The sequence below is a fragment of the Ruminococcus champanellensis 18P13 = JCM 17042 genome (genome assembly GCF_000210095.1).
Classification (GTDB): domain Bacteria; phylum Bacillota; class Clostridia; order Oscillospirales; family Ruminococcaceae; genus Ruminococcus_F; species Ruminococcus_F champanellensis.
Genome location: NC_021039.1, coordinates 1,690,993 through 1,748,663, shown reverse-complemented (window position 1 = coordinate 1,748,663; position 57,671 = coordinate 1,690,993). Strand labels below are relative to the sequence as shown.

45 protein-coding genes (2 of these 45 only partly in view) are annotated in these 57,671 nt (G+C 54.0%); 8 read left to right on the top strand and 37 right to left on the bottom strand.

Going from position 1 to position 57,671, the window contains the following annotated elements; translation table 11 throughout:
• The 3 genes in view from RUM_RS07795 to RUM_RS07785 are tightly spaced (at most 40 nt apart) and all read left to right on the top strand, a layout consistent with a single transcriptional unit that may run on beyond the window.
• Window positions 1–247: the 3' portion of a DRTGG domain-containing protein gene (locus tag RUM_RS07795; protein ID WP_015558595.1), read on the top strand. It extends 86 nt beyond the left edge of the window; the window shows 247 of its 333 coding nt (coding positions 87–333); its start codon lies off the left edge, out of view; the stop codon is at window positions 245–247.
• Window positions 240–956 carry a PHP domain-containing protein gene (locus RUM_RS07790; protein WP_015558594.1) on the top strand — a complete coding sequence of 239 codons (717 nt, stop codon included), beginning with the start codon at window positions 240–242 and terminating at the stop codon, window positions 954–956. Before RUM_RS07795 ends, RUM_RS07790 begins: the two co-directional genes overlap by 8 nt.
• Before the next feature lie 40 nt (window positions 957–996).
• On the top strand, window positions 997–1,245 hold the full coding sequence (locus tag RUM_RS07785; protein WP_015558593.1) for a hypothetical protein: 249 nt from the start codon (window positions 997–999) through the stop codon (window positions 1,243–1,245).
• Window positions 1,246–1,294: 49 nt separating this feature from the next.
• Here the strand turns inward: RUM_RS07785 and RUM_RS07780 are convergent, their stop codons facing one another.
• From RUM_RS07780 to RUM_RS07755, 6 genes are all read right to left on the bottom strand, one after another.
• The gene (locus tag RUM_RS07780) at window positions 1,295–2,680 is read right to left on the bottom strand and encodes an MATE family efflux transporter (protein WP_015558592.1); all 1,386 of its coding nucleotides are present in this window, start codon (window positions 2,678–2,680) and stop codon (window positions 1,295–1,297) included.
• A 135-nt stretch (window positions 2,681–2,815) separates the two neighbouring features.
• The gene (locus tag RUM_RS07775) at window positions 2,816–4,390 is read right to left on the bottom strand and encodes an ABC1 kinase family protein (protein ID WP_041326349.1); all 1,575 of its coding nucleotides are present in this window, start codon (window positions 4,388–4,390) and stop codon (window positions 2,816–2,818) included.
• Window positions 4,387–4,713 (bottom strand): phasin family protein, encoded by a 327-nt coding sequence (locus RUM_RS07770; RefSeq protein WP_041326703.1) that lies wholly within the window; start codon window positions 4,711–4,713, stop codon window positions 4,387–4,389. Before RUM_RS07770 ends, RUM_RS07775 begins: the two co-directional genes overlap by 4 nt.
• A 229-nt stretch (window positions 4,714–4,942) precedes the next feature.
• Entirely contained in the window at window positions 4,943–7,834 is a 2,892-nt protein-coding gene (locus tag RUM_RS07765) for a glycoside hydrolase family 9 protein (RefSeq protein WP_015558590.1), read from the bottom strand.
• Window positions 7,835–8,176: 342 nt separating this feature from the next.
• Entirely contained in the window at window positions 8,177–10,378 is a 2,202-nt protein-coding gene (locus RUM_RS07760) for a glycoside hydrolase family 9 protein (RefSeq protein ID WP_015558589.1), read from the bottom strand.
• Window positions 10,379–10,669: 291 nt separating this feature from the next.
• Complete coding sequence (locus RUM_RS07755) at window positions 10,670–14,476, bottom strand: endo-1,4-beta-xylanase (protein WP_015558588.1); 3,807 nt, start codon at window positions 14,474–14,476, stop codon at window positions 10,670–10,672.
• 203 nt (window positions 14,477–14,679) lie between these two features.
• On the opposite strand from RUM_RS07755, the gene RUM_RS07750 reads away from it, so the two are divergent.
• Window positions 14,680–15,471, top strand: a complete 792-nt coding sequence (locus RUM_RS07750) for a helix-turn-helix transcriptional regulator (protein ID WP_015558587.1) — start codon at window positions 14,680–14,682, stop codon at window positions 15,469–15,471.
• Window positions 15,472–15,503: 32 nt separating this feature from the next.
• Here RUM_RS07750 and RUM_RS07745 read toward each other — a convergent pair whose 3' ends face one another.
• A complete protein-coding gene (locus tag RUM_RS07745; RefSeq protein WP_015558586.1) occupies window positions 15,504–17,849 on the bottom strand; it encodes an ATP-dependent helicase in 2,346 nt (781 codons plus the stop codon).
• Window positions 17,850–18,074: 225 nt separating this feature from the next.
• Between RUM_RS07745 and RUM_RS07740 the strand changes: the two genes are divergently transcribed.
• Window positions 18,075–19,406, top strand: a complete 1,332-nt coding sequence (locus tag RUM_RS07740) for a sodium-dependent transporter (RefSeq protein ID WP_015558585.1) — start codon at window positions 18,075–18,077, stop codon at window positions 19,404–19,406.
• Between the two features lie 55 nt (window positions 19,407–19,461).
• Here RUM_RS07740 and RUM_RS07735 read toward each other — a convergent pair whose 3' ends face one another.
• The 25 genes from RUM_RS07735 to RUM_RS07620 form a co-directional block, all read right to left on the bottom strand.
• Window positions 19,462–21,315 carry a protein kinase domain-containing protein gene (locus tag RUM_RS07735; protein WP_015558584.1) on the bottom strand — a complete coding sequence of 618 codons (1,854 nt, stop codon included), beginning with the start codon at window positions 21,313–21,315 and terminating at the stop codon, window positions 19,462–19,464.
• Window positions 21,316–21,494: 179 nt separating this feature from the next.
• A complete protein-coding gene (locus tag RUM_RS07730; RefSeq protein ID WP_015558583.1) occupies window positions 21,495–22,250 on the bottom strand; it encodes a hypothetical protein in 756 nt (251 codons plus the stop codon).
• Window positions 22,251–22,260: 10 nt separating this feature from the next.
• Window positions 22,261–23,529 (bottom strand): methionine gamma-lyase family protein, encoded by a 1,269-nt coding sequence (locus RUM_RS07725; RefSeq protein ID WP_015558582.1) that lies wholly within the window; start codon window positions 23,527–23,529, stop codon window positions 22,261–22,263.
• Window positions 23,529–24,329 (bottom strand): GNAT family N-acetyltransferase, encoded by an 801-nt coding sequence (locus RUM_RS07720; RefSeq protein ID WP_015558581.1) that lies wholly within the window; start codon window positions 24,327–24,329, stop codon window positions 23,529–23,531. The genes RUM_RS07725 and RUM_RS07720 overlap by 1 nt, the downstream gene beginning before the upstream one ends.
• Window positions 24,326–25,345, bottom strand: coding sequence for a M42 family metallopeptidase (locus RUM_RS07715; protein ID WP_015558580.1), 1,020 nt, complete (start codon window positions 25,343–25,345; stop codon window positions 24,326–24,328). Before RUM_RS07715 ends, RUM_RS07720 begins: the two co-directional genes overlap by 4 nt.
• Window positions 25,339–26,361: a M42 family metallopeptidase gene (locus RUM_RS07710; protein WP_015558579.1), complete on the bottom strand. Its 1,023-nt coding sequence runs from the start codon at window positions 26,359–26,361 to the stop codon at window positions 25,339–25,341. The genes RUM_RS07715 and RUM_RS07710 overlap by 7 nt, the downstream gene beginning before the upstream one ends.
• A 2-nt stretch (window positions 26,362–26,363) precedes the next feature.
• A complete protein-coding gene (gene murD, locus RUM_RS07705; protein WP_015558578.1) occupies window positions 26,364–27,752 on the bottom strand; it encodes a UDP-N-acetylmuramoyl-L-alanine--D-glutamate ligase in 1,389 nt (462 codons plus the stop codon).
• Between the two features lie 397 nt (window positions 27,753–28,149).
• A complete protein-coding gene (locus RUM_RS07700; RefSeq protein WP_015558577.1) occupies window positions 28,150–28,674 on the bottom strand; it encodes a GNAT family N-acetyltransferase in 525 nt (174 codons plus the stop codon).
• A gap of 1 nt (window position 28,675) precedes the next feature.
• On the bottom strand, window positions 28,676–28,870 hold the full coding sequence (locus RUM_RS07695; protein WP_015558576.1) for a GyrI-like domain-containing protein: 195 nt from the start codon (window positions 28,868–28,870) through the stop codon (window positions 28,676–28,678).
• 220 nt (window positions 28,871–29,090) lie between these two features.
• Entirely contained in the window at window positions 29,091–31,139 is a 2,049-nt protein-coding gene (locus tag RUM_RS07690; protein WP_041326348.1) for a leucine-rich repeat protein, read from the bottom strand.
• A gap of 17 nt (window positions 31,140–31,156) precedes the next feature.
• Window positions 31,157–33,439 (bottom strand): leucine-rich repeat protein, encoded by a 2,283-nt coding sequence (locus tag RUM_RS07685; RefSeq protein ID WP_015558574.1) that lies wholly within the window; start codon window positions 33,437–33,439, stop codon window positions 31,157–31,159.
• Between the two features lie 138 nt (window positions 33,440–33,577).
• The gene (locus tag RUM_RS07680) at window positions 33,578–34,519 is read right to left on the bottom strand and encodes a transglutaminase domain-containing protein (RefSeq protein ID WP_015558573.1); all 942 of its coding nucleotides are present in this window, start codon (window positions 34,517–34,519) and stop codon (window positions 33,578–33,580) included.
• Window positions 34,520–34,522: 3 nt separating this feature from the next.
• On the bottom strand, window positions 34,523–35,770 hold the full coding sequence (locus RUM_RS07675; RefSeq protein WP_015558572.1) for a protein phosphatase 2C domain-containing protein: 1,248 nt from the start codon (window positions 35,768–35,770) through the stop codon (window positions 34,523–34,525).
• Window positions 35,758–36,531 (bottom strand): vWA domain-containing protein, encoded by a 774-nt coding sequence (locus tag RUM_RS07670; protein ID WP_015558571.1) that lies wholly within the window; start codon window positions 36,529–36,531, stop codon window positions 35,758–35,760. The genes RUM_RS07675 and RUM_RS07670 overlap by 13 nt, the downstream gene beginning before the upstream one ends.
• A gap of 214 nt (window positions 36,532–36,745) precedes the next feature.
• Window positions 36,746–37,822: a protein kinase domain-containing protein gene (locus RUM_RS07665; RefSeq protein WP_049775530.1), complete on the bottom strand. Its 1,077-nt coding sequence runs from the start codon at window positions 37,820–37,822 to the stop codon at window positions 36,746–36,748.
• A 3-nt stretch (window positions 37,823–37,825) separates the two neighbouring features.
• Window positions 37,826–38,059 (bottom strand): hypothetical protein, encoded by a 234-nt coding sequence (locus RUM_RS12125; protein WP_015558570.1) that lies wholly within the window; start codon window positions 38,057–38,059, stop codon window positions 37,826–37,828.
• 13 nt (window positions 38,060–38,072) lie between these two features.
• Window positions 38,073–39,308 (bottom strand): hypothetical protein, encoded by a 1,236-nt coding sequence (locus tag RUM_RS07660; RefSeq protein WP_015558569.1) that lies wholly within the window; start codon window positions 39,306–39,308, stop codon window positions 38,073–38,075.
• Window positions 39,309–39,311: 3 nt separating this feature from the next.
• The gene (locus RUM_RS07655; RefSeq protein ID WP_015558568.1) at window positions 39,312–39,866 is read right to left on the bottom strand and encodes a YwqG family protein; all 555 of its coding nucleotides are present in this window, start codon (window positions 39,864–39,866) and stop codon (window positions 39,312–39,314) included.
• A gap of 18 nt (window positions 39,867–39,884) precedes the next feature.
• Window positions 39,885–40,721 (bottom strand): SEL1-like repeat protein, encoded by an 837-nt coding sequence (locus tag RUM_RS07650; RefSeq protein ID WP_015558567.1) that lies wholly within the window; start codon window positions 40,719–40,721, stop codon window positions 39,885–39,887.
• Between the two features lie 114 nt (window positions 40,722–40,835).
• Window positions 40,836–41,531 carry a hypothetical protein gene (locus RUM_RS07645; protein ID WP_015558566.1) on the bottom strand — a complete coding sequence of 232 codons (696 nt, stop codon included), beginning with the start codon at window positions 41,529–41,531 and terminating at the stop codon, window positions 40,836–40,838.
• On the bottom strand, window positions 41,515–41,709 hold the full coding sequence (locus tag RUM_RS07640; RefSeq protein WP_015558565.1) for a hypothetical protein: 195 nt from the start codon (window positions 41,707–41,709) through the stop codon (window positions 41,515–41,517). Before RUM_RS07640 ends, RUM_RS07645 begins: the two co-directional genes overlap by 17 nt.
• 9 nt (window positions 41,710–41,718) lie before the next feature.
• A complete protein-coding gene (locus tag RUM_RS07635) occupies window positions 41,719–42,495 on the bottom strand; it encodes a hypothetical protein (RefSeq protein WP_041326347.1) in 777 nt (258 codons plus the stop codon).
• 11 nt (window positions 42,496–42,506) lie between these two features.
• The gene (locus RUM_RS07630; protein ID WP_015558564.1) at window positions 42,507–44,126 is read right to left on the bottom strand and encodes a tetratricopeptide repeat protein; all 1,620 of its coding nucleotides are present in this window, start codon (window positions 44,124–44,126) and stop codon (window positions 42,507–42,509) included.
• Window positions 44,127–44,144: 18 nt separating this feature from the next.
• Entirely contained in the window at window positions 44,145–44,606 is a 462-nt protein-coding gene (locus RUM_RS07625) for a hypothetical protein (RefSeq protein WP_015558563.1), read from the bottom strand.
• Window positions 44,607–44,617: 11 nt separating this feature from the next.
• Window positions 44,618–44,848, bottom strand: a complete 231-nt coding sequence (locus RUM_RS07620) for an SEL1-like repeat protein (RefSeq protein ID WP_015558562.1) — start codon at window positions 44,846–44,848, stop codon at window positions 44,618–44,620.
• Window positions 44,849–45,003: 155 nt separating this feature from the next.
• Between RUM_RS07620 and RUM_RS07615 the strand changes: the two genes are divergently transcribed.
• Complete coding sequence (locus RUM_RS07615) at window positions 45,004–45,186, top strand: hypothetical protein (protein WP_015558561.1); 183 nt, start codon at window positions 45,004–45,006, stop codon at window positions 45,184–45,186.
• A gap of 14 nt (window positions 45,187–45,200) precedes the next feature.
• Here RUM_RS07615 and RUM_RS07610 read toward each other — a convergent pair whose 3' ends face one another.
• From RUM_RS07610 to RUM_RS12120, 4 genes are all read right to left on the bottom strand, one after another.
• Entirely contained in the window at window positions 45,201–45,860 is a 660-nt protein-coding gene (locus RUM_RS07610) for a hypothetical protein (RefSeq protein ID WP_015558560.1), read from the bottom strand.
• Between the two features lie 10 nt (window positions 45,861–45,870).
• Window positions 45,871–46,746 (bottom strand): YwqG family protein, encoded by an 876-nt coding sequence (locus RUM_RS07605; RefSeq protein ID WP_015558559.1) that lies wholly within the window; start codon window positions 46,744–46,746, stop codon window positions 45,871–45,873.
• Window positions 46,743–47,153 carry a tetratricopeptide repeat protein gene (locus RUM_RS07600; RefSeq protein ID WP_015558558.1) on the bottom strand — a complete coding sequence of 137 codons (411 nt, stop codon included), beginning with the start codon at window positions 47,151–47,153 and terminating at the stop codon, window positions 46,743–46,745. The genes RUM_RS07605 and RUM_RS07600 overlap by 4 nt, the downstream gene beginning before the upstream one ends.
• 292 nt (window positions 47,154–47,445) lie before the next feature.
• Entirely contained in the window at window positions 47,446–50,133 is a 2,688-nt protein-coding gene (locus RUM_RS12120; RefSeq protein ID WP_015558557.1) for an RICIN domain-containing protein, read from the bottom strand.
• Between the two features lie 307 nt (window positions 50,134–50,440).
• On the opposite strand from RUM_RS12120, the gene RUM_RS07590 reads away from it, so the two are divergent.
• Window positions 50,441–53,788, top strand: coding sequence for a PD-(D/E)XK nuclease family protein (locus tag RUM_RS07590; RefSeq protein WP_015558556.1), 3,348 nt, complete (start codon window positions 50,441–50,443; stop codon window positions 53,786–53,788).
• Entirely contained in the window at window positions 53,781–57,344 is a 3,564-nt protein-coding gene (locus RUM_RS07585; protein ID WP_015558555.1) for a UvrD-helicase domain-containing protein, read from the top strand. Before RUM_RS07590 ends, RUM_RS07585 begins: the two co-directional genes overlap by 8 nt.
• A gap of 48 nt (window positions 57,345–57,392) precedes the next feature.
• Here the strand turns inward: RUM_RS07585 and RUM_RS07580 are convergent, their stop codons facing one another.
• On the bottom strand, window positions 57,393–57,671 hold the 3' portion of the coding sequence (locus RUM_RS07580; protein WP_015558554.1) for a TspO/MBR family protein. Its footprint extends 195 nt past the window's final position; the window shows 279 of its 474 coding nt (coding positions 196–474); its start codon lies beyond the right edge, outside the window — the gene reads right to left on this strand; its stop codon occupies window positions 57,393–57,395.

Genomic DNA, 57,671 nt, shown 5'->3' with positions numbered 1-57,671 from the left:
CTGTGATCTGCTCAGCGTATGCATGAGCAAGGCGTCCGCCGGATGCGCATGGGTCACGGTCATGGGCAATATGAACGCCATTGCAGTGGCAGTACTGACGGATACTGCCTGCATCATTCTGGCGGAGGGTACACCCCTGGATGACAACGGCATGGCAAAAGCCCGGCAGCAAGGAGTCACGGTGCTCCAATCCAAGCAGCCGGTGTTTGAAACCGCCCTGCTGGTGCACGAACTGATTCATGCATGAGTTGAGCTATGATCTGCATCTCCACTCCTGCCTGTCTCCCTGTGGGGACGACGATATGCTTCCGTCCAATATCGTAGGCATGGCTGTGGTCAAGGGACTGGATGTGATCGCACTGACGGATCACAACACCAGCCGGAATTGTCCGGCGTTCCTGGAGCTTGCGGAAGCATACGGCATTCTTGCCATTCCCGGCATGGAGCTTTGCACCAGCGAGGAGGTGCATGTGGTATGCCTGTTCCCCACCCTGGAGGGAGCGATGGACTTTGACCGGTATGTACACCGGCGGATCCCGCCCATTCCCAATGACCCGGCGATTTTCGGCAGACAGCTTGTGGTCAATGCGGAGGATGAGATCATCGGGGATGAGTCCCTGATGCTGATCAATGCCGCCAATATCAGCTTCGACCAGGTGCATGATCTGGTGCAGGAACGGAACGGCATTATGATCCCGGCGCACATCGAAAAACGCACCAACAGTCTGCTGTCCAATCTGGGCATGATCCCGGAGGACAGCAAGTTCACCTGTTTTGAACTAAAGCATCCGGGTTATGTGGAACAGCTACGGCAGGCACACCCCTATCTGGCTCAGTGCCGGATGATCACCAATTCCGATGCACATTATTTAGGAGATATCCACGAACCCATCCACAAGCTGTCCCTGCCGGAGCGCTCTGTGGAAGCCGTACTGCGGACATTGACACAGGGATAATGAGCGCCAGTTCGGGCATACTGACACAGAGGTGATTTGTATGTCCCAGGAGGATGTGACCAGAAAGCAGGCAGCGGCAGTACCGGAGCTCCAGGGGAAAGCCAAGCACGGAAACGTGCCCGCAAACCCTATCATTGCCGGCACTCATGCGCCCGCTCTGAAAGTATATCACAGCACACCCCACAAGGGGGAAAAACCAATTTCCGCTGCATACTCCACCATTGACACGGATCTTGCCCTGGACAATCTGGAGAATGATCTGACCGCAGCGGATCTGCAGGATTTATAAAAAACACCGCACAGAGCGATTCAGCTTTGTGCGGTGTTTTGTGTTTTTGTTATGCAGATGCCGCAGCCTCTCCCGGCTGGACATCCTGCTTGGGAAAGCGCCTGCGCATGAAAAAGTAACAGATCAGATGCACCAGGAAGGTGATGATCCAGGACAAGGGATAGGACACGAACAGCATAAACTGGGTGTGATACTCCGGCATGCGGAAAATGGTGAAGATCCACAGGATCCGCAGACCGCAGGCTCCCAACAGGGACACAATAGTGGGCGTGACGGCGTAGCCCATACCCCGGATATTTCCAACAATGCAGTCCATAAGACCGCAGGTGCAATAGAAGCAGCACACCAGCCGCATCCGGATCAGTCCGGCGGCAACCACATCCGGCCGCATGTCGTAGATATGCAGCAAGGGCGTACCGAACAGGTATGCCAGGTTTCCCAGCACCAGTCCCGTGACTGCTGCACAGGCGCAGGTGATGAATGTGATCCGGTTGATCCGACTGAATTTTCCGGCACCAATGTTCTTACTGGTAAAGGTCAGGGCGCTTTGGGAAAAGGCATTCATGGACACCCAGATGAAGCCTTCGATGCTGGCAGCCGCCGCATTCCCCGCCATGACAATCTCTCCGAAGTCGTTGATGGAGGACTGGATAATTACGTTGGAAATAGAGAACACCACCCCCTGGAATCCGGCGGGGATACCAATTTGCACGATCCTGCTGACCAAATGGGGATCCCATCCCAGCTTTTTAAAGGAGAACTGAAAGGCACCGCTTTCGTGCATCAGGCACCGGATAATCAATGCTGCGGAGATGCACTGGGAGATCACGGTTGCAAGGGCAACGCCTGCCACATCCATCTTCAGAACGATGACAAAAAACAAATTCAGCACCACATTGATGACGCCAGCAAATGCCAGATAATACAGGGGGCGCCGGGTATCTCCCATTGCCCGGAGGATGGAGCTGCCGAAATTGTAGATCAGCATGGCAATCATGCCTACAAAGTAAATCCGCAGATAAAGGGTGGACAGGGACAGAGTGGCCTCCGGTGCTTTCATCATCAACAGGAATTTATCCGCAAAGGCAACACCCACAAGGGTCATGAAGGCACCGCTGATGATACTCAGCAAAATGGAGGTATGTATGGTCCGATTCACCTTGTCCGACTCTCCTGCCCCCATATACATAGCGGTCAGCACATTGGTACTGGTGGACAAGCCCAGAAACAGGTTGGTCATCAGATTCACAAGGGAGGTGGTGGAGCCAACTGCCGCCAGAGAATTTTCCGAGGCAAAGTTGCCCACCACAATAACATCCGCCGCATTGAACAGCAGCTGCAATACACTGGACAGCAGCAGGGGCAGCGTCAGCTTCAGAAGCTTTGGGAGAATGGAACCGTGACACATATCGATTTCGTATTTATTTTGACTCATTGGATACAACCTTTCTACAGCAGAAAACAGCGAGGTCAACGAATTGACCCCGCATTTTTTCTTATTATACACCAAACCGCTCCAAAAGTAAAGGCAACACCCACAGAGCCTGCATGGTGTCGCCTAAAACATGCTTCACCGCTTTCGCTTACCAAGAATAATCCACATCGCCAATCCAAAGGCAAGCAGATATCCGAAAAAGCCAAGCGTCGGAATACCCAGCGTCTGGGGATGCATGTCCGTCGTACAGATCAGGCTAGAGGACAGCAGCAATGCCGATGCCAGAATCCCGGCAATCAGTTCTGTGACCATCTTGTCAATCCGGGACAGGGGCTCGTTGGAACCGGTAAATTCCATATTCAGCTTGGTTTGCCCCTTGACCGTTGCCTTCAGAAGATCCGACAGCAGACCCGGTATATCCAGCGCCTTGTTGCTGGAGGCATACACCCGCCGTGCCAATCCCGCCGCTTCCTTTTTGGGATCAAATTCCTGGCGCAGCTCTGCCTTGATATGATCGGCAGCCACCTCCACAATGTTCAACTCCGGACTGACGGTTGCCACCACCCCCTCAATGGTCAACAAACCCCGTGCAAGCATGGAAACACCCTTTGGCATGGCGATCTTGTGGGAGGAAGCCACCATCATCAGCTCCTCCAGCACCTTGCCCATGTCCACGTCCCCCATGTCCATGGAGCAGTACTTGTCCAGCAAGCCGTCAATATCCGCATACAACTGTACCTGGTTGATGGGGGTATTGTATACGCCCATTTGCAGCACAATGCGCTTCAGCTCATTCACATCCCGTTCCACTACAGCCTTGATGGCACACTTGAACATCTGCTTGTCCCGGTTGGTGAGCCTGCCCATCATGCCCATGTCGATCCAGACGATCTGACCATCCCGGATCCGGATATTGCCCGGGTGGGGATCTGCATGGAAAAAGCCATCATCAATGACCTGCTTGATATAATGATCCGTCAGCTTCCGCCCGATCTCATTCCGGTCATATCCATTCTCCTCCAGCTTCTGAATATCGCAAATGGAGAAGCCGTCGATATACTCCATTACCAGCACCTTAGAGGTGGTCAGCGTATCCTCGATCTTCGGACAGGTGGCAAACGCCACATCCCGGCTCCGCTCGTAGAACTCCTCCGCATGCCGTGCCTCCACCAGGAAATCCATTTCCTGCTGAGAAACCGACCATAACTCGTCCAGCACCATATTGAAGTCAATCATCCCGCTGATGGGAGTCAGCTTCAAAGGTTTCACCGCCGTGCGGAGCAGGGACATATCCCGTGTCATGGTCTCCCGGATATGGGGACGCTGCACCTTGACCACCATACGGCGGCCATCGTGCAGCGTTGCAGCGTGTACCTGTGCAATGGATGCGGAGCCAAGTGGATGCTCATCAAATGAGGAAAAAACGTCTTCCAAGGGTCTGCCGTATTCCTCTTGAATGACTTCACGAACCTGTTCCAAAGGCATGGGCTTCACATCTGCCCGCAGTTTTTCCAGTTCTTTGCAATATTCCGTAGGAAGGATATCGTTCCGCATGGACATAATCTGTCCCAGCTTCACAAACGTAGGCCCCATATCTTCCAGAATCAGTCGCAACTTTTCTGGCGTCAGCCCCTTGACAATATTATGCTTCTTGAGGACGCCGACGATTTCCTGGAGTCGATGCTGGCTGTCGCTTACCGGCAATTTCACGCCTCAGCGTCCTGCTGATCCTTTGCAGACAGCTTTTCAAGCTTTTCCTTGATCGCAGCCAGATCCTCAGCGGACATATCGTCCATCTTGTTCAAAATGTCATTCGTGTCCGCTTCCTTGACAACTTCAACGTTCACGCTTTCCTTAACCTTCTGCTTGATATTGTGCTTGAGCTCCTCGTTCAAGGTCTTGCCCTGTTCCACAGTCAGCTCGCCCTTCTTAACCAGTTCATCCACAACCTCTTTGGACTTTTCTGCGGTTGCAGCCACTGCACCGATACCCAGAAGCATCAGCTTCTTCACGTTTTCACCAATTTCATTCATCATAATCGTTCACTCCTGTTCTGCAATTACTTGAAAAGCCTGCACCTTGCATGCTTTCTACTGCTATTTTACCATGCCCGGAGAACTTTGTCAACACATAACACAGCGCAATTATGGCAAAGATCGCATAGCAACAGCCGCCCGGCTCTATGAACCGAACGGCTGTTTTCGTTATACAAAAAGAATGCAGCCCTTTCGGACTGCATTCTGGATTTGTAATCAGATCAGATTACTGAGGACCGAGCTCAGAAGCTTCGCACAGATGAGCCAGGTAACGAGCGATTGCGGTGATGTCACCAGCATCAATGGAACCATTGTACTCACAGTCAGCGTTAATCAGACCCTGTGCAGTAGGAGCCTTTGCAGTAGCATCCTGTGCAACATAACGGGACAGCAGGACGATATCATTGATCTCAATCTTGCCGTTGCAGTCTACGTCACCGTAGAGTGCTGTGCCGGTAGAAGTAGTGGTAGAAGTGGTACCACCCTCAGTGGTCTTTGCGGTAGTTGCAGGAGTATCACGGTCAACCAGCGGAGCCTCATCTTCCAGGAAGCTTACAACCCAAGCAAACGGAGAGTTCCAGTTGATGGTAACCTCGTTTACGGACCAAGCCTCAACGCTGTCGATGTAGCAGAGCTGCGGAGCCAGAGTACCCAGCTTGTAACCCATACCTCTTACATACGGATCCTGGATACCGGAGTTTGCACCACCGGACATTACGCCGGAAGGAGCATACGGGAAGGAGCTATCCAGCTCATGAGACCAGAATCTGTGGTGAGGATTCTCACAGTGATAGGTACCGTAACCAGTTACATAGGAGAAGTCCATTGCATTGCGTCCGAATACATAGTCCATAGCGGTGGAAACACCGTCGATGTACTTTGCATCCTTGGTGATATCGTAAGCGTAAGCCATTACGATTGCGTTGTTTACAACGAAGGAGTTGGAACCCCACTCATAACCGTCAACCTCGATCAAATTGCCATTCTCGTCATAGCCCAGGTTGATTGCATCAGTAAAGGTTGTGGTACGGTAAGGAATACCATAGCCCTGTTCTTCTTCCTTTGCAACGTAGGTATCAGCAGCTACGGTGATGCTGTCAGAAACAGTCTTTGCATCAGCTGCATCCAGTACGTCACGGTTCAGGTACAGAGTCAGAGTACCCAGACCAGCGGTATTACCCCAGTTGAAAGAACCGAAGGAACCGGTGTTCTCGCCGCCTTCCAGGCTGGTGGTCAGCTTGAAGCAGTCAGCGTAGCCCTTCATATCGGTCAGGTAGGTTGCATCCTGTGTAGTAGCATACAGCTCACATGCAGCCCAGTAGAAGTCATCCTTTACATTGGTGTCGCCGTAAGCACCGCCGCCGATTGCCTGATCCAGAGGAGCATACAATTCGGGGTTAGCCTTTGCAGCAGCATAGCTGAGCTTAGCCTGCTTGAGCAGCTTGTCAGCGTAGGTGGAATCGATATCCTTCCACAGACGAGCAGTCTGTGCTGCGGTTGCAACAAAGTTCAAAGTAGCTGCGGTGGACGGGGGCTTTACGATACGAATGGTGCCCCACTCTTCAGCATAGTCGTTAGGACGAACGCCCAGACCGGTCCACTTATGGTCGTGGAGCTTGTGGAATACCATGTTCTCATACTTGCCGGTGTCAGCACCGCCGTATTTAGATGCATCATAGGTCATCTTGTAACCGGAGGGAACGATCATTTCCATCATCCAGTCCATCTCGATCTTGGTCTCGTCCAGGATATCCGGAATCTTGTTTCCGTTCTCAGGAATTACAACTGTGCCGGAGTTATCAGCCCACTTGCTTTCCTTGGAATTGTTGTCGCTGTCCAGTACACGCTCGTACATGTTGTTCAGGGTCCATACGGAAATACCGCCGTTTACAACGTATTTACCGTGGTCACCTGCATCGTACCAGCCGCCCTGACCGTTCAGTGTGCCGCTGCTCTTGTCAACGTCGGAACCGTCAGCCTTGTAGGATTTTACCCACTTAGACTGGATGTATGCAGTATCCGGAACGTGACCTGCAACGTGAACCAGATCAGACTTGGACTCGTTCATGCCTGTAGAAGTAATGTACTTCTCCTCCAGGTCAATACCGGAACGGTTCTGGTAGAAGTAGTTTACAGCGTCTGTCAGAATGCCATCGTAAACGTCATTACCAATCTTAAAGGAATAGCTTCCCTTGCCGCCGCAGGAAATGGTGTAAGTACCAGCAGTGGTGAAATCAGAGAAATCCAGAACCTGGATGTACTGCTGAGAATCATCATCGTATCTGGTCTCAGAAGAAGTACCGGTGTATACTTCCTTGCCAGAAGCATCCAGCAGAGAGAACTTCTGAGCAGCAGTGCCATTCTCTACAACAGCAGTTGCCTGCTTCTGCAGTGTGCTGAAGTAACCAACCTGGTTAACACGAACCTGTCCCTCGGGAACGTCCTTCTTCGGGTGCAGAACATCGTAGTCGGTCTTGTCATCTGTCTTGTCGATCAGAGACATGTTGTCGAACTTCAGCTTTGTACCAGCCGGGAAACAGTCTGTGCTCTGGTGCTCACCAGCGCCGCCGAACTGCCATGCCCACTCACCAACTTCAATGTTTTCGGTGCAGGTGAAGGTGGAGTTGATTGTCAGAGTCTTGTTTGCAGTGACCTTCATGCAATTCCACTCGTCGCCGCCGCCCTGACCGTTGCCATAGCCATTGTGCCAAGGCTCACGGTACGGAGAACCGGAGTCACCAATCTTGGTGTAAATCTGACCATCGTGGTCAGCAGTAACCTCTGCCTTAACCTCGTAAGTATGACCAGCTTCCAGGATCAGACCTCTGTGACGGAACTGGCAGTCCCAACGGGACTCACCGCCCTTAGCGGCACCGCCCGGCTCTACGATCTCGATGTTGTATGTACCACCATCGATGTCAAACTTCAGCTTACCAGGACCGGACTCACAGATGTGCCAAGGCAGACCAACACCCTCGTTGAAGTCCAACTGACCAAGCTCCTGACCTGCAAACGCAACCATGGACATGCTCGGAAGCATAGCTGCTGTTGCATTCACAAGAACACAGGCAGTTACCGCACTGGCGGTAACAATTTTGCCGATTTTCTTTTTCAGCATTTTTTACCCTCCCATAAAAAATAAGAAATTATATAACGGGGACCAGCACAGGTCCCGCCGTTATAACGAATGGATCCGGACCGGCCTGCTTCCATCGAGATATACAGTCTGGAATCAGTTTCGGTGAAAAATAAACAGTATTTTTCTTTTATCCGTAGTTCTATTATAGTGTATCTATACAATTTTGTAAAGGGGGAATCCGAACTTTGTCAACTTCTTATAAACTCAACAGCAGATATTTATACAAAATGACCAATGTCAAAAAAATATTTATGAGGCAGTCAAAATCACATGAAAAAAATTACCCGATGTATATACATCGGGTAATTCCTGCTGATTTTCTTAGGAAAGCAGCTTCCGTGCAAGCAGCACACAGTCGCTGACTGTCAGCGCTCTGTCCTGATTCATATCTGCATTCACGCCGCCCTTTGCAGTGATCTCTGCCTTCTTGACCATAAACTGCTTAAGCAGAACGTAATCCTGCACGTTCACCTTTCCATTGCAGTCCACATCTCCAAGCAGCACATCCTCCTCAGAGGTGGTGGTCACAGCCGGGTTATCATCCGGTGTGGTGCCGTCCGGCTCTACGCCGTAGATCAGCTTACCGGAATCATACATGGTAATCCGCTCTGTCTTGACACATTCGTTGCCGGACTTGCCCAGACCTTCAAAGGAGTAGTCGTTGGTAGCATCCCAGCACTTGGATGCATCCGGAACGGAAATCCGGAACTGCAGCTCAGCCTGATGCTCGGACTGACCGGAGGGGCAGATCACTGTGCCGTCCGGATAAGTGATCTCTACATAATATACATTGCCATCATACTGGATGGGCTTGGAGATCTGGGTGGTGCTGTACTCATCGTAACCGATGCGGACAGTAATATCATCCACAGTCAGACCAGCCGCCAGAATCTCGGAGATATCAAAGTAGTACCGGTAGGACAGATTCTTGATCAGACGAGCCGGCCATGCGGAATGGTTGGTAGCCAGAACCTTGACCTCTGTGTAGCTCTCACTGCTCTGGTTAACTGCTGCTTCAATGAAGAATTCATCCCACTTGGGTGTTTCCTCCGGCGGGAAATTGGTCAGCTGCTCGCCGCCGTACTTCTGGATCATTGCACAGAGTGCAGCGGTATAGCCGGCGTTGTAGTCAATGGCAACCTCTGTGTTCTCATAGCTGTTCACCTTGTCATTGAAGGTGCCGGACTGACCGGGGCCACCCACCAGGGCGCCGTACAGCACATGCGCATATTCCTTTTCCTCACCCAGCATGGTCCACTGGTCATCCCACACACCGCTGGAAGTTCTGTGGTGCCAAGCCTTCGGATAGGTATCCCCCATACCGATCACATAGCTGAACTTGCTGTCATTGTCGCCAAAGCAGTAGTTCATCTGCGTATCTGCAAACTGGGTGTACTTGTCTGCATCCGCCGTGCCGCTGAACAGCTCATCCGCAGCCACATATGCCATGAAAGCAGTGGTGGTAGCGTGACGGAGGGAGCCCCAGTTGGTGAGCCACGCAAGCCCGTCCGGTGTGTGATTGATCTGCTTGCCGCCGTAGCCGGTGGTCCAGTATTCCAGATGCTTCCGGAACTGTTCCTTCCAGGTGGCATCACCGGTATTCAGTGCATACAGCAGCGTACCGCCCTGCTGCACATCGTCCCAGCACATGCCCCAGGTGTACTTCATTTCTGTGGACTGGTCTTCCTTGCCCAGATTCGGGATATAGTCGGATTCGCAAAGATCCAGATACTTCTGCTCTCCGGTTGCCTTGTACATCCAGTTTGCTGCCCAGAAAAGTTCATCATAGAAGTGACTGGAGGGGTACATGTCATCGGAGGCGGGGGTGTTCTTGTGATCCCGGGTGGTATCAGCGATCTTGAAGCAGTTTTCCGCATGCTCCAGATAGGTCTTTGCCAGCGCCGGATCAGAATCCTTGAACACCAGGTAGCCGGCTGCCAGAGCTGCTGCCATTTCGCCGGTTACGTTGCTGTCCTTGGTGGTGTAGTAGGGACGCTCGGTCTCCCCCTGCATCAGCTCGTACTTTCTCATATAGACCTCTGCGGAGCCCCACCACTTGTGGTCAAAGCCGATCTCGCCGATCTGGTATACGACCTCGTCACCCAGATCACAGCCTACCAGGAAGTCCAGGGAAAACTGCAGGTTCTTGCGGTACATGTCCAACAATCCCGCATCCTTCAGACCCTGTTCATACTCCAGCACGCCCCATGCCAGCATGGCAGAGGAATATGCATTGGTCAACGCAAACTTGATATGGTCGCCGGCATCAAACCAGCCGCCTGTCACATAGTCGTTCATCATACAGTCCGCACGCCAGGAAACCTCATTCCAGTCCGCCAGAGGGCCGGACTGCTGCACCTGGTAGAAAAACAGGGATTTCTGCATCGCCTCCACATAATTATATGTGTTGGCAGCAGAAGCCACCTGGATCTGCAGCAGTGCAGACTTGGGTGCAGCTGCGATGGTACCGCAGATTGCACCGGTGGTCAGCAAAGCAGCAAGCCATTTTGCCTTCAAATTCATAAAATTCTCCCCTTCATTTGCATACAGGCAATGCTCCGCCGATTCACCCAAAGGGCTTCAGATGCACAGCCTGCATTTATACATAATACTATGGTATAACTTTACCGCATAATTCCGTCTTTGTCAAGGGCAACACCGCATAAAGATTGTGCGGCAGACATACCAACAGTTTTTTCGTCAGATTGCACAGAAACGAAACCGAAATACCAGCGTATTGCACGGGATTTCTGTGTGATATGACGGAAAACTCCTTGTTACATCTGCCGCACAAACTGTACGGTGTCGCTTAAATTATGAGAAGCTCCAGCTGTCGAAGGTAACATCGCCGCTGAATACAAAATACAGATCCTTGTTTCCGCTGACGCTGTTCACAACAGGAACGGTGATCTCCTCCGGCGTACTGCCAGCCTTGATCTCTGCATAGGTGACCACATCGCCGTTTGTTCCGCCGGTGCAAACCTTGATGACTGCGCCGGATTTGGAGCATGCCTTTACAGTCAGAGTCTTTGCGCCGTTGGAGAAGTTCACGCCGGATACCTTTGTCCAGCTGCCCTTGGTTCCGGTCACTGTGGTATCGGACAAGCCGTTTACGGCAATGCCCTGGGACTGATTGGACATAGTCTCAGCCTGAACTGTTGTGTAGGGGTTCAGGGATTCTATCTGCTTTACGCCTGTATGAGAGCCTGCGCAGGTGATGGAGGTGCCGTTTACAGTTGCCTCGCTAATAGAAGGCGAACGATAATTGTAGCCCTTGCCGCCATTGACGCCCATGCGGATCTCCAACTGACGGGTGTGGTAGAGTACGTAATACTTGCCCTTGAACTCAATGATGGAATGGTGGTTGTTCCCATTATTGTCCAGGCCCTGTGCGCCGGTATTCCGGAATACGGGACCCTGGTAGGTGTAGGGGCCAAGGGGATTGGTTGCGGTCATGTAGCCGATGTCGGCACTGTTGAACTTCTGACCGGCAGGTACGCTCCAGTTGTGGCAGAAGGAATAAACCCATGTGCCGTTGATCTTAATAAGACTGGAATCCTCAAACAGATAGGGAGGATTCAAAGTGGTTGGCGTGCCCACGATGGAGGTCATATCAGAGCCCAGTTCCACGATTCGTGCCGTGCCGGGATCTGCGGATTTCCCCTCCGGAACGCCGCCGCCGAATGCCAGATAGCCCTTGCCGGTTTCCTCGTCCACATATACAGCCGGATCAAAGAGCCAGGTCACATTGCCGCAGTTGGGGGTGCTTCTGGAGATCAGTTCCTTGCCAATGGGATCTGTCCAGGGACCCGTAGGAGAATCCGCTGTCAGAACACCGATGCCGGAACCATTGTTCGCAAAGTAGAGGAAGAACTTTTCCTTGCCGTTGATGGTCTTGTGGCATGCATCCGGTGCCCAGGAGCAGGATGCCCACTTGGCAGCGCCATTGGTGGTTCTGCCGTTTTTCCCGGCAACCGGGATTGCGCCGTGATCCGTCCAGTTTACAAGATCAGCAGAGGACAGGCAATTAATGGTGCCTACGTCATAGCTGTTTTCCTTCATATTGCCGTTGGAATCATACTCAAAGGCATCATTGGTGGTGTAAACGTAGATCCGACCGTTGTATTCCATCCAGCCAGGATCTGCACCGAACCGCTGGGTAAAGAGAGGATTGTTCTCCCCATCCTTCTTGAAGCTGGTTGCAGGAGTTACCCCTGCGAACAGCTGCTCCATAGCAACTGTATCAATGGGCTTGGTTTCAATGGGGAATTCCTTGATCTTGCCGATCAGGAAGCTCTGGATCAGTACCGCGTCAGCCACAGTGACATCACCGTCCTGGTTCACATCTGCCGCAAGCTTTGCATAATTGTCTGTAAAGCCCTTGATGAGTCCCCGTCTTTCCAGAGCCAGATCTGCGCCATTGATTTTGCCGTCAAAATTCAGATCCCCCCGGATCACGGTTTTACCTTCCCCAGCGCCCTCGATCACAGTGCCCGCCACTGCGCCGATTGCTTCATCCACATAGAAGTTATTGGAGGTTTCCGCTGTCTCGATATACAGCTGCAAATTGGAGGCATCCGCCGGGATCGTGTAATTGGTGTTGCTCAACTGAATCCACTGTCCCTTGATGGCGTGCCCCTCTGCAACGGTGGAATACTGGGTATCTCCGTTGGCATCCGTATACTGTAACTTCATAAAGAAGGTGTCCGTATCGCCGCCGTCAAAGTACATGACATTAGCGCTGAAGCTGTATGCATTGCCTGGCTGGAATGCACGGGTATTCAGCGTACGGCTTGCGCCGTTCCATGCTGCCGTTCTGCTCTGTACCAGCAATGCCTCGCCGCCGGCATAGGCAGTCCGTCCGCTGGTCATGACCTCTGCGGCACCTCTGCCTTCCCACTCATCCGTATCACCCTCAAAGGTGCTGTGGAAGTACCAGCCGTTCGCATCCGGCTCCACCGGCTTTACCTCGCCGGTATACTTGGTGCCATCCCCCCATTCAGACCGGGGGATCATGGAGGTCAGCGTGGTGTAAGCCAACTTGGGCTGATTGTTGGTATCATAAAGCAGGGGCGTGTTTTCAGATTTGATCCAGGTATTTGCATCATTGGGTCCCCAGATGCACACTGCGGTCACTCTACCGTCGGAGGAAGGATTCTTGTTCCAGTCCATAGCCGCCTGGAAGATCGCCTTGTATTTGTCCGCCTGCTGCTGGGCAGTAAACTTGCCGCTTTCGGTGGAGATATCCAGCTCCGTGATCTGTACATCACAACCGATGGACAAATACTTTTTCATGGCAGTAATGTAGTTGGCTGTACCGGAAAAGCCGCTGGCATCTGCATTGATGTGGGACTGCATGCCTACGCCGTCCAGCAAGCCCTTTTCATACAGGGACTTGCACATATTATAAATGCAGTCACGCTTGTGATCCCAGTACTCGTTATAATCATTGTAGTACAGATCACAGCCCTCCGGCGCATACTTTCTTGCATAGGTAAAGGCTTTTTCTACAAAGCTGTTGCTTCCATAAATCTGTACCCAGGGAGACTTGCCGTTGCCGTAGCCAGGCTCTCTTGCACCGCCGTAATTAGCAGTACGATTAGAATCATCGCTGACGCACTCATTCGCCACGTCATATGCATACAGATTCAGATCCGGATACTGTGTCTTGATGGCATTGAATAAATTCTTGATGTAGCTTTCCATCCGGGCATCCATAGTTGCAGAATTGACATAAGCACCGGACGCATTGAAGCCCTCCTTGAACACCCACTCCGGGCTCTGACTGTGCCATACCAGCGTGTGTCCACGCATGCCGATCTGATTCTGCACGCAGAAGTCCATAATGGCTGCACAGCTGTTGAGAGAGACAGCTACATTTGTACCGCTGGACTGGGACTGTACCATGGTAGCATCCGGCTTTGTTTCGTTTTCGCACTCGATGCTGTTGTAATCCTTGATGATATTTGCTGTGATCGCAGAATTCTTAATGGTTCCGCTGTTGAGAATATTGCCCACCCGGAAGTAATCCGCAAACTCGTCCTTCAGACCCTTTTCAGCAGTTGCTGCATACACGGTCTGGTTATTCTTTTTGCCGGTGACCTTTACATTGTCAAATGCAAAGTCATTGGCGCTTTCGGTGGTAATAGTCAGCCGGAATTCATAGCTGTTCTCCGGTGCCTTGTAGTTGGCGGACAAAGTAGTCCACTCTCCTGCCTTCACCGCCTTGGAATCCAGTTCCACGATGGTCTGCTCATCGGTTTCCTCATCCAGGCAAAGCAAGGACAAGTGGAACACCTCATCCGTGGGACTGTAAACCTCCACGCTGTAGTTGTAGTCCTTGCCGCCCTCCAGGTACAGGCCCTTGGAAGAGCTTGCGCCGTCTGACAGACTGGTTCTGCCGGTTACCAGCATACCCCGGGAACCATCCACGCCAACACCATACTGGGCAGTCAGTTTGACAGCATCCGCATTGCCGTACCAGCCGTCATAGTTGGCCTCAAAGTCATTGCTGACCAACTCTGTGGCATAGGTCTTTGCCGGCATGGGCGGCAGATAGGACAGAACCCCTGCGCAACAGAGCATTGCCGTCATGCCAGCGGCAAATTTTTTAACGTTCATTCATATTCCTCCCCCGTGAAGTTCGACAATATCTTTTCTGATATGTGATCTTTTTTATTGATTATACCAAATGTATTGACCGCCGTCAATGAAGTTTTATGCTGTAATCATTTCAGTTTTGTGCTAACACTATAAAATACAATACGATATTGACAAAGTGTAAACATTGCGTTATGATATGAAGACAACAGGGAGGGATCAACATGCGAATGGATGAACTGGGATATCACCACCGTCACGGATTGGATTTTAACATTGAGCGACCCCAGGGTGCGGGAGACTGGCTCCTGCTTCTGATCAAAACACCAGCAATCTTTCAGATCGAAGGAGAGGAGATCCACGCAACCGCAGGCTCCTACATTTTATATACATCGGAATATCCGCAATTTTACCGGACAGATCCGAAGCATGGGGAATACATCGACGACTGGATGCACTTCGGTCCGGATGAACAGGAACAAGCACTGATCAAGCACTATGAAATTCCTCTGAACAAGCCTGTTTGCCTGGGGGATATCACCGGACTGTCCATGCTGATGCGCACCATGTGTCACGAGTTCTACTCCGCACACACCCACCGGGTGGATACGGTAAACGCTTATTTTCACATTTTGCTCAATAAGCTCCATGAACAACTGGAAAGTCTGGCACCGGTTTCGGTCTTTTCCGAATCCAACTATGGTGAGCGGCTCATGTGGATCCGGGAGTGCATCTTCCGGCGGCAGGGCTACACCTGGAACATTGACGACATGGCAGCGGATCTGTCGCTGAGCCGTTCCCGCTTCCAGCATCTGTACTCGGAAACATTTGGCACAAGCGTCACCCAGGATATCATCACCAGCCGGATCCAATTTGCAACGGAGCTGCTGAAAAACCCGGAAATCCCCATTGAAAAGGTCGCAGAAATGTGCGGTTACGCCAGCGCATCCTACTTTATCCGCCAGTTCAAAGAGCAGACCGGCAGCACACCATCCCAATTCCGGAAAAAGATATAAAAGGGCAGGCTTTGATAAGCCTGCCCTTTGCCTTATATTTTTTTGATCTTGGCGAAATTCGCCATCAGCTTTTTCTTGCCCACCTTGTCGAACTCAATCTCCAGCAGGGCATCGTTTGCCATTTCCCGCACGGTCAAAATCGTACCATCCCCGAAAATGTTGTGGTGGATCCGATCCCCCTGGGCGTAATGGACGCTCTGCTCTCCGGTGCCTGCCTGGGATTTTTGCTTGGCAAGCTGTTGCTGCAGGGAAATAGAATGCACGGCAGTGACCGCCGGTTCCTTCACATTCCGTGCGGAAACCGTATTGTCGTGCTTTTCGATCAATTCCGGGTCGATCTCCTTGAGGAACCGGGAGGTGAGATTCCGGTTGGTGGTACCGAACAGCATACGCTGCGCCGCACTGACCAGATACAACTGCCGCTTGGCACGGGTGATGGCAACATACGCCAGCCGCCGTTCCTCCTCCAGGGATTCTTCGCTTTCCATGCTCCGCACGCCGGGGAAGATCCCATCCTCCATACCGATCAGGAACACGGTATCATACTCCAGACCCTTGGCAGAGTGGATGGTCATCAGAGTCACCGCATCGTCCGCTTCCTCGTTCCGATCCTGATCCGTGTACAGGGAGATTTCCTCCAAAAAGCCGCTGAGCGTAGGCTCCTCTGCCCCTTCCATATAGGTCAGCAGAGTGGATTTCAACTCCTCCACGTTTTCCAGCTTGGTAACGCCCTCATCCCCCATTGCGGTCAGCATCGCCTTATAGCCGGTTTTCTCCAGCAACAGATCAAAGAATTCATCCAAAGGCAGTGTTTCCGCCGCTTCTGTCAAAGCATCAAACATTTTCGCCACACTGCGCAGGCTTGCTGCTTTTTTCGACAGAACCGGATAATCCCCTGCGTTCCGCAGCACCTCCATGGGGGACAGCCCCAGATCCCGGGTGATATCGTCCAGCATGGACAGGGTGGCGTCCCCGATGCCCCGCTTGGGCTCGTTGATGATCCGGCGGAACCGGAGCATATCATTGCTGTTGTCAATGACGCTTAAATATGCGGTAATATCCTTGATTTCCTTCCGGTCAAAGAACCGCATGCCCCCGTATACCCGGTAGGGCACACCGCTCTGCACAAAGGCACGCTCCAGCATATTGGACTGGGCATTCATCCGGTACAGTACCGCATGGCTGCTGTAGGTACTCCCCTGCTGCACATGCTCCAGAATGGTCTGTGCCACAAATTTCGCCTCGTCCATTTCGTTCATGGCACGGTACCAGTAGATCTTGCTGCCCTTGTCCCCCTGGGTCCACAGCTTCTTTTCCTTCCGGGAACGGTTGTGCCGGATCACCGAGTTTGCCGCATCCAGGATCGTACCGGTGGAACGGTAGTTCTGCTCCAGCCGGATCACCTTACTGCCGGTAAACTGCTCCTCAAAATTCAGGATATTTTCAATGGTAGCACCCCGGAATTTGTAGATGCTCTGGTCATCATCTCCCACCACGCACAGGTTCTGATGGGCAGCGGACAGCAGGCTCACCAGCCGGAATTGCGCCTGGTTGGTGTCCTGATACTCATCCACCAGAATATACTTATACTTACTGCGGTACTTTTCCAGTGCATCCGGGAATTCTGAAAAGATCTGCACGGTGAGGCGGATGATATCATCAAAATCCACCGCATTGGATTTCTTCAATCGGTTTTGATACTCCCGGTAGATCTTTGCAATGGCAAGCCGCCGGTAATCCCCGGATGCCTGTGCCTCCAACTGGTCGGGATCCAGGAGCTTGTCCTTGGCACGACTGATCTCTCCCAGAATGGACTTGGGGGGGAACTGCTTTTCGGATATGTTCATATCGGACAGGCAGCCCTTGATGATACGCTGGCTGTCGTCAGAATCGTAAATGGTAAAGCTTCGGTCATACCCCAGCCGTTCGATCTCCTGCCGCAGGATCCGCACGCATGCGGAATGAAAGGTCGCCGCATGTACATCCCGCCCCTGCTCCCCAAGCATAGCTTCCAACCGGGATTTCAGTTCCCCTGCCGCCTTATTTGTAAAGGTGATGGCAAGAATATTCCATGGCCGGATAGGCGCAGATGCAATCACATCCCGCAGCCGGTCAATATCTGTTTCCCTACCATCCACATAGCCCTGTAAAAAATCCAGATCCTCCTGAGAAACCGTCCGCCCACTTTCGTGATAGGCATTTCCGAAGTAAACCATATTGGCGATTCGGTTGACAATAACGGTTGTTTTGCCGCTGCCCGCCCCCGCAAGCACCAGAACCGGTCCGTTGACTGCAAAAACCGCTTCCTGCTGCATTGGGTTCATCTTGCCGAAAAAACGCTCCAATGCTGACCGCTTTAGTTCATCATAGGATCTCATAGATATCAAACAACTCCTCAAAACTCTCAAAAACTGCCTTGAGTCTTCTCCTCTCAATGCATGCCTTTAATTATAGCACATTTTGCTGACTGTGAAAAGCCCCATTTTGATTTTTGTTTATAATTCCTCAACTTTTTTCACATACTATCTGCATACCACGCAGAATGTAGCAGAGCATCTCATCTGCCTTCCTGCGGCATCACAGAAAAGGAGTCGCAACAACCTATGAAACGTGAACAATGGTCCTCAAATATGGGCTTTCTGCTTGCCGCAGCCGGCTCAGCCATCGGATTAGGAAACCTCTGGAAGTTTCCATATGTTGCAGGCAGCAACGGAGGTGCCATCTTTCTGATCCTCTATCTGATCCTGCTGATCCTGCTGGGCGCGCCTCTGCTGCTGACAGAAATGGCTGTGGGGCGTGCCACCAGGCTCAATGCCATCGATGCCTGCAAAGCCATCCACCCACGCTGGGGCTTTGTAGGGGCGGCAGGGGTAGTAGGCGCCTTTGTGATCCTGTCCTATTACAGCGTCATCGGCGGCTGGGTGCTGAAATATCTATTTGCCTATCTCCGACACAGCAGCCTTGGGGATGCGGATACCTATTACACCGGCTTTATCACCAAGCCTCTGGAGCCGGTGCTGTGGCATCTGTTGTTTGCCGCATGCTGCTTTGGGATCGTAGCATTCGGCGTGTCCAAGGGCATCGAACGGATCAGCAAAATCTTTCTGCCGGTGCTGCTGATCACCCTGATCGGCATCGGCGGCTATGCCCTGACTCTGCCCGGTGCCGCACAGGGACTGCGATTTCTGTTCCTGCCGGACTTTTCCCACATTCAAAGCTTTTCCGACCTCGGTACGATTCTGGTGCAGGCAATGGGGCAGGTATTTTTCAGTCTCAGCATCGGCATGGGGACTCTCATCACCTACGGCAGTTATCTGGACAAGCAGGCGAATCTGCAAAAAAATGCAGTCATGATCCCCTTGTTTGATCTCATCATCGCCCTGCTTGCAGGCATCGCCATTCTACCCTGCGTCTTCTCCTTTGGGCTAGAGCCTTCCGCCGGATCGGGACTGCTGTTTCGTTCTCTGCCCTATGTGTTTGACCACATGACCGGGGGCAGGTGGCTTGCCATTGCATTTTTCGTTCTGGTGTTCATCGCCGCCGTCACCTCCGCCATTTCCCTGTTGGAAAGCATCGCCGCCTTTTTTATTGATCGTCTGCATTGGCACCGGATCTCCGCTTCCGGTCTTGCCACTCTGTGCTTTGCCCTCATCGGCGTGGCAAATTCCCTTTCCATGGGAGTATGGAGCGACTTTACCCTGTTCGGCATGTCCTTGTTTGATCTGATGGTATTCCTGTCGGACAATGTGCTGATGCCCATCGGCGGCTTTTTCCTGTGCATCCTGGCAAGCCGGATCTGGGGCTTCCCGAAGCTACTGCAGGAGATTTCCTCAAACGGCACCTACCCAGTACGCTTTCCCAGTATCCTCCGGTGGATCCTCAGATGGATGGCGCCGGCTATGATCCTTGTGATCTTTTTCGTTTCCCTGTTCTGACGCAAAAAGAGCGCCAATCCGAAGATCAGCGCTCTTACTGTGATTTTGTTCAGAATCAATCCGCCTCTTCAATGCCGGGCAAATCCTGTCCCCCATCTCCCGGATTGCTGCCGGGTTGTGCGGGCTGGGACGCAGGCGGCGGTGCAACGGTGGTTTCCGCTGTCGGTGCAGTGGTAGCAGCCGGCGGCGCTGTAGTGGTCACTGCCGGATTGTCCGCATAGGTAATCACAAACTTGTAATCCGTGGTCAGGTCAATGGTTTCACCAGGTTCTACACTGGTCTTGATCACTGCGCCGGTGGCGTAATTGTAGTTGACAGCCGGTGTGGAGGTATGATTCTTGATACCGATCTTTTCGATCTCCGCAATGTAGGCGGAAAGGGTAACGCCCTTGAACTCCGGCACCTTCACCTTGGACGGCCCAAGACTTACCTTTACGTCCAGGGTATCGCCGCTCTTGAAGTCCTCCCCTTCCTTTACGGACTGCCAGATGATCTGCCCTGCCGGATACTCATCGCTGTACTCCTCCGCAATGCAGTTCAGCTCGATCCACTCTGCCAAATCTGCCTTCTTTGCCTTGTAATCCATACCCACTACATTGATCATCACAGAGTCATACTCCTTGGTGGCAGTCACAGCCTCTGTGGTAACGGTGACAATATCACTCAGAGAACTGCTTGTGCTGCTGTTCTGGGAAATCACCTGGGAATCACTGTCCCGGAACACCTTTGCCAGTACCAGGGCAACAATCAGAATCACTGTAATCAGCAGAATCCCGATGATCATAGGTACCTTCACCTTATCAAAGGCGCTGACCGCAGATTTGCCATCCTTCAGATCCTCGTAATCCTCATAGTCTTCGTATACTTCTTCGTCCTCATATTCCGGCTCCGGCTGCGGCTCATATTTGGGAACGGGAGGCGGTGTCACGGCGGTACGCTGGGCAGTTTCCTCCTCCGTCTCCTCAAACAGCCGGGTCACAAGCTCGGTAATGGTCTGGGTACGCTCATCACTGTTCAGCGCCAGACCATCCATAATGGCTCTGGACACATGCACCGGAATGCTGCCGCTCAGCTCATGGGGAGCGCAAAGATTGTCATTGTCCAGCCGACTGGGAGCCTCCGTAGGCATGCAGCCGGTCAGGATCCGGTACAGCACCGCACAGATGCCGTATACATCCGTCCATGTCCCCTGCCTGCCGCTGGCACTGTACTGCTCCGGTGCCGCATAGCCCGGAAACAGCTCCGTCTTCAACTCGGTATTGGCGGTGCGCACAGAGGAGATACAGAACGCAGAAAGCTGCAGATTGCCTTTCTCAGTGACATAAATGGTTTCCGGACTGATGCCCCGATGCACAATGCCTGCGTTATGTACCAGGCTCAGGGTGGTGAACAGAGGCGGGAACATTTTTTTCGCCTGATTCCAGCTCAGCTCTCCTGCATTGTCCTTGAGGAAATCCAGCAGCTTCACACCCTCCGTGTATTCAAACACGGTGTAGGTGGTATTATTCTCTGCAAACAGATCCAGAGTGGGATTGATATGACTCAGATTGCGCATACGGGCAAGGGTCTTGTTCAACTCCGTATACTCCGCCATCAGCGCCTTGTACTGGGCAAGGTTATTATAATTCACACTGATGATCGGCTTGCCCTTGATCCGGGTACAAAGCCCGATGGGCATATATTCACGAATCAGAACCTTGCAGCAGATGACGGTATCGTAAGCCAGATAGGTAGCGCCCTCTCCGTTATGCCCCAGCAGTACGCCGATCAGATAACGCTCCCGCAGCATGGTGCCAGGCGCAATGTAATCCGGCAGATACGGTGTGCCGTCCTGATAGCCGCAGTGGGGGCAGACAACCTGTTCTCCTTTCACTTCCATGCATCCATAGCACAATCTGTTCTCAGACATGTTCCGATTCTCCTTTACAGTGGTTCTTGCAATTCATCCATACGATCACATTGTTCATTGTATCAGTTATGCCGGGGAATGTCAAATTTTCAGCGTCGCAAACCGGCACAGCCGGGATAATTGTATTTATTCTGTAATCTTTTTTATCGTTTCTCAATATTCCCAACCGGATCATGCTCCTATTTTGTAACCTCTTTCTCGAAGGCAAGCAACTCTGTTAAAACATTGACTCTTTCGTCCGAAACTGCAAGCACCTGATCGTCCTGTACCTGTACCCGGATCTGATAACAGAGCATATCCTTGCTGTCTCCGTCCCTGTAGCAGTAACGGAAGCAGTATTCAGCAGCACTGACATCCATCCGGTAGGTGATGGTGTAGGGATCCAGCCCCAGTACGTTCAGCATTTCCGCCTTGGAGGTACCCTTCACCAGATCCGTCAGCAGAATATACCCGGACTTTTTCTGCCCCAGAATGCTGTCCTCCAGCACTGTGTAATTGCAGTACCGGACGGTGGAAAGCCTGCCGGTGGCATCGGAGGTACAGAAGATCGCCCACTGGGGGATCTGAATACCGCACACGGAAACACGCTTCTCGCTTTCCATTAACGCATTGTACTTACCCACATCCGTTAAGTACCCGCAGGCAGGGGTGGTATACAAGGATACATCCGCATGGGACTGGGCATCGGAAAGGGATGCTCCCAGTCGCTCCGACAGCAGCGCCGCATACCGGACCCCGTCATTTCTCCTGTGCCGCAGCACCAGTACGCCCACAAGAATTCCCACTGCGATCAGCAGTACCAACGCTCCGATGAGCCAGAATTTCAGGGAACGCCGCCGTTTCCGGTGAATCTGCTCCACCAGCTGCTCCGAGCCCTCCGGTCGCTTTTTAGATTCCTTCGTTTCCTCCGGGTTGGTTTTTGCATCCTTTTCCATCATTCTTCTCCTACTTCAGAATCAGTCCCCGATCCAGCATTTCCTGTGCCGCCAGCAAAATGCCAATCCTGCCGCTGGCGTAGGTAATGCCGCCCTGCATCCAGACTGCGTATGGTTCCCGCATGGGTGCATCCGCAGAAAGCTCAATGGAAGCCCCCATGGTGAATGCCCCTGCCGCCATGATGACCTGGCTGGTATAGCCGGGCATGTCCCAGGGCTCCGGTGTTACAAAGGCATCCACAGGGGCGCCCTTCTGCACGCCCTGACAAAAGGCGGTCAGCAGCTCCGGAGTGCCAAACCGGATGGCGGTGATGATATCCCCCCGGGTCTCGGACAATGCCGGATAGCTGTCAAAGCCCATGAGCCGGAACAGCTCCGCAGCAAAGGCAGCGGTTTTCAAAGCATTTGCCACTACATCCGGCGCAAAGAACAGCCCCAGGAACATTTCCTTGTTCTGATGCAGGGTACAACCCACTTCCTTGCCCATACCCACGCAGGTGAGCCGATAGGAGCAAAGCTCCACCAGATCCTTTCTGCCGGCAATGTAGCCGCCGGTCTGGGCAATGGATCCCCCTGCATTCTTAATCAGAGAGCCGATGATCAGATCCGCCCCCACAGAGGTAGGCTCCCTGCGCTGGACAAATTCCCCATAGCAGTTGTCCACCATTACAATGGTATCCGGGCTGACCCGGCGCACGGTCTGCACGATCTCCTGGATCTGTTCCACCGTATAGGCAGGCCGCAGGGAATATCCTCTGGAGCGCTGGATATATGCTACCTTTGCCCCGGGCACAGCCTGTGCAATGGCATCCAGATCCGGCAGCCCCCCACCGGTCAAAGGCACCTCTCCATACTCCACGCCGTAATCCATGAGAGAACCGTTCCCGGGGGTGCCGCTGATGCCGATCACTTCCTCCAGGGTATCGTAGGGCTTACCGGTCACTGCCAGCAGCTTGTCCCCGGGACGCAGCACCCCGAACAAAGCAACGGACAGGGCATGGGTTCCGGACACAAAAGTGTGCCGCACCAGAGCATCCTCCGCATCCAGCACCTGGGCATACACCTTATCCAGGGTCTCTCTGCCAATGTCCCCGTATCCGTAGCCGGTACTGCCGTAAAAGCAAGGCTCACTGACCCGGTTTTTGATAAAGGCGGCAAGCACCTTTTCCCCGTTGTAAGCGGCATTGGCGTCGATCTCCGCAAATTTCTGCGCAGCGATCTGCTCCGCCTGTTCCGCAAGCTGCATAATGCGAGGGTCAATCCTGAAAAAATCAGACATTAGTTCAACTTTCCTTTCTGCATGGCTTCCGGGTCATGCTCCGTGCGCTCCAGCACATATTCCGTTTCCAGAGGGCGGAAGCCGATCTCCGTATAGAAGCTGACCCGGATATCCAGTGCCATCAGCACTGCATGCTTTCCGAACTGCTCCAGAAATCCTGCCAGCCAGCGAAGAAACTGCCGGGCATATCCACTGCCTCTGGCAGCTGCACGGGTGGCAACCTGGGCGATCAGCACCTCATTGTCCACATCATACAGGATGGTGGCAGTGGTGGAATTTTTATAAGTAAATACCTTGCTGACCCCTCTGCGGAGCCGATGGGACACATCCGTCAGCCACAGATCATGGGCAATCAGATGGGGGAAGCCCTCCCGGAGGATATCATAGGCATCGTCCAGTCTGGGAGCAAAATCAATTTCGTATTCGTCAAAATCCTCCGGCAACCCGGTGGAGGTCAGTTCAAACACCGTCCGGTGCAGGGGGAGATACCCCTCCGTCTGCATCAGGTACTGCATCAGATTTGCGGTAGTCTCCACCCGGAAAGGCTGATGCATGGCAATGAACATCTGGATTTCCCGGGCAAGCTCCGTCAGATCCTCCTTGGTAGGATCCATATAGATGGTCAGTGTGGCGTTGAACAGCAGCGCATAGCCGGTTCCGGCACCCTCTATGCGGAAAAAGCGGCAGAAATCATACCCCACCCCATAGGCACGCAGATAGGTGTAGATCCATCTGCCGTACCGGTTGGTTTTCAGGCACCCACAATCCAGCTGGGATGCCTCTGTCAGCTGCCGGATCATAGCTGCCGGATCTCTTGCATCATTGCCCCTGCCAGTTGCTCACAGGCGCAAAGATCCTTGTACGCCAACACGCAGGAGGGCGAATGCAGGTATCGGCAGGGTGCGGAAATGGCAAGCGTCCGGACGCCCTTACCGGAAATATGAATGGCGCCGCTGTCATTGCCCCCTGCGATCATGGTCTTGGTCTGCACCGGAATCTGTTCCCGCCGGGCGGTATCGAATGCAAGCCGGTACAGCTCCCGGTCATACAGGGTGCTGCGATCCATAAAGGATACCACAGCACCGCCGCCCAGCCGGCATACCTGCTTTGCACCGGACACGTCCGGAATGTCACTGGCAGTGGTGGTTTCCAGTACAATGGCGTAATCCGGAGCAATGGTATACGCCGCCGCCATCGCTCCCCGGAGACCTACCTCCTCCTGCACCAGGAATGCAAACCAGGTGTCATACTCCGGCTCCTGTTCCAGAAGATCCAGCAAAATGGCACAGCCTGCCCGGTCATCCAGCGCCTTGGAGGCGATCATGCCATCCCCCATGCTCCGGTAGTTGGGCAAAAAATGCACGAAATCCCCGGGACGCACATAACGCTTTGCCTGCTCTGCATCCACCGCACCAATGTCAATGGACAAGGCATCACAGGTGGGTGCCTGATCCCGCTGGGCGGCGGACAGCTTATGCACCGCCTTGGCACCGATGACCCCGGGCAGCGTTGCATCCCCCACCAGCACCTGTCTGCCGATCATAACAAAGGGATCCACGCCTCCTACTGCCCCGAAAGTCAGGCTGCCGTCAGAACGGATACTAGTGACGATCATACCAACCTCGTCCATATGGGCGGAAAGCATCAGCGTTTTCTCCGGGCGCTTTCTTCCCTTGCGCAGCACCAGCAGATTCCCAAGGGGATCCACAGTGCATGTGCCGAGATCGCCAATGGTCTGCTGAATATAGGCACGCACATCCTGTTCATTGCCGGAAGTGCCACACAGGCGGCACAAAGCCTCTAAATGCTTCAGCATGCAGAACACCTCCTAAGATAAGCACACAGGAGCTTTGCGGTCAGTTCCACATCCCGGGTGTCAATAACCTCCACCGGGGTGTGCATGTATTTGAGGGGAATGGACACGGTACATGCCTTTGCGCCCCCCCGTGCCACGCTGAACCGATCCGCATTGGTAGAAGTCAGTCCCTCCATGACCTCCAGCTGATAGGGCAGATTCTCTGCCCGGGCAGCGTCTATGAGGGCATTGCTCACCTCTCTGGACAGGGTGGGGGAAATGCCGATCATGGAACCCTTGCCCAATTCCCCGGTTTCACTGGGCTTATCGTCGGCAGTACAGCCGAAGCTCACATCCACCGCCAGTGCGATGTCCGGATCCACCGTATATGCGGCAATCTTTGCGCCCCGTTCCCCCAGCTCCTCCTGGCTGGAAAAGAGAATGGTCACACTACAGGGCAGTTTCTCCCCCTGCAAAAGCTCCAGCATCCGCAGAATGGCAGCCACGCCGCATCGGTCATCCAGGGCGGCACCAGTCATCCGGTCATCCAGCAGGGGCATGCAGCTGGTGTCAAACTGCACAAAATCCCCCCGGGATACCAGAGCCGAAACCTGCGTCTGGTCATAGCCCGTATCCACTGCCAGATCCTCCATTTTCGGCACGGAAGCATCCTTCCCTCCAGACAAGTGGGGGGGAATGGTGCAGATCACGCCGCCGATCAGCTCCCTGCCATGGATCAGCACGGACTGCGCCGGCATCAGCCGCCGGTCCAGACCACCCACATTGCCGATCCGCAGAAAGCCATTTTCTTCAATATCCGTTACGATCATGCCGATCTGATCGATATGGGCATCAATCAGCACATGGGGCTTGCCAGGCTCCCGGACGCCCAGGTGACCGATCACATTGCCATTTTCATACACCGCATCCGGGCAGAATTCCCGCAGCATCTCCAAAGCGGTCAGAGCTGCCTCTGTCTCATTGCCGGAGACCCCGGACGCATCCGCCAGAGTACGGATCCTCTCGAACAGTTCCATGCTTACAGCTCCTTTACAAGGTTTTTGAAGTGCTGTCCCCGTGCTTCAAAGTTGGGATACAGGTCAAAGCTTGCGCAGGCGGGAGACAGGGTCACGATATCCCCGGGCTGTGCCAGCTCCTTTGCCTTCTGCACTGCTTCTTCCATGGATGCAGCGTGGACGATCTGCAGCTTTGCCGGATCATAGCTTGGATCCTCCGTCACGGCCTTTTCAATTTTCGGAGCCGTCACGCCCATGAGGATCAGAATCTTGACCCGCTGATTCACGGTTTCCGCCATGGGCTCAAAGGGAATTTTTTTGTCATAGCCTCCGGCAATGACGATGAGTCGCTGGTTGAAGGAGCGCAGACCTGCCAGCACACGGGTGGGGCTGGTGGCAATGCTGTCATTGTACCACTTAACTCCATCCAGTTCCCGGACAAATTCGATCCGGTGCTCCACGCCGCCAAAGGTCTTTGCCACCTCTACAATGGTTTCTGCCGGAACCTCACCCCATACGGCTGCAATGGCAGCCAGGTAATTTTCCACATTGTGCAGACCGGGAATGCGGATATCCTCCGCCCGGACGATTCGCTGAGTCTTGCCGGCTTCCGCATAACACAGCCAGCCTTCTGCATCCAGGAAGGTGCCCCGCTCCGGCTTCTGCTGCCGGGTAAACCACAGCAGTCTGCCCCGCACCTGTTCTGCCAGGGCGGCGGTCTGGGCATTGTCCAGATTCAACACGGTTTTGGAATAGGCATTCTGGTGAGCAATCAGGTTCACCTTACAGCCAATGTACTCCTCCATGGTACCATGTACGTCCAGATGGTTGGGGGAAATGTTGGTGATGACCGCCACATCAGGAGAACGCCGCATAGAGATCAGCTGGAAGCTGGACAGCTCCACCACTGCTGCATCCTCCTCCCGGATGGTTTCAATCAAGGGCAGCAGTGCCTTGCCGATGTTGCCGCCCTTATACACCCGGCGCCCGGTTTTCGCCAGCATTTCCGAAATCAGAGTGGTGGTGGTGGTCTTGCCGTCAGAGCCGGTTACGCCATAGATCCGGCAGGGGCAAAGATCAAAGAAGGTCTCCATTTCAGAGGTGATGATGACCCCCTGCTTTCTGGCAGCAGTCAGCGCCGGATTGTTGAAGTACATGCCAGGCGTCCGGAATACGACATCGTAGTTGGTCAGATGCTCCAGGTATCCGTCACCCAGATCAAATTCTGCACCCAGCTCCTTGAATTTTGTATAGGTCTCCCCCATCTGTTCCTCTGTTTTCCGATCACAGATGGTCACCCGGATCCCTTTGCGCAGGAATAGGGCAATCAGGTCATTGTGGCTGACCCCGGTTCCGATAAAAGCAACCTGCTTTGTCTGCATCCAATGAAAATACTGTTCAATCTTTGTCATAACGGTCTCCTGTCGGCAACGCCCTGTCCGGTCATTGTCGCCGCTGATTCCGGCAAGCGGCAGCCGTAATAGAAACATATTTTAGGCAGCACTGCACAAAGCACGCCTGAGGGCTTTGCACAACATCTGCTGACAAATTTTCCGACACATCACACAGAAATTCCTTGCAATACGCCAGTATTCCTGCATCGTTTCTATGGAATCTGCCGAACAATTTGTTGGCGCATCTGTCGCACAATCTTTGTGCGGTGTTGCCTTTATTATTATAGCAAGGATCCCGAAAAAAATCAAGGAGACACGGCAGGATTCCGTTTTTCTCTGTAAAAAAGCAAAAGCGGCATACTCCGATGTGTATACCGCTTATATGCACTTGCATTGCACAAAATGAGAATATCTCCTACAGGATCTCGTCCCCACGCTCCCGAGTCAGTCCATACATCGCCATATCCAAGACCTGGCCGTTCTTGCAGGCATTGCTGCGGAGGATGCCCTCCAGCTGAAATCCTGTCTTTTCCAGCACCCGTCTTGAACCCATGTTAGTGGCAAATGGCTCAGCGTAGATCCGCAGAAGATCCGTTTCGGAAAACAGCCGGGCACAGAGCATACCCACCGCTTGGGTCATGATCCCCTGTCCCCAATAGGCTTCTGCCAGGTAATAACCCAGCTCCGCCGTGCGCCGATGAATATTTTCCTGCCGGAATGCACCGATGCTGCCCACCACTTTGTCATCCACACAGACCGCATAGGCAAATGTCTGATCCGGATCGGCGGACAGCACGGCACGGATGTAATCCTGTGCATCCTGATCTGTGTAAGGATAGGGCAATCCGTCCCGCAGATTGTTCAGCACCTTTTGGTTGGATAGGGCGGCTGCCAGATCCTTTGCATCGGACAGCCGCCACTGCCGGATGGAGATACCCATGTCACACCTTCTCCTGCAAGGGAATCCAGATGCCGCACTCGTAGTCCGGACTTTGCATGTCCCCGGCGGCGTATACCTCCAGCATGGCATTGCCGTTGCGCTGGTACTTCTGCCCCTCACCCGGGTACCACTCCTTCCAGACACGGTCGTTCAGGCTCTGCAGGGAATTTGGCAACGATCCCTTTGCGGAAAACATTGCCTAGTCGCTTTCCGGGAAGGTGTACAGCTCCAGCCCTTCCGGCATTTCACATATCCCTCCTCCGGGGCGATTGTGGTGGGGAACCCGATCAGGGTCAGTGCCGGTTTGTGTGCATAAACCACCTGCATGCGAAACGCTCCTTTCAATATCTATCGATGTACATCACACAATGTGCATCATATTATATCCGATATAGTGATATTTGTCAAGCGCAGTTTCATCCCAGAGCTTCCTGTTCCTGCACCTCCAGCAATGCCCGGCGCATCCGCACCAGATCCCAGCTGTTCAGGATGCCATCCCCATTCATATCTCCGTTGTCCGGACTATGCAGGATCCCCTTGCCGATCAGCCACTTTTGCAGCAGCACCATGTCTGCCACTGTAAACTGCCCGTCCGCATTCACATCCCCTAACAGGCTGCTCTGCCGCTTGGCATTGAAATGCACCGTTACTTTGTCCATAACGGAGGGATCCGTGTTGTACTCGGAAAAGTCCCAGTTTTTCGTCAATGCCTTCCACTCCTGCTCCGTGCCGGCGAAGTATACATCCGGCACAAGCTCCAGATTGCTGACACTGTAATCCTCCGGGTCAGTATCCACTCGATCCTCGTGCAATACAATAAATGACAGATCCGCATTCTTGGCAATGGCAAGAGGCTCAATGGATTCCAGCGTATCCGGCAGATAAACGGCATTCAGATTTTCACAGCCCATGGTGTACCATTCATTCAGCTCCGTGATCCCTTCCGGATACTCCAGTACTGCCAGATTGGTATTGTCAAAGGCCCGGAAACCCAGTGTTTTCAGAGTATCCGGCAACTGCACATCCAGCAAATTACTACCCGTAAATGCACCATAATCAATTTCCGTAACTCCATCCGGGACAACAATAGAGGTAATTCCGGTATAGGTGTATTCCCCAAAACCATTGGTACGGCCTGCATTTTCAAAGGCAAGCATACCGATCTTCTGCAGCGTGGAGGGCAGCACAACCTGCCGCAAAGCGGTACAGTGACTAAACGCTTCACATGCTATCTCCGTAACACCCTCCGGTATGACCAGATTTCGCATCCGACAACCATAAAATGTATAGTCCGCAATTCGCTTTGTGTGTTCCGGCAGCGTAAGAGCAAGGATGCCGCAATCCTCAAAGGCATGGCTGCATATTTCCGTATCGGATGCCGGGAGCCGAAGCTCCGTCAGGTTTCGGTTTCCCAAAAAGGCATAGTTCCCGATAGAAGATACCGAGTCTGGAATAGAAACCTGCAACAGTCCATGGGGATCTGTCTCACGACGGTACCCGGGAATAATCGGATAACTTGTGGCAAAGGCATAGTCCCCGATGGTTTCCAATCCTTCCGGCAATTCTAACGTTTCCATATACCAAATTGCATTGTAAAACGCCTGTTCCCCAATAGACACTACACTTTCGGGTAATACAATTTCCCTCAATGGAACTGCATAGCAAAAATTCTCCGGAATGCAGGAAACACCATCCGGAATCTGAAGATACCTTAATCCAGATTCCATAAATGCACCTTCTCCAAGCTCTGATAAGGAATCCGGCAAAGAAATCTCCTGCATCATACTGGTTTTCCCAAAGGCATAAGCACCGATGGACTTGATCCCTTCCGGCACGGAAAAGCTGGTGATCTCCTGGTGATCGTAAAAGGCATACTCCCCGATCCGGGTCACAGCGCTCAGATCCACTGTATCGTAGGGCACAGCCTTTGGCACTGCAAAAAGGGTTTTTCCGTCCTTACTGTATAAAATGCCGTTTACAGACTGAAAGGTTTTGCTAGCACTGCTGACAGTCAGCGTTTTCAAATTATCACACCCATACACCCAGGAACCATAGCCGGATACATAATGCTCTGTTTCCACCCCGGAAAGGCTTGTCAGCCCTGCAGAAAGCTGGATGTGTTCCAGGTTTTCGCAATACCCAAATGCACTGTCGCCAATCCATGTGATGCTGTCCGGCAGAATCAGCGATGTCATCTCACAATATTTCAGAGCGTTTGCCTCAATGCCCGTTACAGGATGCCCCAGCACTTCTCCTGCCAGTTTCAGTGTGCCGGTCACTGTATTGTCCACCAGACTGTCCACTGCGCAATATCCTCCGTTGAGATAATATCGGTAGCGAACGCCGTCCACCATTTCCATCACATAAGGCTCCGCTGTTTCCGCCAAGACGATTGTTGGCAGAGCTGTCAGAACCATGCCGCAGGACAACAGCACTGCGGTTAATTTCCTACCCAATCTTTTCATACTGCACCTCCTCGCTATTATTCCTGTACCTCCAGCAATGCCCGGCGCATCCGCACCAGATCCCAGCTGTTCAGGATACCATCCCCATTCATATCTCCGTTGTCCGGACTATGCAGGATCCCCTTGCCGATCAGCCACTTTTGCAGCAGCACCATGTCTGCCACTGTAAACTGCCCGTCCGCATTCACATCCCCTAACAGGCTGCTCTGCCGCTTGGCATTGAAATGCACCGTTACTTTGTCCATAACGGAGGGATCCGTATCGTATTCTGAAAAGTCCCAGTTTTTCGTCAATGCCTTCCACTCCTGCTCCGTGCCGGCAAAGTATACATCCGGCACCATCTCCAGATTGCTGACCGACCAATCAGAAAGATCCGTGGTGAACCGATCATCGTGGAATACGATTTGTGACAGATCCGCATTTTTTGCAATGGCAAGCGGCTCAATGGATTCCAGCGTATCCGGCAGATAAATGGCATTCAGATTTTCACAGCCCATGGTGTACCATTCATTTAGCTCCGTGATCCCTTCCGGATACTCCAGTACTTCCAGCTTAGCATTATCAAATGCCCGGAAACCCACTGCACGAAGGGAATCTGACAGCAGAATATCCCGCAGGTTACTGCCGGCAAAGGCACCGTACCCGATGTCTGTCACCCCATCCGGCACTGTGAGGGAACGAATGCCGCAATCCACATACTCGCTGCCGTTCCAGAAGAAGGCATGGCTGCCTATTTCCGCAAATGCGCATGCTCCAATGGTTTTCAGGCTCTCCGGCAAAGTCAGGCTTTTCAGATTCAGTAATCCACGAAATGCGTTGTCGCCGATTTCCGTGACCCCCTCGTCAACTGTGATCCAACTGCTGCCGGAAAACGCATAGGATGGGATCTGATGAATACTGCCCGGAATATGTACCCGCTCCATTGAGGAGCATCCTTCAAAGGCACGCTCTCCCATTACAGTGCCTGCCGGATTTTCCGGCAGCTTTACCCCGGTCAGGTTGCTGTTCAGTGCAAAGGCATTGGCACCGATATACTCCACAGAATCCGGAATGGTCATATACAGCAGTCCGGTTTCCTCCGACCAGGGGCTTAGCTGGTGGAAGCAGGCAAATGCATAATTTCCGATGGACTTCAACCCTTCCGGCAGGTGTACCGTTTTCAGCTTCATGGGACCATAAAAAGCATACGCACCGATCTCCTGCAAACCATCCGGCAGGGAAACTCCCTGCAATTCATAGCAACGCTCAAACAAATTGTCCGGAATCACCGTCACCTTTGCAGGAATACGCATAGAAAGAAGCCGATTGTCACCTGCAAACGTACCCTTTCCCAAGGTCGTCAGGGACTGGGGCAGATTCAGATAGGTTAACCCATACATTCTGGAAAAGGCATAGTCCCCTACGGACTCCAGCCCCTCTGACAGCAGGATGCTGATACTGTAATACTCCGGCATGTTCTCATCGGACATATTCAAACTACAACCTGCAAAGGCATAATCTCCAATTGTGCGCACTGCTTCAGGTACATATGCTGTTTGCAGATTTTTGCAGTCCTGAAAGGCGTGATCCCCCACAGCGGTGATGTGAGAAGGCAGGTTCAGCTCCGTGATCTCGGAATGTCCGCAGAAAGCATAGTCCCCGATCTTGGTAACGCCGGAAAGATTCACAGAGTCAAAGGAAATCCCATAGGGCACCGGCCCTATCGCAGAGCCGTCTTTGCTGTAGATTATGCCGCCAACAGACTTAAAATAGGGATTGCTCTTGCTGATGGTCAGCTTCTCCAGCTTGGTGCAGCCCTCCGTCCAGGAGGCATAGCCAAAGCAGCCGCTCTCCAAGTCATTGGAGTATATTTTAGAATCTTTCCCATTGAAGCTCTCCAGCCCGGCCGGGAAGTGAATGGCTTTCAGATCCTCGCAGTTCCGGAATGCTGCCTGTTCAATGGTGGTCACACTGTCCGGCAGGATCAACTCCGTAATGCCGCAGCCGCTTGCGCTGTGCTCTGCACCCATTTCTTCCAGTTCCTCGTCCGTATGGCCGCAGCCGCTGAATGCACCGCCCCCGATGACCTTTACTGGCGTTGCTCCTACCGTATCCGGAACCTTCACCACGCCGGTCTTACTTGGGTCACAGCCGGTAATTACAGCATAATTATAATTCAGTTGGATAGAATAGTAGAAACCATCCTCCTCTCCGTCCAGCCACATTTCCGCTGCTGCTTCTGTCCGCATACCGGGCAAAGACACGCAAAGTGTGCCCACTGCCAGAAAGCATGCCAGAATTTTTCTTGTTGTTTGATGCATAAAACATCCCTCCTTGTGCATATGTACAAAATCTCCATGGAAGCATCTCTGTTGATATGTACATTATATCATATCTCCTCTAAAAAGAAAAGAGTCAAAACAAAAAAAGCAACGTCGCATGCAGGATGCAGCATTGCTTTATGGGGTATCTGTCTGAAAAAACAAAACATTCTGTGCCTGGTTATATCGGATCCTGCCGACAGGAAAGCCGCATGTGTCCAGAAGGGAGGCATCCCAGGGAAACGCCAGCTTCACAGAGAAGCATGCTTTATGAGCTTGTGCAGCGATCAGCCGACCCAGCTGGGCAGGATCCTTTGCCACCAGCCGATTGCTGGTAAAGTAATCAAAGCGCTTTTCTGTGCATGGGGGATACAGACCCCCGTCAAAGCAGTGATCCGCCCGGATCTCCGCATCGGTCAGATTGAAATAATCATAGGCTCCGGATCCTAAAGCCGTATCCCATGTTACATCGATATGGGCGGTGCTCCCCTCCAGCCGGGTAATATTCCAAGCGTGGGGCTCCACAACTCCGTCCGGCCGCCGGGCTGTTCCGGTCACAAGGATGGATGCCAGATGCAGCCGGTCACACAGCAGCTTGTATGCATGGGCAAAGCCCTCACAGACACAGCTGCCCTGCACCAGCGCCCCCACAACGGAGTGCTGCTCCCTGGTGTCAGCCCCGTCAGCAATGCGGATATGCTGCTGCATCCACCGGTGGGCTTCAATCTGCCGGGCAAGGGGCGGCATGCCTGGACGGATCCGGGTATGCATGAAAGCATCCAGCTGCGCCTGTATCTGTTTCCACAGCAGACGGACTTCACCGGGGGTATTGCAGTACTCCGGCTTCACTGTGATCCCGGACAGAGTCTGCATCGCAGCAATGCGCCGCTGGTCAAAATAAAAATATCCCGGATTGTCGTACACCACACTCTCCACAATGGATTGCATCCGGGTTGGACTGATACGGCCAAGGGATACAGAGGAGGCAAAGCAGTCAAGCCCTTTGCAAAGTGCATCATAAGCGGACTTCTCCCGGTCAGTGAGCCGGGAATAGTAATACCTGGCGCCCTGATGTTCCATAGATTATTTCAACACGCATTGCAGGATCAGGGTATCGTACTGACACGCCCCATCCACTGTCCGGCTTTCCTGAATCTCCGCCCGTTCCAACGACGTAACTGCATACTCTGTTCCTCCCACAGAAACCAATGCACCATTCTCTGTCACGGACAGGATCTGAAACTCCATGACTCCTTGACGAAAACCGTCACAGCCCAGCACATCCAGACCCACAATCCCTTCCGATGCCTCAATCTCCCCGGTCTGGGCATACACATCGGACGCATGCTCCGCCCCCAGATTCCCTACCCGGAAGATCTTCAGATACGGCTCCTTCCGCTTGGCATAAAGCCCGTCATTCGACCGGATATGCCCCAGGTTGAGGATACAGCCCACGGACACATCGTCCGCACTGCCCTGGGCGGAAAGCTGGGGCAGGTATGCCTCCAGTTCCTCTGCTGCCTGCTGTGCATCCTCCTGGGCAAAGGAGGTCAGCACAACCCGGTAAAAGTTATGCAGATGCCGCTGGTTTTTGAAGCTGCCGTCAATGCCGTCGCTGCCTACAAACACGGCTGCCGGCAATTCCCGACTGAAGCAGAAGCGAAATTCTCCTGCCGCATCGGAGTCGCAAAGGGAAGTGGTCAGATTGAGAAAGCATTGTTCATCCCAGGGGATCGGCTCCGTATCCGTTCCAGCATGGTCAAATGCTACGCATTTTCCGTCTCCGATCTGAACGCCGAACCAGAAATCCTCCGTTACCACCGCACCGATCAGGGTTGCTCCATAGGCAGCCTGCACCCGTTCCCCTGCCAGATACCGGAGCTTTGCTTTTTCGGATACCTCCGCCAGGTCCTCCTCCCGGAAGGGATCCGCTTCCAGGTCCGCATCAATCAGCATATTCCAGCGGGTCACCAGACTCCGGATGAACCAGCGCATCTGCTCCTCGGTCTGCTTTTCCGTTCTGCATGCAAGCAGCGCATCAGCGAAGTTTCTTGCCCGGTTCTGCAAAAAGCCATGGGCAGGTTCCGGAGCTTCCTCCGGCAGATCCAGAGCATCCGCCACACAGCTGCAAAAGGCTTCCGCTGCAAACCGACTGCCCCGATCAGAGCGGAAATAATCCGCCCCGCCGTGGCCGTCCGACACCACTGTCAGCACATACCGATCCGTTTCCAGGCTTGCGGAATGATCCTGGCACACCGTGCCCTTTCTGATATGGGACGCACCGATGCTGGTACAGTGAAAGCAGCTGTATACGTCATTTACCAATCCCATGCTTCCGGATCCTCACTGTCGGGAGGCGTGTTCACCATGGTGACGCCAGCCCCCATGTCACCGCCCTGTACCGCAGCGCCAATGGCTTCAATGGCAGCCCCCTGCTTGCTGGGTGCCTGATCCACGCCGCCCTTGCCTACGCCGCTGGATTTGGAGCCGATCTGAGATGCGGTCACGGAAACGAACCGGATCATTTTCGTCAGTGCCTCCGGGGTATGAACTGTAATCACTGCTTCTTTGTTTCCGGTAAATTCAGCCAGCACATCCTTGTTGGCATCATCCCCGATGGCAATCGCCACCTTGATCGCTTTCTTGAACCAGTTGTTTTCCTTCAGCTTCCCCAATTCCTTCTGGTAGTCGTCCGTTGGTTCACCATCGGACAGCAGGAAAATTGCCGGCGCAAAGGAGCCTGCTACATCACTCATGAACGCACTCCGGGACAGTTTTTCGTTGAGCATTTTGCACATTTCCCCGAAATCCGTCAGCCCGTCCGCATTCAGATAATTCCACCGGAAGTCATTTGCATCCATGGGCGCAGAGGTGATCCACCGGGCACCGCTGGAAAACTCCAGTACAGCGATCTTGATGGCTGCATCCGCATTTTCACCGGACAGTTTCCGGATCTCCGGGATAACCTCCTCCACTGCGGAATTCAGGGTACCGATCTTGGAGCCGTCCATACTGCCGGATGTATCCACCAGGAAAAAGAGCGTCATGGTTCTCCGGGCAACTTCCACTGCCCCTCCATAAAAATCTGCCATTGTCATGTCCTCCATATTCTTTCAGCAGCCGCACAAAGCTTCGCGCGGTGCTGCTTTTATTTAGGTCGTGTTGACACTAAGTCTAACAACGCATCTTTTCGGCAAAATTTCACGCATCCTGCGTTAAAAAGTCTTGACAGGCGACAGCCTGCCTGCGACTTTTTGCCTTGTCTACGTAAAATTTATGCTCGAAAATCTGTATATTATCTTAGTGTCAACACTCCCTACTCAGTTCCACCACTGCGTCCCCGTTGGGGAAGTGGATCGCCCGGATGGCTGCAATGGGCGCAACCTGCCCCTTTTCCACCGGTCGGATCCCGCCGTCCTGGGTCTCCACATTCCAGACCACATCGCTGACATTCCGCAAGCCCCACACACCAGGATTTTTCGGGTTCCGGCTCACCTCGCCGATCACCTCTGTAAAATTGTCGCTGCCCTTGTCGATGTGACAACGGTACAGCTTCATGCCGGGAAACAGTGCCAGTCCGTATTTGTGATTGTGACAGTTCAGCACCGGCGGCTTCGGGATCTTCTGTCCACAGCCGCAGCAATTGGCATCCCCGGCCACGTTGATAAAGGTTTCACTGCCGCATGGACAGGTGATGATGGTATCCCGGAGCCGGGTAAAGGCGATCTGCCAGTCATTGTCGGTCATACGGGGTGCATTGCCGGTCATGGCGTCCTTGGAAAGTGCTTCAATGAATTTGTTCTGGATGAATTTCGGATACATGGGCCAGAAGCGAATGGCATTGGCATGCACGCCCCGGACAGGACGGTTTCTGTCATCCCCAGGGTCGAACATAAACACCGGATCCTTGCCGTAGAATTTCAGTTCCAGCTCCTCCGTCAGACAGGGAGCCTCCACCACACGCTTGCCCTCCAGGGGATGATCCAGGAACAGCAGACGGAACAGCACCACTGCCAGGGAAAACCGATCCGTCATCACATTGGGGGCGGTCATATTGCGCACCACCTCCGGCGCCATATACCGTGCCTTTCCGGCGATGCCGAGGCTTTCCCCATAGGGGGCAACGTTATCGTTGTCACAGATAAGCACCTCTCCGGTGGCGGGATCGATAAAGAAGTTACCGTCATTCAGATCCTGATAGGAAAAGCCGTTCCGGTGCAGCTCCCGGAACCCGTTGGTGATATTCAGCGCCGCATTCACTGCTGCGGACAGGGACTGAAAATGTACCTTTGCCAGCAGGAAGTCCGAAAACTCCCGGAAATTCTGCGGCCGCAGATCCATCACATAGCCAAAGCTTCCGTCCACCGGCTTGGTCAGATACAAGGGTCACAGAAACGCCTTGGTGGGCGCGCCCTTGCTGATGTTGGATTCCAGGTTCTGATAGAATTTCTTGGGGTTATGCACTGCACCCTTATGGTACCACTTGAGGGCATACTCCCTGCCCCCCACGGACACACGGTATACCACACCCTGTCCGCCTTCGCCCGGCTTCTTGACGATGACGGCATCCGACCCGTTGACCAGGGGGATCTGATACCCTGCGGGATAATATTCTGCCATATGTATTCTCCTTTCAGTTTGCGCCTGCACCAAGCTTCTTGAGCAGGGGTTCAGCCAGATGCATCAGCTGCTCAAAGGAGCCGATGCAGACGAATAAAAAGATGCCGCCGTTTAACAGTGCCAGCAGAACATTCAGCACACCCAGCACCGTAGAATCCTCCCCGAAGGAAAGAAACGTGTTGATCACAGTGCCCAGTGCAAGCATCGCCAGCAGGCACATGGCAATGATGAGATAACTGCTGCTAAATTTCAGCAGCAATACCAGATTGATGATGGTATACAAAAGCAGCAGCACGGACAGGGACTGGTGCATTTCCGGCCCAAGCTCATCCAGCACCCACGCAAGGAATACAGTCAGTCCTGTCAGAAGCAATCCGCCTCCGATGCCGATGATCCACTGCCAAACTGTCCAGGAAAAATCCCCTGGCCACAAAAAGAACAAAAAGCCGCTGCACAGAGCTGCTGCCACATTGGGCAGGGTGTAGGATTCTTCATACTCTGTTCGGGTCAGCACCCCATTGGCAACGGCTCCGGCAAAGAGCCACAAGCACAGAATGCGGAAAATCAATCCGTACCCGGCATCCGGCAGCACAGCCCGCAGCACCACATTCCCCACAAGCAGCACCAGCACGCCCACCGTAATGGTCTGGCACTTTTCATTGCACAGTACGTCCTCCAGCCAGCAGGACAAGCCGATCAGCAGTCCTGTCAGCGCTGCCCCGGCACCGATGCCGATGATCCACTGTCTGCCGCTCCAGGAAAGGGTGAGAAACAACCAGACCAATACGGAAAGCAGTGCAGCACCCAGCAGGGCTGCTCCGCAAATGGCAATGATCCGTTTGTTCCCATGCAATCCGGCATTTTGCGTTTTCGTTGCGCTCTGTTCCGGAGCAGTCGGCTGCTGTTTTGAGGAAACGGCAGGCTGTGTGCCCAATACTGCGTCCCCAATGATCCGGATCACCTCTGCGGCGATTTCCTGCGCCATATCCGTTTCGGCGATCAGCCGGGCGGTGGCTTCGTTCCGATGCAGTTGTCCCCTTGCAGGATCCCCAAGCCCCTGCAGTAAAATATCCACTGCGCCGGAGTCCAGCGCCTTCTTGATTCGACGTCGCTCCTTTGCCTGTGCATCTCCGCCTGCAAGATCTGACAGCAATGCATACACACGTCGGTGATCCCGGAACACCTCCACCCCATACTGCTGAACGATATGACAAAGGGCGGCGGATAAGTCCATTTTCTTCTGCTTCATGAATCAACTCCGTTCTTCCCGATAGCAAATCCCTGTCCAGTCATCCTTCCTGGCTCCGAACAGGAAATACCCATAGCCGTCCAGACTATCCAGAAAGCCCATATCCGATGCCAGGGGATCATATTGCAGCAGAACAGCCGGTGCAGGCTCTGCGTAGCTCCAGTCGGCAGGGATCCCCAACAGCCGAAGCCCCTCTGCATCCTCCTCCGCTTCGGAAAAGGACATCAGCCAGGCATCCGTCGGACAAGCAATCCCCTCCACCTCATCGTTAAAACCGTCCACCACTGTATCCGGCTCCCCGTCAAAATACCGAACCCGTGGCTGATAGGGGGAATGGTTCACATTCAAGAACAGATACAGATAGCCTGTATGGGGCAACTGTTGCTCCGGATCCAGAGCAGCAATGTCCCTGCACCGGATCTGACAGAGGAACAGCTCATCCTCCCCGAATGTATCCAGCCAATTCCCGGGAATGGTGGGCGCACCAAAAAATTTACTTGCCCCCAGATCGTAGGTATCCCTTGCTTTTGTCACATGGATCCCAATTGCTTTGCGCATACCGTTCACGCATCCTTTCTACTCTAAAGCTTGCTGCTCCAACTCTATATCATGCTGCCAATGGGCAAGATACCCGACTTCAAACGTTCTGCATTTCTCCAGTGCCAGCTGCATACGCCGGGTGATCTCCTCCGGCTCTGCCGATCTGTGGCATCCGCTTGCAGAAAGCTGTGCCTGCTCCAGCCAGTAATCTGCCAGGACTTCATCCAGCATGCATGCAAAATGCATCATATGAAACGCATCCGGATCAAACACCAGTTCCCCGGCTTCATTGTACCGCAAAACACGCTTGTCCCGCATCCGGTTCTGGGCAATAGCGTTCAGCTGGAATGCAATGTCTCTTTCCTCCCGGAACACGTCATTGCGGAGCATGCGTCCAAGAGCAAGCATCGCCTTGGGCATGCCCTGCCTTGCTGCGGACAGCAGGGACGCAAGCCCCTCGACCGGGCGAAGTCCCGGAAAGGAATCCAGTCCCCAGCTGCCCAACAGGGACAGAATCCCAAAGCCATACAGGGCATTCAGATCCCCTGCGGCCATGCCTTTTTTGTAGTACGCCTCCGCCGCTCGGTAGGTGCGAAGGCTGCTGCCCCTGCGCCTAAAATCAGAGCTGCATAAATAAGTGTCAGGCTTGTAATGATAGCACCACCCCAGCATGCTCCAGGCAGGGGTATAGCCACCCTTTGCTGCCGCAAGCAGCTTTTCCATCTGTCCCTCCCAGTAGATCTGGCAGGTGCCAAGGAGCACAAAGCGGATCGCACCCATGGCTTGCTGCTCTGACGGGCTTTCCGGCTCTTTTTCCGGATCATACCCAAGGGGCAGCTTTTCGTAAAACCAATCGCTGTAAAACAGGCTCATAGCCTCCCTCCTCTTCCAAACAGCCGTTTTTAGACAACACCGCACAAAGATTGTGCAGTAGATGTGTCAGCAGATGCTGTGCAAAGCCGCCAGGCGTCTTTGTGCGGTGTTGTCTTACCAATCCAATAAGGGATCCTCTTGATCCAGCAGCAGTTCCGGTGCATCGGGGCGGCTGGCTTCCAATGCCTGTTCCAGCTGCATGCGGTTCGGGAAAAAGGAAATGCGGTATGCTGCATCCGCATCGCCAAGTTCCATACTGGACGTATCCTCCGAAAGCCGGATGCTCCGCACCAATTCTCCGTGCCGGAATACCCTTACATCCCCATAGCTACGCCCTGTTTCCTGCACGAAAAAGCGGTAGGGATCCGTCACCTGACCGGGCATAAACCCCGGTACACAGGGAATGGCTTCATCCGATCCGTCGAACCCCTCCAGCCGCAGCACCGGTGCCCAGCCGTAATCGTACCAGTATACACTGCCATACCTGCCTTCTCCGGCAAGCTGCTCCAGATACCGCATCACGTCCCCTTCATCTTCAAACAGACTGATGTTCACGCTGATGCTGCCGGTCACATACACAAGGAGCTTTTCATCCTGAGAAATGGATCCGGCATAAATCCGGCTGTTTTGATGGTATAATACCAGATCTGCATGTCCCTGTGACATGGAGTGCATCCGGATATGCACCCACTGATTCTCCGGGCTTTGCAGACTGTACCAGCCCCGGTCGATGCTCTGTACATGGTATTCATACTCCAGAAAGGCATCGCAGCCGCCTCCGGAAAACTCGTACTCAATCAGCAGAATCATGGGGTGCCTCCTCGTATACATCCTGCCAGAACAGTTCGCCGCATTGTTCACACCGCCACATATCCGGCGCAATGTCCAGCAGGATGTCATAGCCATACTGATCGGTCATAACGTGGCCGTCCATATTCATATAGGTAACATCCGTGCTGCCGCATTTGGGACATCTGATCGGTTCCATAGGATCCTCCTAAAGTTTCACTGCACTGACCAACTCATAAAAGGCTATTTCCTGCTCCAGTGCATGGATAAAGCTGTTCAGACACTCGTCCAGATCTATATACACATATTCCCGGATATTGTTTTCGTTCGCCCAGTTTTGCCACGCCTGTGCATCCCGCTCCTCCCGGGTCATGCCCTCCATGGTGTAATCCGTTGGCCGATGGATCTCCTGTTTGATTTCTCCAAGTCTTCCCTGACTTTGCAGCTGCTTTGCCGCCGCCAACAGTTCCCCATCCGGCAGCTCCGGCGGCAGCCATGCATCAAACAACGGGCGATCCTGCAAGGCCTCCTGAAAATCATAACAGAAGCGTGGCATACAGCCATCCGTATACCGGGGCACACAGCCGGGCTTACCGTTTTCCGGGGACAGATCCTCTGCAAAGCCCTCAAACGCCGCATCCCGGGGACTGCCCTGGGGATCCAGCATGACAAACAACCGGGAATCCTTCACCCCCTGCTGCTGATACAGCCGGATCTTCTCCCGATTCTGTTCCAGAAGCCAACGGATCCAGCTTGTCGCACGTTTTTCCGTTTCCTGAAGGGCAGCATGCTCCTCCGGCGTCCGGGCAAGACTCCGCATGGTGAAAAGCCGGCTGCGCAGCTGATCCCCGTTGGTCAGCAGCCATTCCAGGCGAGTGCCACTGCACACATTGTAAACATTCGCTGTATCCGTAATCGGTGTTTCAAACCATCGATGCAAATACATGGATACAGTCCGATTCTCAAACTCAAATTCCTGATTCATGCTGTTTCCTTTCAATCCCAGTTCATCCCGGCTGCAAACCGATAGCGGCTTGCCTTTGCCGGATCAGCAGGAATCCCCTTCCTGCCGGTTTCATATATGTCGATCAATCTGTACATGGCACCCAGCTCTCCTGCCTCTGCTGCACGGGTATACAACAGCAGTGCAGCAGACAGGTCCTGCTCACATCCCAGAGCATGTTCATAGAAATATCCACAGGCATACATGCCGTAGCTGTCGCCGGCGTCTGCACTGCGGGATGCCCACAAAAACGCCTGCCTGTCATCCTGCTCCACAGGATAACCATAGTGATAAGCAGCTGCAACATGGGACATGGCAGAAACACATCCGCCCTGGGCAGCCTTCAGATACCAGTCAAACTGCGTCCGGTGCCGTTGGCGCAGATCCTCCGGCACAGCAGCCGGATCCTCCGTCCGGTTCCAGAAGGGAGGATCCTCCCGGTGGAGCGCCCGGTCTCCCAATGTCAGGATCGCTTTCTCGCAGCCCTGTTCTGCCGCCTGTCGATAGCATGCATCCGCTTTGACCGGATCATAAAGCTCCGGCTGTGCAGGATCTCCGTACAGCTCGGCATAAAACAAAAGAGCATCCACCTGTCCTGCATCCGCCGCCTGCTGCATGTATCCGGCAGCCTCCTGCGTATCCCCCAGTTCCTGTGCCAGATACCACAGCGCATCCACATCCCCTTGTCCGATCCGCTCCCGCAGGATCTCCGTGACCGGCCGCAGATCGAATCCATCCTCCAGGCGTGCCAGCGCTTTCGCATTTCCCTGCTCCGCCGCAGCCCGGCACCATGCCTGCGCCTCTGCGCCGGTCACATCCCGGAGTCCTTCATCGTGCAGCTCCCATAAAACCTGGCAGGCATAGGCACTGCCCTGTTTGGCGGCAGTCCGCAAATAGTCAAGTCCCTCCTCGATGCATCTTCCGCATCCGGTACCGTACACGGTCATAAAGCCCAGCTCTGCCAGAGCCTCCCGATGCCCCAGATCAGCCGCCTGGCTGAAGGGATACCAGGCACCGTCCCAGTCCAGCTGCTCCACGCAAGCCATGCCCTTCTGGTACAGGGCTTCTCCCTGCTCCTGAGCTTTGGTGCGGCATGCAAATTCCCGCTGCTGCACGACGCTGCTGGTGGATACCCCCTGATAACAGCGTTCCGCTTCCTTCCACTGCCCCAGCACCTCCAGAAGAATGCCCTTGCGCACCAGCACGTCCTGTGCATATTCCGAGTACGTTCCCGTATGCACCTGAGCAGCAAAGCCCAGCTGGATCCTTGCCAGATCCGGAATCGGAAAATAAGGCAGCGCAAAGGCAGCGTCCTCCTCCCTGCCCAAAGGGAACGTCCCATCCAGAGCAGCCTCCTGCTGTTCCTCCTGCCGGATAAACTCCTCCATATACGCCGGATCCTGACAGAGGGAACCGTCAGAACGAAGCGTCTCCCGTTCCTCCAGCACGGCATACGCCCGTTGTACCCGATCGATCAGCTGCTCTGCCAGATCCTCTGCAGCGGGATGCTCACTGACGATCTCCCGGTATGCCCGGATCCAGGCGTCCCGGTTCTGTGCCGCCTGCTGCAAAGTATCCTGCATGGTAAGCTTCAATACCGTTTCCGCATGCATATGCTCCACTCCCTTCTCCTATACCTGCAAATCAATCTCCTCGCTGATGATCAGCGTAATGGTTTCCTGCACAGGGCATTTGTCATATCCATATGCAGTCAGATCCAGCACGATCTCTCCGGGCAGCTGCTCCGTCCGGAAGGTCTGACCGGCAAAGCGAATTTCCTCCCCCTGGATGGTCACGCTGCAAAGAAAGTCAGCCGGTTTCCCCTCCACTTGTCTGCAAAAAGGATACTCACTTCCCAGGCCATGCACTCCATCCGAAAAAGGCACCGTCTGTACAGCAGTCTGTACGCTGCCGCCTCCTTCTGCCCTGGCATGGATCCGGAGCAGCCGCACGATCTCTTCGCCTGGTGCATGTATCCTGCTCCCACAGCTTTTGCATACATCCACTGCTTTCCGCTTTGCGTGAAAAGGATTCCCGTCCGGTCCGCCAATGGTCTCCAGTCTTCCGCCGCAGTAAGGACATGTTCTGAACATAGACGCCTCCTTTAAGTCAACGCCTGCAACAGGGCACTGTCGTCAAATCCGTAATCCTGCATCCACACCACTGCCAGCGGATATCCGGCTTCCGCTGCCATCCGGATCCATATGGCTGCCTGATGCAGATCCTTCGGGCAGTCCTTCCCCAGCTGGAAACGGATACCCAGCCGATACTGGGCGCCGGGATCCCCCTGCTTTGCCCATTTGATGCATTTTCTTAGCTTTTTTGTTTTATGCATACCAGCGCCTCCTTCTGATGTTATCGTACCATATCCTCCAAATGATGGGGTCGCCGCCGATGCGACATTTCTTTGCAAGCTGTTTGCAAGATGTTTTGCGTGTATATTTTTCACTGTATATCGTGCATAATAGAAGATAAAGCGAGGTGCAAAATATGCTGGAATTTGAAAAAGGATTTGAAACCGTCAACAAAACGTTCCGTATCCCCGTAGAGATTGCTGACCAGCTGGAACAACTGGCTGGCAAATACAATACATCTGTCAACAAGATCGTGATCCAGTGCTTGGAATATGCTTTGGCACACACGGCGGAAAATACCACACAGCCGGAAGTATAAGCTCCGGCGCCGCCTTAATCAAAATGCACCCGGGGATTCAGCTGAATCTCGCTCTGCCAGATCACCCCATACTCCCGGAGCAGTTCTGCCCGACGGATGGATCGCTCCATAGGGTGTACCGGTGCCGGATCCGCTTCTGCTATCCGGCGCTCAACCTCATCAATAACTGACAAGTATGCATCCGTCAGTTCCACCGGATCATGCTTCAGTCCGGGATACTGCTGAAATACCTGCTGCTCCGTTTGCTGCCGTACAGCATCCGGCAGCATGTCCGCCACAAGCGCTGACAGATCCGGACAGGGATCCTTCTGATAGATATTCCGTGCAGCAAGCGCCTGATGATAATCCTGTCCGCAATTCTCGTCCCGGATGTCAAAACGGCTGTACAGTTCCGTCTCCAGCTCCAGCAGTTCCTTGTACCTGTGCTGGGCATAACGGATCTTCCACTGTTTCATGTAGGATTCCGACAAAAACCGGAGCACTATAATGCTGTCCTCCAAGGTATCCTGATCCCGTTCCGGCTCTGCTTCCAGCTTCCCATGCACCATTGCATCCAATTCCTGCAAAGCCGGTGTATCCCGGTAAGTGGGGGCTGCATACGGATGCTCCTTGTGGGATTCCACACTCTGGATCAGTGCAATCAGCCGTGCTGCTTCCTGTTCTGTGTATGCCATATTGACCTCCTTATGATCTGACTACCCGGTAGGTAACAGCGTCATAGTCTGTGGCGTCAGAGCCGAAAAATACATACGCATAGCCGTCCAGATTGGACAGAAAGGGGACTCCCTCAAAATCCAGGGGGTCATACTGCAGCAAAAGCCCTGCCCCTTCCGCAGGTACATCCGGATCTGACGGCACTCCAAGCAGCTTGGTGCCATCCTGTCCCGGCACGGCGGCATGGAAGGTAATCAGCCAGTCCTGGTTCAGCCCCTGGGGAATGGGGGATGCTTCGTTGAAATCATCCACAATCATATCCGGCTCTCCCGGGTAATACTCCACCCACATATCCATCTGATCCGAAGGATACATCTCCGCATCCAGGAAGAAGTACAGATACCCGGTGTGGGGCAATCGGTTTTCCGGATCCAGGTGGGCAAGCTCCGACAGACGGATCTGCGCAAAAAATACAATGTCATCGTGAAAGCGATCCTTCCAAGCACTAGGAATCACCGGTGCACCGAAAAACTTGCTCTGTGCCGGATCATACTCTCCCTCCGCCTTTTCCACCTGCATGCCAATGGCATAGTAGTTCGGCGCTGTTTCATCCTCATAAAACAGCCGGTAGCGGTATCCGCCATCCATAGAATGAGGCAGGTAGAAGCGGCTTTCCCCCGCCGGAATCACCCAACTGCGGCTTGCCGCCTGGTTCCGGCAATGCACTGTAACTGTAATACCCGATGCATCCACAGCATCAATGGTAAACCGGCAGCCGCCCTTTGGCATTTCCAGAAGCTCCGGCCCGGCAACTACCGGAAAGACCCGGTTATCCGTAGTGTTGACGCTGCGCTTTCCCGTTCTGCGGTCAATGCCCCAGAGTTCCTCTACAATTCTCAGCCTCATGCCGATCCCTCCATATCAAACCCCTGCTCCATTCGTGCAGCCGCTTCCTCCATACCTGCATTTGCCGCCAGAGCACACATGGCTTCCGCCTCCTGTGCAGTAACACCGGGCACCCCATGATCGTACAGTACGGAAAAGGCATAGCAGGCATACAGATTTCCAAGCTCCACTGCCCGATGCAAAAGCGTCAGCCCTGTTTCCGGATCCTGCTCACAGCCCTGGCCAAATATATGCATCATGGCAAGCTGCCCTATGGCACCCCGATGTCCCAGATCAGCCGCCTGCCGGATGGAATTGTATGCCGCATCCCACATATTATTTGCGATCAACGTCATCCCCTCGGTGTAAAGCATCTCAGCTTGCTCCTCCGGGGATTGTTTTTTTCTTCTGAAAGAAAACAGACCCATATGCATCCTCCTTTTCGGCAATACAACTGTACCCGGACACGGCATCTATGCTGCCCCACGGTTGTTGTATACGAATCTGCAAGGCATTTATCTTGCACACATTTATTATAGCATATCCTTCGAGATTTGACAATAGAAAAAACAAATATAGCAGTCGTTTTTCACAAAAAAAATTGATAACAGCAGGGAGTATTATGTATGTTAAAACACATTTCGTACATACCGGACTGTGAAAAAGCAATGCCCCGCCATAGTCAAAGCCATGACAGGGCAAGGTTTTCTCTCTGCACTTTTATTTCACGAGAAGCTGTCGCTTGAGCAATACAAGATCCATACCGTTGATGACGCTATCCCCGGAAAGATCCGCCGCCGTAGGGTTGGTCAGACCGCCTGCCCGGATCAGGAATTTTTGCAGCATCACTGCATCCGCAGCGGTGCATTGTCCGTCTCCGTTTACATCTCCGGAAAGCCCTTGCTGCACTGCAAACACCGTATACTGCACACAGCCCTGCACCTGACCGTTGGAGCCAAGGGTCACTGTTTCCCCGGTCTGCACAGTCCGGCAGCACAGTGCATAGATGACTTGCTTACTGTTGTCCAGCACCTGCTCCGTTTTTGTCCAGCCCTCCAGCCACTGGGGCAGCTGCTCCACCCGGGTATCCAGTGCAGCGTACAGCACCAGATCCGCCTTTGCAGTGATTTGTACCAGATCCCCCTGTATGTTCTTGGAATCGCATGCAGGCCGCAGATACTCCGCACCCTGCAGCGTTGCGGGGATCTCCCCGTAGGTCACGTCCCGGTCTCCGTACACCAGACTCCCGGTCTGCAGCGCCTGCTCCAGGCTCCAGCTACTGTCATAGGCAGTATCCAGAACGGCTGCGTCCATCAGCACACCGGTCAGCGGCTGGATGCGGATAGAAACCTCCCAGCTCTGGGAGGGCGTTTCGTCACAGCTCCACTGGACTACCTGCGCCCCTGTCTCCAGAGATCCGGCAGCCACGCCCAGACAGGAGGCATCCCGGGTCAGCTTGCTGACGATGGTATAGGTACCGTCTGCCTGCTCCACAAATTTGAACAGCTCTCCCTCATCTCCGGTATAGGTATGCAGACGGACGATCGCTGCATTGTCCTTGCTGTTATCCGTCACCCAGAGACAGGATTTCAGCTCAGCGTCAAAGATCCGGTAGTAGCCATCCTGGTCAGTCTGGAACCGGAACAGGGTCTCCTCCGCCGTCTGGATCCCATCGGACAGATACAGCTGACTGCCTGTGTTCCGGATCACGAAGCTGTGGGCAGTATCCATTTCTGCGCCGGTTTTCAGAGAGCCTACCGGATCATTTCCCACATTCACAGAACGGAGAAAACCGCTTTTGCATGCTTTCTCAACAAAGCTGCTCATATCACTGTCTGTAATGTACTTGATCTGCTGGCTGCTGCTGAAGCAGCCGGAATATGCATTGCAGAATGCTTTTACATCCGTGCCCTTTGTGTTGTATGCGGCGATCAGAGAATAGCTGTAGCAGTCCGTCACCGTCCAGGCACTGCCCAGATTCTTGAAGCTGACTGCGGAAGGCGTGCCGGAAGGACTGTCAGAAGTGTAGGATCCGCTTTCCGTAAAGGAAATGGCACTGTTCCTGTCCGGATCCAGCTCGTTGCCCGCATATCCCTCAAACCGGCAGTTTTCGTTGACCACCCGGGAGCCTTCCCCTCCGATCACCTGGGAGGACTTGTTGGAGTTGCTGCCATCCGTAACCGTGTGATAGTTGTTGTAGTTGTGATCATAACCATTGGAATACTGGGGACAGCGTCTGGAGCACTGCTCCCACTTGTTGTACATCAGTGTGGTATGCAGCCGGGAGGTATCCTTATTCTGAGAGCCGAAGGCAAAGGTCCAGTACCGGTTCTTGAAGTAGTTATAGGAGGCGGTGATGTAATCCGGGTTGTAGCCGTTGTATTTGCCATCCGACCAGTTTGCCGCCGGGGTATTGATCCACACGAACTTTCCCACCTCGTTGTCCTTATTCTGACCAAAGGTGGCGCTGAAGCTGTTGTGATCCAACCACAGGTTTCGTACCCCGTAAAATTGCAGCAGGATCACACCGCTGCCGTTGTTGTTCAGGGTTCTTGCTACCCAGTTCACATTGCGGATCACGATATTCTGGCTGGGACGGTCGTCCGCCCCATAGAAGTCATCGTTGCGCAGCTGGCTGTCATAGATCGTATTGCTGTCAAAGGAGCCGACAATGGTTTTATCGTCCCGGATGCGCTGCTTGGTTTTGTCCTGGCTGCCCAGGTCAATATCCGCCCCGATCACCACGGTTTTCGGCTCCGTGCTGTCCAGCGCACTGACCAGATCCGCTGCCGTTTTCACAATCACGGTTTCCCCCAGCAAGCCGCCAATGGTACCTGCCTTCAGCTTACCGTTCACCTTACTGACAGCGGCAAAGCCCTCCAGTCCGTTCAGATCCAGCCGGAACTTTTGTGCATCCGCACCGGTGTAGGATTCCACGCCAATGGAGTTGCTGCCGTCCCGGAAGGTAAGTGCTGCACCGTTATCTGCGTTGCTGACGATTTTGTAGTACAGGTCATAGCCCTCAAAATCCTGCTCTATAGGCACAATCTTCCAGCGCTGATTTGCCCCGTCCGTATCCGGCGACATGACCGCCAAGCCATTCTCGTTGGTGATGATGCAGCCGGTCTGCGCGCTGACGATCTCATAGACCCCGGCACTGACATAATGTAGATACCACTTTTCTGCGGCAGTGCCGTTCTGAGTCTGGGTGCTGAGGTAATCGCCGGTTTCACCGGAATGCAGATTGATGTTCCGGTCCGTGTCGCTGACACCCATGCGGAATTCCTGCACCGGATAGGATGCATCTGCGGCTTCCGCTGTGCCGGACAACGTGCCGGGCTGTACAAAAAGCCCTGCTGTCATTGCAGCAGCCAGAAGCACACTGGTTATGCGTTTGTGTTGGTTCATGTATATACTCCCCCTGATTGGCAACTGTCCCGATCCGCCTGCATGTCTGGTACAGCCGCCTTGTTTTGATATATGGCAACACCGCACAAAGCCAACCTGGCTGCTTTATTTTATACAGTGCTGTCATATGTATCATACCAAAGAAAAGTCACAACTTCAATGAACAATCCTGCTCTTTTTATGGCAGATTGCATATTTTTCAGAACACATTTCTCACATCCGGCATGCGGGCAGATTGACTTTTTTTACTGAACATGGTATGATTTGATATGTATGTGAAAGAACAACACCCCTAAAGGAGGCTACTATGCTGCATCTCATCATCGGCGGCGCAGGCTGCGGAAAATCCACCCGGCTGATCGGACAGATCCGGAAAGCCTATGAACAGGGGGAACAGATCTATGCCCTGGTGCCGGAGCAATACTCCTTTACCAACGATTTAAAGCTGTACGAGGCACTGGGACCGACGGCGTTCAATGCCATCCAGTCCCTCAGCTTCACCAGCCTTGCCCGGGCACTGTTTCAGCAGTATGGAGGGCGAAGCGGAGAATATGCGGACGATCTGACCAAGACCATTCTGCTGTATCAGAGCATCCGGGCACTCAGCGACAGCAGCGCCTTTTCCCACTTTGACCGACAGGCAAAAAAGCCCGCCTTTCAGGATGCTGCCGCCAAGGCCATCACGGAGCTGCGCCGAGGCAGCATCTCCCCGGAAGCACTGCTGGAGCAGACCGCAAGGCTGGAGGGCAGGCTCCGGGATAAGGCGGCGGATCTGGCGGTGCTGTACGGGGATTACGACCGGCAGCTCCGGGAGAAGGGCTATAAGGACAGTCTGACGGATATTACAGAGGCAGCCGCCCTCTGTGCCGGGAATGAGCATTTTAAAGGCGCTCTGTTGTTTCTGGATGAATTTGAAAGCTTTACCGGCGATCAGATGGAATTCCTGGATGTGCTGTTTGCCCAGGCAAAGGAGCTCTGGATCACCCTGCGGACGGAGGATCCGGAAGCCCCTGCCTACTCGGTGTTTGACGCTACCAACGCCACCTACCGGAGGCTGCTGGCACTGGCGCAAAAGCACGGCACCGGACACGAAGTTCTTCTTTGCAAGGAGCCTTTTCGATTCCGTTACCCGGATCTTGCCCATATAAGCCGGAGCATTCTGCGGCCGGTGCATACCCAGCTGCCGACGGCGGAGCACATTCATGTGTTCGAGGCAAAAAACTGCTATACAGAAGCGGACTGCGCCTGTGCCCATATCCGAAAGCTTGTCCGGGAGCAGGGGGTGCGCTATGCGGACATCGCCATTGTCACTCACCAGCTGGAGGAGTATGCAGGAATCCTGGAATCCGCCTGCATCCGCTATTCCATTCCCTTTCACCTGGACAGAAAAATCTCCTGCATGCATACCGCCCTGCTGCAGCTCATGTCCGGGGTACTGGAGCTGATCAGCGAAAAACGTCCCCGGACAGAGACCCTGCTCCGGTATGCAAAAACCCGGCTGCTTGGCATCTCCTGTGAACGGACTGCCCGGTTGGAATCCTACTGCTATACCTGGAACGTGGACGGTATGATGTGGCTGGAGCCTTTCACCGCCGGACTGGAGGAAAACAGCGACCTGGAGGCGCTGCGCCTGGAACTGGTGGAGCCGATCATGCAGCTGCGTGAGGCATGCCGGGGACAGAATGTGCGAACCCTCTGCAAAAATCTGTACCAGTTCCTTTGCCGGATGAATGTGCCGAAAAACATCAGCGGCATCGCCCAGGATTACCAGGAGGCTGGCTGTACAGCGGAGGCATCCGCCCTGAAAGCCCTGTGGGGCAGTCTGGCGGATGTGCTGGACGCACTGTGCAATGTGCTGGGAGATGCGGTGCTGCCCACATCCCGGTTCCGGGATCTGATGCAGGCGCTGCTGAGCCGGATCAGCTACAGTACGCCCCCCCAGTCTCTGGATGCGGTACTGGTGGCGTCCGCCGAAACAGCCCGGCTGAATGCCCCCAAGTATGTGTTTGTACTGGGGGTCAGCGAAGGCTTCTTCCCCAGCCAGGTTCACAGCACCGGGCTGTTTACCGATGCGGACAAGCAGCAGCTGGAGGCACGGGAGCTGTTTCTTTCCCGTTCTACGGAGCAGCTGATCGGGGACGAGCGGCTGATCGCCTATAAAACCCTGTCCTCCGCCTCTGATGGGCTGTATTTGTTTTATCCCCTGTCAGACGCTGCCGGCAGCAGCCGCAGTCCATCTGCTCTGATCCAGCAGATCCGGGATATGTTCGATGCCCCCATGCTCCGGATCGCCGAGCAGGAGGATCCCTGCATGTATGCCGCCACGCCGAGAGCCGCCTACGACCTGACAGTACAGGGCTTTTACCGGCACACAACAGAGGGTGCAAGCATCCGGGAAGCGCTGAAATCAGATCCGGTGTACGGTCCCCGGCTGGCGTCCCTGGACACCCTTGCATTGACGCCGGAGCATCGGATCGCCCACACGGAACGGATCCGGGAGCTATTCGGAGACCGGCTGTATTTGTCCGCCACCCGGCTGGAGACCTATAACCTGTGCCCCTTCCAGTATTACATGAACTATGGGCTGGGCATCCGGGCAGATCAGAAAAAAGAAATCAACCCGCTGGAAACTGGCAATCTGGTGCATTACTGCCTGGAGCAGTTGCTGACCGGCTGTCCGGATAAGGAAAGCTTTGACGCACTGACCGAAGCGGAGGTCACTGCCCGGGTGGAGCAGTATGCAGCCCAGTATCTGGAACAGGCAATGGGAGGCAGCTTCGGCAAGGATGCCCGGTTTGCAAGCAACTATCGGCGCATCACCGGAAGCATTCCGCCCCTGATCCGGCATTTACAGCAGGAGCTTTCCCAATCCGCATTCCGCCCCGTATCCATGGAGCTGAAGCTATCCCGGCAGGACGGCAGCATACCGGTAACTCTTACCACTCCTTCCGGGATCCAACTGATCTTAGGGGGCAAGATCGACCGGGTGGATCTATATGAGGAAAACGGCACCCGGTATATCCGGGTCATCGACTACAAAACCGGGAAGAAGGAATTTGACCTGGGAAAGCTGCTGTATGGGGTGGACATGCAGATGCTGCTGTACCTGTTTTCCATCACCGAGCCGGAGGGTAAATACGGTGGGGCAGTGCCCGCCGGCGTGCTGTATGTGCCTGCCGGGGGACTGCCCTGTGGTCGTAGCCGCAGCCAGGAGGATGCCCAGCTGGAGGAGTACATCAATCAACAGTATCTGATGAACGGCGTCATGCTCAAGGAACGCAGTGTGCTGACCGCCATGGAGGAGCATCTTGCAGGCATCTACATTCCAGCAACGCTTGCAAAGGATGATCCGGGAGAGGGAGAACCAAAGCTGAAATCTGTCAGCGGCTCCGCATACCTGACAAGGGAGCAGTTCGCCAACCTGCGCACGCATGCAAGACAGGTACTGACGGACATGGCGGAGCAACTGTATGGGGGACGTATTCCGGCAGATCCGCTGGTGATCGGGCAAAAAACACCCTGCGCCTACTGTGACTGCAAGGAAATCTGCGGCAATGTGCCCAATGTGACCTGTCGCACATATGAGAAAACAGCAAAGGAACAGATGCTGGAGCGGATCTCCGGCGAAGAAAAGGAGGAATCGGAACATGCGTAACTGGACACCGGAGCAGCAGCAGGCAATCAATGCCCGGGGTGCCTCCTTTCTGGTATCCGCCGCCGCAGGCAGTGGTAAAACCTCCGTGCTGGTGGAGCGGCTGATCCGACAGCTGACGGATCCGGAGCATCCGGTCAGTGCCGCACGACTTGCTGTCGTTACATTTACCAACGATGCAGCAGCAGAGATGAAATCCCGGCTGGAGCATGCCCTGACCCAGTGCATCGCACAGGATCCCCGGAACGTATGGCTGCGGCAGCAGCAAAGCCAGCTGCAATGCGCCAAAATCTGTACCATTCACTCCTTCTGCTTTGATCTGATCCGGGATCACTGCGCCGAACTGGACATTACTCCTACCTTCCGGATCCTGGAGGAAACGGAAATGAACATGATGGTCAGCCGGGGACTGGCGGACATCATGGAGGCATGGTACGCAGACCCGGCACGGCAGGGGGATATGCAGCTTCTGTGCGACCGGTTCAGCGGTCGGACGGACGCAGAACTGGAAAACCTGCTGACGGAGCTGTACCGGTGCGTCATGGGGCTGCCCTTTGGTTTACAGCGGATGGAGCAGCTGACAGAACAATACCGGAACGACACCTTTGTCCACATGTACCTGGACAATCTGGGGCAGACCATTGCTGCATGCATCCAGCGGCTGGATGAAGCGATCCGCCTGTCCGCAGAGGTAAATCAGGAAAAACTGACGGCATTTCTGATCACCGAGCAGGAGCAGCTGACCCTGCTGCAAAAGGCATGCACAGAGAAGGATCCGGATCGGTGTGCCGCCCTGCTCAACGCCCTGTCCTTTGCCTCCTTTCCCCGTGTGACCAAAACCTGTACGGATCCGGAAAAGCGGGAGCTTGCAAAGGCGCTCCGGGACGATGGGAAAAAGATCATGAAAGATCTGCAAACAGAAGCTGTTTCCCTGCTGTGCCACCGGCAGGAGGATCTGGACGCCCATTGCAGGCTGATTCCGGTACTGCATGCGTTTTTGCAGCAGCTGGACGACCGGCTCTGGGAGATGAAGTGCGATAAAAACGCCATTGGCTTTACGGATGCGGAGCAGCTTGCCCTGTCCCTGCTGGGAACATGCCAGGCGGACGGAACCATCCAACAAACTGCACTTGCCAAGGAACTGTCAGAGTTTTACCAGATCATCATGATCGACGAATTCCAGGACACCAACAACAAGCAGGATCTGATCTTCAAGCTGATCTCCCACAAGGGCAGTGCTGTTGCCAACGGGGATAACTTATTCATGGTGGGGGATGTGAAGCAGGCAATCTACCGGTTCCGGCTGGCAAATCCCCGGAATTTCATCCGTACCATGCAGGCATTCAAGCCCTACACCGGCAAGGATGATGGGGAAAACGCCTGCATCCTGCTGAACCGGAATTTCCGCAGCAGTCCGGAAGTCATCGCCATGGTGAACTTCCTGTTCAGCACGCTGATGACCCCTCAGGTTGGAGAGGTGGCATACACTAGTGAGGAGGCGCTGCATCAGGGCGCCGCCTTTGCGGAAACCCCCAGGAATACGGAGATCGCCCTGCTGGAAGACGGAGAGCAAGACACAAACCCGGAGGCAGCATACATCGCCAAGCGTATTGCCCGGATGCTCCGAGAGGGTGCACCTGTGTCCGACGGAGCGAATCATACCCGACCCTGTACGCCAAGGGATTTCTGCATTCTCATGCGAAACAAGGCAAAGGGCAGCGTCTACGTCCAGGCGCTGGCAGAGCAGGGGGTGGCTGCCTATTCCGAGGAAGCGGCGGCATATCTGAAAGCCAGGGAGATCACTCTGCTGCTGAATCTGCTGCGGATCATTGACAATCCCCCCCAGGATACAGCCATGGCGGCAGTGCTCCTGTCCCCCATGTTCCGATTCGATATGGATGAGCTGACCCAGCTGCGGCTGCTGGCGCCCAAAGTCTCTCTGTATGCTGCCATCTGCCGGGGCATCGGCGAAACCGGCGCAGCAGACGCCCAACCGTTGCTGACCGGAGCCATGTACGAAAAGACAAAGGGGTTCTACAATGCCTTGCAGGCATTCCGGATGTATGCCATGCAGGACACCCCGGAGCGGCTGATCCGGCGGATCTATGAAAGCACGGACTTCCTCTCGGTGATGCAGCGGTACAGCGACGGAGCAAAAAAGCAGGCAAACCTGCGGCTGATGCTGACCTACGCCCGAAACTATGAGACTGCCAGCGGTGGAGGGCTGTCCGGCTTTCTGCATTACATTGCACAGGTTTCTGCCCGGGGAAAGGACTTTCAGCCCGGCACTGCGGTTTCCGGCTCGGAAGACGTGGTAGCCATCAAAACCATCCACAAATCCAAGGGACTGGAATTTCCCTTTGTGTTCCTGGCAGAATCCGAAACAGATTTCAATCATCAGGATGACCGGGCAGCCTTTCAGTTTTTACAGGAGTACGGCTTCGGGTTCCGGCTCCAGGATCCGACTGTTTATACCCGGTACAAAACCCTGCCCTATGCAGCCATTTCCATGCAGCGGGAAAGCTACGCCAAAAGCGAGGAACTGCGGCTGCTGTATGTGGCACTGACCCGGGCAAAGGACAAGCTGTTTTTGCCGTTGCGGCTGAATGATGCCCGCAAAAAACAGGCATTTCGCCTTGGTGCAGCCATTGCCGCATCCGGCAGGGTGACACCTTCCATTGCCGCCTCAGCAAACTGCATGGCAGACTGGCTGTGGATGGCACTGCTGACCGCAGAAAATGCTGCCCCCCTCCGGGAAGCATGCCAGATGCCCCCCTGCCCCCTGCAGCCGGCTGTGCCCATGGAGATCCTGCATCCGGAGGACAGCAGCGATGCCACGGAACAGGATACGCCGACGCCTGCTGCATATCCAAAACCGGATCCAGCCATGGTCACCGCCCTGCGGATGCAGTTTGCAGCAGTGTATGACGACCGGCTCATGGGCATCCCATCCAAGACCAGCGTTTCCGCCCTGTCCAAGGATGAGGATGCGGTAAATCTGGCACTGCGCCGTCCCAGATTCATGGCGGAGGAAACCGCCCTCACCGGAGCAGAAAAGGGTACCGCCCTGCATGCGTTCCTGCAATACGCAGATTTTGCTGTCGCTGCACAGGATCCGGATGCGGAGCGGCAGCGCCTGACGGAGGATGGACATCTGACCCGACGGCAGGCGGATTCCCTAGATCTGAACCGGATCCGGGCATTCTTTGCATCCCCCTTGTATGAACGGATCCGCCAAGCAGAGCATGTGTGGCGGGAGCGAAAATTCCTGGTACGGATCAGCGATTTGCAGCTTCTGGATCAGCCCCAGTACACCGGCACCAACGCCATGCTCAGCGGCATTATGGATCTGGTATTTGAGGAACCGGACGGACTGGTTCTCGTGGATTACAAAACGGACTATGTACAGGGGGGCGAGATGCTCACGGAACGCTATCAGCGTCAGCTGTTGCTGTATCGGCGCACCCTGGCACTGCTGCACCAGAAGCCCGTGAAGGAAACCGTACTGTATTCCTTCCATCTGAACCGGGCAATCCCCTTGCCGGAAGAAGCTACATGATCCCACAGTACACAGACAGCGTCCCATGGAATCCACGGGACGCTGTTTTTATCGATTCAGATACCATACACCGAAGTTCAGATATCCTGCAAAGGTGATCCACGCCAGATAGGGCAGCTGCAAAATCCCTGCCATCGGGCGGATCCGCCAAAACCCACGGATCATCACCAGCACCCATACCCACAGCAGGCAAAGCCAGATGAATGCCCCCAGATAGCCCTGTAAATTGAAAAACAGCACGCTCCAGAAGAAATTTACCGCCAGCTGTCCATAATACCAGTACATGGCTCTGGCACGGGGCTGGGGCAGCACCTGGGCAGTATGGAT

Coding starts and splice junctions, on each gene's coding strand:
- RUM_RS07780 (WP_015558592.1), bottom strand. CDS start 2,680: ATGAGTCAAAATAAATACGAAATCGATATGTGTCACGGTTCCATTCTC.
- RUM_RS07740 (WP_015558585.1), top strand. CDS start 18,075: ATGAAACGTGAACAATGGTCCTCAAATATGGGCTTTCTGCTTGCCGCA.
- RUM_RS07760 (WP_015558589.1), bottom strand. CDS start 10,378: ATGAATTTGAAGGCAAAATGGCTTGCTGCTTTGCTGACCACCGGTGCA.
- RUM_RS07685 (WP_015558574.1), bottom strand. CDS start 33,439: ATGCATCAAACAACAAGAAAAATTCTGGCATGCTTTCTGGCAGTGGGC.
- murD (WP_015558578.1), bottom strand. CDS start 27,752: ATGACAAAGATTGAACAGTATTTTCATTGGATGCAGACAAAGCAGGTT.
- RUM_RS07630 (WP_015558564.1), bottom strand. CDS start 44,126: ATGCATGCGGAAACGGTATTGAAGCTTACCATGCAGGATACTTTGCAG.
- RUM_RS07585 (WP_015558555.1), top strand. CDS start 53,781: ATGCGTAACTGGACACCGGAGCAGCAGCAGGCAATCAATGCCCGGGGT.
- RUM_RS12125 (WP_015558570.1), bottom strand. CDS start 38,059: ATGGCAGAATATTATCCCGCAGGGTATCAGATCCCCCTGGTCAACGGG.
- RUM_RS07725 (WP_015558582.1), bottom strand. CDS start 23,529: ATGTCTGATTTTTTCAGGATTGACCCTCGCATTATGCAGCTTGCGGAA.
- RUM_RS07660 (WP_015558569.1), bottom strand. CDS start 39,308: ATGAAGCAGAAGAAAATGGACTTATCCGCCGCCCTTTGTCATATCGTT.
- RUM_RS07605 (WP_015558559.1), bottom strand. CDS start 46,746: ATGAGGCTGAGAATTGTAGAGGAACTCTGGGGCATTGACCGCAGAACG.
- RUM_RS07700 (WP_015558577.1), bottom strand. CDS start 28,674: ATGGGTATCTCCATCCGGCAGTGGCGGCTGTCCGATGCAAAGGATCTG.
- RUM_RS07615 (WP_015558561.1), top strand. CDS start 45,004: ATGCTGGAATTTGAAAAAGGATTTGAAACCGTCAACAAAACGTTCCGT.
- RUM_RS07785 (WP_015558593.1), top strand. CDS start 997: ATGTCCCAGGAGGATGTGACCAGAAAGCAGGCAGCGGCAGTACCGGAG.
- RUM_RS07745 (WP_015558586.1), bottom strand. CDS start 17,849: ATGAGATCCTATGATGAACTAAAGCGGTCAGCATTGGAGCGTTTTTTC.
- RUM_RS07695 (WP_015558576.1), bottom strand. CDS start 28,870: ATGTTTTCCGCAAAGGGATCGTTGCCAAATTCCCTGCAGAGCCTGAAC.
- RUM_RS07670 (WP_015558571.1), bottom strand. CDS start 36,531: ATGGCAGATTTTTATGGAGGGGCAGTGGAAGTTGCCCGGAGAACCATG.
- RUM_RS07765 (WP_015558590.1), bottom strand. CDS start 7,834: ATGCTGAAAAAGAAAATCGGCAAAATTGTTACCGCCAGTGCGGTAACT.
- RUM_RS07690 (WP_041326348.1), bottom strand. CDS start 31,139: ATGAAAAGATTGGGTAGGAAATTAACCGCAGTGCTGTTGTCCTGCGGC.
- RUM_RS12120 (WP_015558557.1), bottom strand. CDS start 50,133: ATGAACCAACACAAACGCATAACCAGTGTGCTTCTGGCTGCTGCAATG.
- RUM_RS07610 (WP_015558560.1), bottom strand. CDS start 45,860: ATGGCATACACAGAACAGGAAGCAGCACGGCTGATTGCACTGATCCAG.
- RUM_RS07730 (WP_015558583.1), bottom strand. CDS start 22,250: ATGGAAAAGGATGCAAAAACCAACCCGGAGGAAACGAAGGAATCTAAA.
- RUM_RS07710 (WP_015558579.1), bottom strand. CDS start 26,361: ATGGAACTGTTCGAGAGGATCCGTACTCTGGCGGATGCGTCCGGGGTC.
- RUM_RS07680 (WP_015558573.1), bottom strand. CDS start 34,519: ATGGAACATCAGGGCGCCAGGTATTACTATTCCCGGCTCACTGACCGG.
- RUM_RS07720 (WP_015558581.1), bottom strand. CDS start 24,329: ATGATCCGGCAGCTGACAGAGGCATCCCAGCTGGATTGTGGGTGCCTG.
- RUM_RS07640 (WP_015558565.1), bottom strand. CDS start 41,709: ATGGAACCGATCAGATGTCCCAAATGCGGCAGCACGGATGTTACCTAT.
- RUM_RS07620 (WP_015558562.1), bottom strand. CDS start 44,848: ATGCATAAAACAAAAAAGCTAAGAAAATGCATCAAATGGGCAAAGCAG.
- RUM_RS07625 (WP_015558563.1), bottom strand. CDS start 44,606: ATGTTCAGAACATGTCCTTACTGCGGCGGAAGACTGGAGACCATTGGC.
- RUM_RS07590 (WP_015558556.1), top strand. CDS start 50,441: ATGCTGCATCTCATCATCGGCGGCGCAGGCTGCGGAAAATCCACCCGG.
- RUM_RS07790 (WP_015558594.1), top strand. CDS start 240: ATGCATGAGTTGAGCTATGATCTGCATCTCCACTCCTGCCTGTCTCCC.
- RUM_RS07600 (WP_015558558.1), bottom strand. CDS start 47,153: ATGGGTCTGTTTTCTTTCAGAAGAAAAAAACAATCCCCGGAGGAGCAA.
- RUM_RS07735 (WP_015558584.1), bottom strand. CDS start 21,315: ATGTCTGAGAACAGATTGTGCTATGGATGCATGGAAGTGAAAGGAGAA.
- RUM_RS07715 (WP_015558580.1), bottom strand. CDS start 25,345: ATGCTGAAGCATTTAGAGGCTTTGTGCCGCCTGTGTGGCACTTCCGGC.
- RUM_RS07755 (WP_015558588.1), bottom strand. CDS start 14,476: ATGAACGTTAAAAAATTTGCCGCTGGCATGACGGCAATGCTCTGTTGC.
- RUM_RS07675 (WP_015558572.1), bottom strand. CDS start 35,770: ATGGGATTGGTAAATGACGTATACAGCTGCTTTCACTGTACCAGCATC.
- RUM_RS07655 (WP_015558568.1), bottom strand. CDS start 39,866: ATGCGCAAAGCAATTGGGATCCATGTGACAAAAGCAAGGGATACCTAC.
- RUM_RS07750 (WP_015558587.1), top strand. CDS start 14,680: ATGCGAATGGATGAACTGGGATATCACCACCGTCACGGATTGGATTTT.
- RUM_RS07645 (WP_015558566.1), bottom strand. CDS start 41,531: ATGATTCTGCTGATTGAGTACGAGTTTTCCGGAGGCGGCTGCGATGCC.
- RUM_RS07770 (WP_041326703.1), bottom strand. CDS start 4,713: ATGAATGAAATTGGTGAAAACGTGAAGAAGCTGATGCTTCTGGGTATC.
- RUM_RS07650 (WP_015558567.1), bottom strand. CDS start 40,721: ATGAGCCTGTTTTACAGCGATTGGTTTTACGAAAAGCTGCCCCTTGGG.
- RUM_RS07635 (WP_041326347.1), bottom strand. CDS start 42,495: ATGAATCAGGAATTTGAGTTTGAGAATCGGACTGTATCCATGTATTTG.